Annotated in this window: 49 protein-coding genes, 1 tRNA gene and 1 pseudogene (2 of these 51 running past the window's edge); 26 read left to right on the top strand and 25 right to left on the bottom strand. The window is 64.8% G+C overall.

What is annotated here, in order from left to right:
* Both EDE08_RS05195 and EDE08_RS05190 read left to right on the top strand, forming a co-directional pair.
* On the top strand, nucleotides 1-543 hold the 3' end of the coding sequence (locus EDE08_RS05195; protein WP_165935758.1) for a tetratricopeptide repeat protein. The gene continues 1,926 nt to the left of window position 1, outside the view; only the last 543 of its 2,469 coding nucleotides appear in the window; its start codon lies off the left edge, out of view; it ends in the stop codon at nucleotides 541-543.
* Nucleotides 540-1,718 (top strand): O-antigen ligase family protein, encoded by a 1,179-nt coding sequence (locus tag EDE08_RS05190; RefSeq protein ID WP_131867815.1) that lies wholly within the window; start codon nucleotides 540-542, stop codon nucleotides 1,716-1,718. Before EDE08_RS05195 ends, EDE08_RS05190 begins: the two co-directional genes overlap by 4 nt.
* 66 nt (nucleotides 1,719-1,784) lie before the next feature.
* Here the strand turns inward: EDE08_RS05190 and EDE08_RS05185 are convergent, their stop codons facing one another.
* The 10 genes from EDE08_RS05185 to EDE08_RS05140 form a co-directional block, all read right to left on the bottom strand.
* Nucleotides 1,785-3,068, bottom strand: a complete 1,284-nt coding sequence (locus tag EDE08_RS05185) for an acyltransferase family protein (RefSeq protein ID WP_165935759.1) — start codon at nucleotides 3,066-3,068, stop codon at nucleotides 1,785-1,787.
* Nucleotides 3,069-3,184: 116 nt separating this feature from the next.
* Nucleotides 3,185-3,733, bottom strand: a complete 549-nt coding sequence (gene gspM / locus EDE08_RS05180; RefSeq protein ID WP_131867811.1) for a type II secretion system protein GspM — start codon at nucleotides 3,731-3,733, stop codon at nucleotides 3,185-3,187.
* Nucleotides 3,733-4,800 carry a PilN domain-containing protein gene (locus EDE08_RS05175; protein WP_131867809.1) on the bottom strand — a complete coding sequence of 356 codons (1,068 nt, stop codon included), beginning with the start codon at nucleotides 4,798-4,800 and terminating at the stop codon, nucleotides 3,733-3,735. Before EDE08_RS05175 ends, gspM begins: the two co-directional genes overlap by 1 nt.
* Nucleotides 4,797-5,744 (bottom strand): type II secretion system minor pseudopilin, encoded by a 948-nt coding sequence (locus EDE08_RS05170; RefSeq protein WP_131867807.1) that lies wholly within the window; start codon nucleotides 5,742-5,744, stop codon nucleotides 4,797-4,799. The genes EDE08_RS05175 and EDE08_RS05170 overlap by 4 nt, the downstream gene beginning before the upstream one ends.
* On the bottom strand, nucleotides 5,744-6,418 hold the full coding sequence (locus EDE08_RS05165; RefSeq protein WP_245524703.1) for a PulJ/GspJ family protein: 675 nt from the start codon (nucleotides 6,416-6,418) through the stop codon (nucleotides 5,744-5,746). Before EDE08_RS05165 ends, EDE08_RS05170 begins: the two co-directional genes overlap by 1 nt.
* On the bottom strand, nucleotides 6,415-6,822 hold the full coding sequence (locus EDE08_RS05160; protein WP_131867805.1) for a type II secretion system protein: 408 nt from the start codon (nucleotides 6,820-6,822) through the stop codon (nucleotides 6,415-6,417). The genes EDE08_RS05165 and EDE08_RS05160 overlap by 4 nt, the downstream gene beginning before the upstream one ends.
* Nucleotides 6,800-7,330: a prepilin-type N-terminal cleavage/methylation domain-containing protein gene (locus EDE08_RS05155; RefSeq protein WP_349627618.1), complete on the bottom strand. Its 531-nt coding sequence runs from the start codon at nucleotides 7,328-7,330 to the stop codon at nucleotides 6,800-6,802. Before EDE08_RS05155 ends, EDE08_RS05160 begins: the two co-directional genes overlap by 23 nt.
* Nucleotides 7,251-7,721 (bottom strand): type II secretion system major pseudopilin GspG, encoded by a 471-nt coding sequence (gene gspG, locus EDE08_RS05150; protein ID WP_131867803.1) that lies wholly within the window; start codon nucleotides 7,719-7,721, stop codon nucleotides 7,251-7,253. Before gspG ends, EDE08_RS05155 begins: the two co-directional genes overlap by 80 nt.
* A 16-nt stretch (nucleotides 7,722-7,737) precedes the next feature.
* Entirely contained in the window at nucleotides 7,738-8,946 is a 1,209-nt protein-coding gene (locus EDE08_RS05145; RefSeq protein ID WP_131867801.1) for a type II secretion system F family protein, read from the bottom strand.
* Between the two features lie 4 nt (nucleotides 8,947-8,950).
* Complete coding sequence (locus EDE08_RS05140; protein ID WP_131867799.1) at nucleotides 8,951-10,630, bottom strand: GspE/PulE family protein; 1,680 nt, start codon at nucleotides 10,628-10,630, stop codon at nucleotides 8,951-8,953.
* Nucleotides 10,631-10,944: 314 nt separating this feature from the next.
* Between EDE08_RS05140 and gspD the strand changes: the two genes are divergently transcribed.
* Entirely contained in the window at nucleotides 10,945-13,296 is a 2,352-nt protein-coding gene (gene gspD / locus EDE08_RS05135; protein ID WP_131867797.1) for a type II secretion system secretin GspD, read from the top strand.
* Between the two features lie 34 nt (nucleotides 13,297-13,330).
* On the top strand, nucleotides 13,331-13,825 hold the full coding sequence (locus EDE08_RS05130; RefSeq protein ID WP_131867795.1) for a tetratricopeptide repeat protein: 495 nt from the start codon (nucleotides 13,331-13,333) through the stop codon (nucleotides 13,823-13,825).
* 9 nt (nucleotides 13,826-13,834) lie between these two features.
* Here the strand turns inward: EDE08_RS05130 and EDE08_RS05125 are convergent, their stop codons facing one another.
* Nucleotides 13,835-14,371 (bottom strand): prepilin peptidase, encoded by a 537-nt coding sequence (locus tag EDE08_RS05125; protein ID WP_245524702.1) that lies wholly within the window; start codon nucleotides 14,369-14,371, stop codon nucleotides 13,835-13,837.
* A gap of 373 nt (nucleotides 14,372-14,744) precedes the next feature.
* Between EDE08_RS05125 and EDE08_RS05120 the strand changes: the two genes are divergently transcribed.
* From EDE08_RS05120 to EDE08_RS05100, 5 genes are all read left to right on the top strand, one after another.
* The gene (locus EDE08_RS05120; RefSeq protein WP_131867793.1) at nucleotides 14,745-15,350 is read left to right on the top strand and encodes a transglutaminase-like cysteine peptidase; all 606 of its coding nucleotides are present in this window, start codon (nucleotides 14,745-14,747) and stop codon (nucleotides 15,348-15,350) included.
* 221 nt (nucleotides 15,351-15,571) lie between these two features.
* Nucleotides 15,572-16,960, top strand: a complete 1,389-nt coding sequence (locus EDE08_RS05115; RefSeq protein WP_131867791.1) for an AIDA repeat-containing protein — start codon at nucleotides 15,572-15,574, stop codon at nucleotides 16,958-16,960.
* Nucleotides 16,961-17,328: 368 nt separating this feature from the next.
* A complete protein-coding gene (locus EDE08_RS05110; protein WP_131867789.1) occupies nucleotides 17,329-20,493 on the top strand; it encodes an AIDA repeat-containing protein in 3,165 nt (1,054 codons plus the stop codon).
* A gap of 223 nt (nucleotides 20,494-20,716) precedes the next feature.
* Nucleotides 20,717-22,903 carry a type I secretion system permease/ATPase gene (locus EDE08_RS05105; RefSeq protein WP_207912899.1) on the top strand — a complete coding sequence of 729 codons (2,187 nt, stop codon included), beginning with the start codon at nucleotides 20,717-20,719 and terminating at the stop codon, nucleotides 22,901-22,903.
* On the top strand, nucleotides 22,890-24,311 hold the full coding sequence (locus tag EDE08_RS05100; RefSeq protein WP_131867787.1) for an HlyD family type I secretion periplasmic adaptor subunit: 1,422 nt from the start codon (nucleotides 22,890-22,892) through the stop codon (nucleotides 24,309-24,311). Before EDE08_RS05105 ends, EDE08_RS05100 begins: the two co-directional genes overlap by 14 nt.
* 228 nt (nucleotides 24,312-24,539) lie before the next feature.
* Here EDE08_RS05100 and EDE08_RS05095 read toward each other — a convergent pair.
* Together EDE08_RS05095 and EDE08_RS05090 are read right to left on the bottom strand one after the other, a co-directional pair.
* Nucleotides 24,540-24,624, bottom strand: a tRNA-Leu gene (locus EDE08_RS05095).
* A gap of 182 nt (nucleotides 24,625-24,806) precedes the next feature.
* Nucleotides 24,807-25,049 (bottom strand): FliM/FliN family flagellar motor switch protein, encoded by a 243-nt coding sequence (locus tag EDE08_RS05090; RefSeq protein WP_011088012.1) that lies wholly within the window; start codon nucleotides 25,047-25,049, stop codon nucleotides 24,807-24,809.
* 68 nt (nucleotides 25,050-25,117) lie between these two features.
* Here EDE08_RS05090 and lipB point away from each other — a divergent pair, with 68 nt between their 5' ends.
* Nucleotides 25,118-25,867, top strand: a complete 750-nt coding sequence (gene lipB / locus EDE08_RS05085) for a lipoyl(octanoyl) transferase LipB (protein ID WP_131867785.1) — start codon at nucleotides 25,118-25,120, stop codon at nucleotides 25,865-25,867.
* A 172-nt stretch (nucleotides 25,868-26,039) separates the two neighbouring features.
* Nucleotides 26,040-26,753: a DNA helicase gene (locus EDE08_RS05080; RefSeq protein WP_131867783.1), complete on the top strand. Its 714-nt coding sequence runs from the start codon at nucleotides 26,040-26,042 to the stop codon at nucleotides 26,751-26,753.
* Nucleotides 26,754-26,803: 50 nt separating this feature from the next.
* Here EDE08_RS05080 and EDE08_RS05075 read toward each other — a convergent pair whose 3' ends face one another.
* On the bottom strand, nucleotides 26,804-27,226 hold the full coding sequence (locus EDE08_RS05075; RefSeq protein WP_131867781.1) for a tautomerase family protein: 423 nt from the start codon (nucleotides 27,224-27,226) through the stop codon (nucleotides 26,804-26,806).
* Nucleotides 27,227-27,340: 114 nt separating this feature from the next.
* On the opposite strand from EDE08_RS05075, the gene EDE08_RS05070 reads away from it, so the two are divergent.
* Together EDE08_RS05070 and EDE08_RS05065 are read left to right on the top strand one after the other, a co-directional pair.
* The gene (locus EDE08_RS05070; protein ID WP_131867779.1) at nucleotides 27,341-28,216 is read left to right on the top strand and encodes a LysR family transcriptional regulator; all 876 of its coding nucleotides are present in this window, start codon (nucleotides 27,341-27,343) and stop codon (nucleotides 28,214-28,216) included.
* Between the two features lie 108 nt (nucleotides 28,217-28,324).
* Complete coding sequence (locus tag EDE08_RS05065; protein ID WP_131867777.1) at nucleotides 28,325-29,842, top strand: PAS domain-containing hybrid sensor histidine kinase/response regulator family protein; 1,518 nt, start codon at nucleotides 28,325-28,327, stop codon at nucleotides 29,840-29,842.
* Nucleotides 29,843-30,003: 161 nt separating this feature from the next.
* Here the strand turns inward: EDE08_RS05065 and EDE08_RS05060 are convergent, their stop codons facing one another.
* The 4 genes and pseudogenes from EDE08_RS05060 to EDE08_RS05045 all read right to left on the bottom strand — a co-directional run bounded on the left by EDE08_RS05060 (nucleotide 30,004) and on the right by EDE08_RS05045 (nucleotide 34,585).
* On the bottom strand, nucleotides 30,004-30,303 hold the full coding sequence (locus tag EDE08_RS05060) for an acylphosphatase (RefSeq protein WP_131867775.1): 300 nt from the start codon (nucleotides 30,301-30,303) through the stop codon (nucleotides 30,004-30,006).
* A pseudogene (locus tag EDE08_RS05055) lies at nucleotides 30,300-31,164 on the bottom strand (isocitrate lyase/PEP mutase family protein). The gene EDE08_RS05060 and the pseudogene EDE08_RS05055 overlap by 4 nt, the downstream one beginning before the upstream one ends.
* 148 nt (nucleotides 31,165-31,312) lie before the next feature.
* Complete coding sequence (locus EDE08_RS05050; RefSeq protein WP_131867773.1) at nucleotides 31,313-33,328, bottom strand: acetyl-CoA carboxylase biotin carboxylase subunit; 2,016 nt, start codon at nucleotides 33,326-33,328, stop codon at nucleotides 31,313-31,315.
* 165 nt (nucleotides 33,329-33,493) lie between these two features.
* Entirely contained in the window at nucleotides 33,494-34,585 is a 1,092-nt protein-coding gene (locus EDE08_RS05045; RefSeq protein WP_131867771.1) for a zinc-binding metallopeptidase family protein, read from the bottom strand.
* A gap of 229 nt (nucleotides 34,586-34,814) precedes the next feature.
* On the opposite strand from EDE08_RS05045, the gene EDE08_RS05040 reads away from it, so the two are divergent.
* The 4 genes from EDE08_RS05040 to EDE08_RS05020 all read left to right on the top strand — a co-directional run bounded on the left by EDE08_RS05040 (nucleotide 34,815) and on the right by EDE08_RS05020 (nucleotide 40,414).
* On the top strand, nucleotides 34,815-37,280 hold the full coding sequence (locus EDE08_RS05040; RefSeq protein WP_165935787.1) for a hybrid sensor histidine kinase/response regulator: 2,466 nt from the start codon (nucleotides 34,815-34,817) through the stop codon (nucleotides 37,278-37,280).
* Between the two features lie 215 nt (nucleotides 37,281-37,495).
* Nucleotides 37,496-38,779 (top strand): MFS transporter, encoded by a 1,284-nt coding sequence (locus EDE08_RS05030; protein WP_131867765.1) that lies wholly within the window; start codon nucleotides 37,496-37,498, stop codon nucleotides 38,777-38,779.
* 26 nt (nucleotides 38,780-38,805) lie between these two features.
* Entirely contained in the window at nucleotides 38,806-40,056 is a 1,251-nt protein-coding gene (locus EDE08_RS05025) for an arsenic transporter (RefSeq protein WP_131867763.1), read from the top strand.
* A gap of 121 nt (nucleotides 40,057-40,177) precedes the next feature.
* On the top strand, nucleotides 40,178-40,414 hold the full coding sequence (locus EDE08_RS05020) for a hypothetical protein (protein ID WP_131867761.1): 237 nt from the start codon (nucleotides 40,178-40,180) through the stop codon (nucleotides 40,412-40,414).
* Between the two features lie 113 nt (nucleotides 40,415-40,527).
* Here the strand turns inward: EDE08_RS05020 and EDE08_RS05015 are convergent, their stop codons facing one another.
* Complete coding sequence (locus tag EDE08_RS05015; protein ID WP_131867759.1) at nucleotides 40,528-41,892, bottom strand: MFS transporter; 1,365 nt, start codon at nucleotides 41,890-41,892, stop codon at nucleotides 40,528-40,530.
* Between the two features lie 26 nt (nucleotides 41,893-41,918).
* On the bottom strand, nucleotides 41,919-42,686 hold the full coding sequence (locus EDE08_RS05010; RefSeq protein ID WP_131867757.1) for a GntR family transcriptional regulator: 768 nt from the start codon (nucleotides 42,684-42,686) through the stop codon (nucleotides 41,919-41,921).
* A 176-nt stretch (nucleotides 42,687-42,862) separates the two neighbouring features.
* Here EDE08_RS05010 and EDE08_RS05005 point away from each other — a divergent pair, with 176 nt between their 5' ends.
* Genes EDE08_RS05005 through EDE08_RS04995 form a run of 3 tightly spaced genes read left to right on the top strand, consistent with a single transcriptional unit; the run spans nucleotide 42,863 to nucleotide 45,894 of the window.
* A complete protein-coding gene (locus EDE08_RS05005) occupies nucleotides 42,863-44,062 on the top strand; it encodes a mandelate racemase/muconate lactonizing enzyme family protein (RefSeq protein WP_165935760.1) in 1,200 nt (399 codons plus the stop codon).
* A gap of 12 nt (nucleotides 44,063-44,074) precedes the next feature.
* A complete protein-coding gene (locus EDE08_RS05000; protein ID WP_131867753.1) occupies nucleotides 44,075-44,842 on the top strand; it encodes an SDR family oxidoreductase in 768 nt (255 codons plus the stop codon).
* Nucleotides 44,843-44,862: 20 nt separating this feature from the next.
* The gene (locus EDE08_RS04995) at nucleotides 44,863-45,894 is read left to right on the top strand and encodes an L-idonate 5-dehydrogenase (protein WP_131867751.1); all 1,032 of its coding nucleotides are present in this window, start codon (nucleotides 44,863-44,865) and stop codon (nucleotides 45,892-45,894) included.
* Nucleotides 45,895-45,900: 6 nt separating this feature from the next.
* On the opposite strand, the gene EDE08_RS04990 is transcribed toward EDE08_RS04995, so the two are convergent.
* Nucleotides 45,901-46,758 carry a DUF3280 domain-containing protein gene (locus EDE08_RS04990; RefSeq protein WP_165935761.1) on the bottom strand — a complete coding sequence of 286 codons (858 nt, stop codon included), beginning with the start codon at nucleotides 46,756-46,758 and terminating at the stop codon, nucleotides 45,901-45,903.
* A 192-nt stretch (nucleotides 46,759-46,950) separates the two neighbouring features.
* Between EDE08_RS04990 and EDE08_RS04985 the strand changes: the two genes are divergently transcribed.
* Together EDE08_RS04985 and EDE08_RS04980 are read left to right on the top strand one after the other, a co-directional pair.
* Nucleotides 46,951-48,333, top strand: a complete 1,383-nt coding sequence (locus tag EDE08_RS04985) for a sensor histidine kinase (RefSeq protein ID WP_131867747.1) — start codon at nucleotides 46,951-46,953, stop codon at nucleotides 48,331-48,333.
* Complete coding sequence (locus EDE08_RS04980) at nucleotides 48,330-48,977, top strand: response regulator (RefSeq protein ID WP_131867745.1); 648 nt, start codon at nucleotides 48,330-48,332, stop codon at nucleotides 48,975-48,977. The genes EDE08_RS04985 and EDE08_RS04980 overlap by 4 nt, the downstream gene beginning before the upstream one ends.
* 11 nt (nucleotides 48,978-48,988) lie before the next feature.
* On the opposite strand, the gene EDE08_RS04975 is transcribed toward EDE08_RS04980, so the two are convergent.
* Both EDE08_RS04975 and EDE08_RS04970 read right to left on the bottom strand, forming a co-directional pair.
* A complete protein-coding gene (locus EDE08_RS04975; RefSeq protein WP_131867743.1) occupies nucleotides 48,989-49,951 on the bottom strand; it encodes an MBL fold metallo-hydrolase in 963 nt (320 codons plus the stop codon).
* A gap of 38 nt (nucleotides 49,952-49,989) precedes the next feature.
* A complete protein-coding gene (locus tag EDE08_RS04970) occupies nucleotides 49,990-50,973 on the bottom strand; it encodes a VOC family protein (RefSeq protein WP_165935762.1) in 984 nt (327 codons plus the stop codon).
* 147 nt (nucleotides 50,974-51,120) lie between these two features.
* On the opposite strand from EDE08_RS04970, the gene EDE08_RS04965 reads away from it, so the two are divergent.
* Complete coding sequence (locus tag EDE08_RS04965) at nucleotides 51,121-51,912, top strand: DNA-binding transcriptional regulator (protein ID WP_131867741.1); 792 nt, start codon at nucleotides 51,121-51,123, stop codon at nucleotides 51,910-51,912.
* Between the two features lie 55 nt (nucleotides 51,913-51,967).
* On the opposite strand, the gene EDE08_RS04960 is transcribed toward EDE08_RS04965, so the two are convergent.
* On the bottom strand, nucleotides 51,968-53,152 hold the full coding sequence (locus EDE08_RS04960; protein WP_131867739.1) for a cytochrome P450: 1,185 nt from the start codon (nucleotides 53,150-53,152) through the stop codon (nucleotides 51,968-51,970).
* A 32-nt stretch (nucleotides 53,153-53,184) separates the two neighbouring features.
* Nucleotides 53,185-54,333, bottom strand: a complete 1,149-nt coding sequence (locus tag EDE08_RS04955) for an ABC transporter substrate-binding protein (RefSeq protein ID WP_131867737.1) — start codon at nucleotides 54,331-54,333, stop codon at nucleotides 53,185-53,187.
* Between the two features lie 205 nt (nucleotides 54,334-54,538).
* On the opposite strand from EDE08_RS04955, the gene mhpA reads away from it, so the two are divergent.
* The 3 genes in view from mhpA to EDE08_RS04940 are tightly spaced (at most 41 nt apart) and all read left to right on the top strand, a layout consistent with a single transcriptional unit that may run on beyond the window.
* Nucleotides 54,539-56,047 carry a bifunctional 3-(3-hydroxy-phenyl)propionate/3-hydroxycinnamic acid hydroxylase MhpA gene (gene mhpA / locus EDE08_RS04950; RefSeq protein WP_131867735.1) on the top strand — a complete coding sequence of 503 codons (1,509 nt, stop codon included), beginning with the start codon at nucleotides 54,539-54,541 and terminating at the stop codon, nucleotides 56,045-56,047.
* Between the two features lie 22 nt (nucleotides 56,048-56,069).
* On the top strand, nucleotides 56,070-56,921 hold the full coding sequence (locus tag EDE08_RS04945) for a fumarylacetoacetate hydrolase family protein (protein ID WP_131867733.1): 852 nt from the start codon (nucleotides 56,070-56,072) through the stop codon (nucleotides 56,919-56,921).
* A 41-nt stretch (nucleotides 56,922-56,962) separates the two neighbouring features.
* On the top strand, nucleotides 56,963-57,671 hold the 5' portion of the coding sequence (locus EDE08_RS04940) for an ABC transporter substrate-binding protein (RefSeq protein ID WP_131867731.1). It continues 503 nt past the right edge of the window; only the first 709 of its 1,212 coding nucleotides appear in the window; its start codon is at nucleotides 56,963-56,965; its stop codon lies off the right edge, out of view.

Below are 57,671 nucleotides of genomic sequence, written 5' to 3'. Positions count from 1 at the left end.
CGTGAGGCTGCGGCCCGCGGCATCGCACCCGACCGCATGGTCTTCGCCCGGAGGTTACCGCCCGCGGACCATCTGGCACGACATCGATGTGCGGATCTTTTCCTCGACACGCTTCCCTACGGCGCCCACACCACGGCAAGCGACGCGCTGTGGACCTGCCTTCCAGTCCTGACCTGCCTCGGCCACACCTTTGCCGGTCGCGTCGGTGCAAGCCTGCTGAACGCGATCGGGCTGCCGGAACTGGTGGCGGCGACGCCCGCCGCCTACGAGCAACTGGCGATCGAAATCGCCCAAGATCCCGCTCGACTGATTGCGCTGCGCACGAAGCTCGTCTGCAACCGGTTGCGGTCACCTCTTTATGATACCGAGCAATTCTGCCGCCGTATCGAAGCCGGCTTTATCGCCATGACGGCGCGGCAGCGCGCCGGTCTGGCGCCAGATCATATCCACATACCCCGGTCGATGGCCGAATTTGACCCTGCCATCATCGCGGCCGTCCCGGCCGGGGCGCTCGGCTCCGCAGCATCGGTCTTGCCGGCATGAACCACGATCGCATCGCCATATTCGCCGCGTCGGCGGCCATCTGCGCCTGGCTGACGCTGCTCAGCTTTCCCATGATCGGGGACAGCGCCCGGGTCTATGCGGCTTGCCAGGCCATCGGCCTCTGCCTCTACATGGGAACGGTAGGCCTCGCCTTTGCCGGCAATCTGGCTGCGATCGCCGCGCGGGTCGACCAGCCCCAACTGATCATTCTTCTCATCGTCTTCATGTCTCCTGTCCTTCAATTGCACGGCGACGAGTCGGATATTCTGAGCGGGATTTTCTACACTTCGCTGCTCCCGTTCATGGCGCTGACGCTGTCGGTGCTTTGGACGATGCCGCTGGCCGATTTCGAGCGCTGCATGACCGTCACCTCGATGGTACTGTGCGTCTTCGGCATCTCCGCCATCGCGATCTATGGATGGCCCGAAGGCCGAACCATTGGCGGCCTTCTTCACCCGAACCTCTATTCCGCACCGCTGCTCGCCGCATTCGTGTTCTCGCAGTTCCGTCCCGGCCTGATCGGACAGGCCGTACGCATCATCTGCTTCGGACTGATCGCAACGGTCAGCTCGCGTTACGCCCTGATGGGCTGCCTGATCGCTCTGGTCGTGCATGAGATGACATTCGATCCGTTCGGAAAGGCCAAGATCCCCATGGCCGTCCTTGCGCTCGCGGCAGCAATCATCTTCTGGCCGCAGATTTCCTCGATCGTGGCGCTCGACGACCCCGACCGCGGCACAGGCTCGGGCTTTACGGGACGCGACGACCGCTGGCAGACCGCGATGGACGCGATAACCGAAAGTCCATTCGGGATCGGGTTCAAGCGCGCCATCGGCGATGACGCCGGCCACAGCGGCTATCTCAAGCTCATCGTGGAGTTCGGCGTCCCAGGCGGCTTTGCGCTCGTCTCGCTGCTGGCCTGGTGCATCGCGGTTGCCGGTATCAAGGCCTGCTCTGCGACCGGAAAAAGCCGCCAGCAGCATCGGTTCGACTGCGCTCGTTTTGCCGGCATGTGCGCAATGTATTTCGGAGCGCTGTTTCAACCCCAGATTTTCAGCCTCGGCGACAGCTTCACCGTCGCCTTCATGCTCCTGCTGTTCAGGCCGAGGAGCGAAGCTACGCTGGTCCGCGCGCAGATTGCGGCCGAGAGCGGCGTCTCGCCCCGACAACGTTAGGCGCTGCGGAACGCTTCACGGAACTCCAGCGACTTGCGCATGCCGCAATCATGCTGCCGGCCGATCTCACACCTCGGCCGCGGATCGCCGCAACTTCAGCCTTGCGAACCCTCCTCGAACGGCGTTCCACAGCGCCGTTGGCCACGCCGGGTTCATGCACGGGCGCTCGACCAGCAGGTAGAAGACCATCCCGGCGCCGATCGCGAGGGGGATGATGAGGGCCCAGGAGACCAACCAGGCCTGCGCAATGGAATGGAATTCGACGAACCTGCCCATCACTTGCGCCGAGGCGTGGATCACCGGCAGATGTACCAGGTAGATCGAGTAGCACGCTCCTCCGATCAGCGCGATCCAGGGCAAACCCAGGAACGCCTTCGACCAGGTCCCCCGGGCCGCTGCCATGAACAGGAGCAGGATACAGCTGGCCCGAAAAAAATCGTTGAAAATCAGAAGCACCAAAGGCAGTTGCAGATCGAGATTGAACTGCACCGCCCCCGTGAACAGGATGCCGACCAGCCCGACAACGAAACCAACATCGAAAAGGGCTCTGCGTGGCAAGGCGAAGACGTTCTTCCAGCTGCTGTAGTCGCAGGCGACGATACCCAGCATGAAACCGTAGGACTCGGTGAGCAGTGTATTTCTGATGAAACCTGTCCGCTCGAGACGGTCCATGACGACTTCGCCGAGTACCAGGAGAATGGCCACGACGACCAGCCCGACGGCGATGCGAAGCGCGCGACCGCGGATCCTGCCGTAGAGGTAGAGGACGAACGGAGCAAGGACGTAGAACTGAACCTCTCGTTCCAGCGACCAGGTCGGTGGGTTGAGCCGCGGATGCTCGCCGAACACCAGCGAATGCGAATATGTGAGAGAGGCCAGCAGGCTTTGCCAAAGGGGAGCTTGCGTGAAGTAGAAGTTCGGCGCATCCGTCGGCGCCGGCCCGACCGCGAGCACCGCAAAACAACCAAGCATTGCCAGAATGTAGGGAGGTTCGAGGCGCGTCAGCCGGCGCAGGAAAAAATGCGTCAGGGTCGGCGGCCGACTCGATAGGAACGGATATGCGATGATGTATCCGCTGATGAAGAAGAACAGGGAAACGCCGAGGGAGCCGTGCGGAAGATACTGCACGATCGCGGTCTCGAGGCTTGATGGAGTCCGGTACAGGCGTTCGCCGCGCGATGCGGCGTGATAGATCAGCACCGCCATGATCGCGAGAAACCGCAAGCCGTCAATTTGGGGGACGTAGGTGGTGCTCGTCGTGACGCGCGACCATCTGTGCGGCAATCCGCGCAACCGCGCGAGGAAGCAATTTTCCGGCCTTGCGACCGGCGGGCCTTTCACGTCAGCCATGCTTCCTGCGGGATCGATCGTACTCGCGATGTGATCGGCATTGCATCCGGCTGGCATGACGAACGATCTTTCCCGATTTCAGCGTGATTGTTCCAGACGGCCTGGCCGGCCACCCGTCACTTAGTGCCCTGCCGCTGCGCCGAAATGCCGAGCACGAGCCGCATCTTGTCGGTGCTGTTCGCGACCGGCTGGACAACCAGCTCGTCGATGAACAGGAACGGCATGCCGGCCTCCAGATCATAGAGAAGCGGCTGCAGCGCGCCGGACGGCAACTCGATGTTGAAGGTTGCAGAGACAAATCCGGATTTGGCCAGGGGCCCCTGAATGTCGACCTGCGATGACAGCGTGTTACCGCTGACGCGCTTGGTCGCCGCAAGCACACGTTGCAGCAGCATGGCACTCGCGACCGAAGCTGTCGGCCCTTCGAGAAACGGCGATCCCATGGGGACACCGGCGTCGCTACGCGCCATGGCGCGAGGCTGCGGATGACGAGATTCGAGCGTCTGCAGGATCTCGGCGCTCGACGCCACAGCGTCACGGCTGCTCAGGATTTCAATCGTCGTCTGCACCGTGGTGGACACGAACAGCACGACCAGCGCGACATAGGCCGCCACGGCGGCAACCGGATAGCGGGCGAGATACACTTCAAGTTTCGGCATATTCATCAAGTGCCCGGCCCGAACTGCGGCTTGATCCCGGCCTCGATGTGAAACCGTTCGCCAGCTTCGCCGGCAGCGCGGGTGGTCGGTGCGAAGAAGCCGGCACCGGCCAGTTGCGGTGATTGCTCCAGTAGCTGGATCAGCGAGGCAGCATCGGCGGTCATTCCGCGGATCTGCAGCTTTGCGCCTTCAAGCCGCAGCTCGGTCGCGTGCGTATGGTCGGGCAGAAGCGCCGACAACTCCTCCAGCACCATCACTGCCGACGGTGCGCTCTGCTTGCGACGGGCCAGCAATTCGAGCGCAATGTTACCCGAAGCCTGATTGCCGCGCGCAGTCTCCCGCATCTCCGCGATCCGGCGCTGAATCTGCTGCTGCTCGGCATCATATGAGTCAGTCACGATCTGGCCCAGTCCGACAGATAGCAGGGCGAGCACGCCCGTCGAGCCCAGAACGGCGATGAGTCCCCGTCGGATACGAACTGCACCATTTCCGCCGTCCGCGCTGTGCCTGAGGATCATCACGCGTTCGTTCCCAGCGGCAATCGTCGAAAGCTCCACTGCCGCTGCCCCGATGTCGGTGAAGGACTGGGACAAAGGCATCACGGCCTTTCGCGCCGTCGCGATGACCGTCAGTTCGACATGGTCCTCCGACTTCGCCTGCGGCTGCGTCCAGCGGAAAACAGCGTCGTCCGCAGTCCATGGTGTCAGCCTGTCGATCTGGGCGCGAATGATGCCTTCGAGGAATTCGACGGCACGCCCCGGCAATTCCAGAGGGCGGAACACGAATCGCGACGGCAGGAGGACAATATCGACCACGGCCCCCTTCACTGCGGCCGACCACGCCTCGGGGATCGATTCGCGGATCGCGCCGTCCGCGAGTTGAATGCGTACGTCCGAAAGATCCGTCTCCTTGCTCGCCGGACTCGCGACGCTCAACGAAAACTCGCCAGGGCTGTCCTCGCTGAGAACAATCCGCTTGGTGTGGCGTGCGCGGTCGAGCTGCGCACTCAGCGTGCAGGCAACGCGATCAATCCACAAAGACAATGCAATCGCGATCTGACCGGGAATCCTCATTTGCCCTCCCGCGGCCGTGGCCGCCCTGCTCGCTCCGGATCGGCCTCGTCCGTCCAAGCCAACACGTGGAAGGCTTTTGGATCACCTGGTTCCGACATCTGGATGACGGCTTCCGGCATCCGTAGGCGGCCGTCCTGTAAGGTGATGTGCATCCGCACCCGATAGGCGTTGCTTGCCGATATCGTGGCGCCCGGCTGACGCCCCCCGAGCGCACCTATGACGAATTCCGGATTGTCGCGTGGCAGTTCGGCACGCTCGTTGAGGAACGCCTCCAGCTTGGCAGAGGTCATGTTGGGCAGCGCCGCGACGACTTCAGGTGCGGCATCGAGCACGTTGATCTCCGCCATTCCGCTGTAGACCGTGACAAACGCCATGATTCGCTCGACGAGCGCCGTCGGAAGGCCGAGCACCAGCCACAATTCGTCGCTGCTGCTGAACGGCGCCTGCCGCGGTACGTAGGGCAAGCCCGCCGCCCTGTAGCTCGCCAGTTCGGAGTCCCGACCATCCGATTTCGGCGTACTGCGCCAGGCGACGACGCGCGTGGCGTACATGTCGGCTGCCTCGGTCGATGCGCCGACCGCGCTGAATAGGCCAGAGAGCATCGATGCTGGCGCCATGTTGAGATTGATGCGCGCAGATTCCGACATGTATTCGACGCGCACGGTCGCATTTGCGAGACGAAACGCAAACTGGCCGTGGCTCGGGCGCCGCACCGTGGCAGGCCCCGACAACTGGTAAGCGGCCAGTTCGACGCCGGCGGAGCTCAGCATCTCCCATTGCGCCGCTGCATCGAGCGTCGAGAGCGTCCTGGCCGATTGCCCGATGTACACGGACGCAATGGTCACGAGCGCTGCCAATCCGACAAGCAGCCAAAGGGTCACGACGACGATGAATCCGTCCTCTGCCGCCACGACATCCGTCGATCGAGCGCGCCTGATGATCATCACGTTGGCCGGTTTTCGGAGCGCGGTGCCTCCTGCAGAACGGACGGATCCGGTCGCGGGGCTGCTCTGTCCACATGAATGCGTACGGCACTCGAAATCACCGTGCCACGTTCCGCGTCCCCGATGTCGAAGCGAACTGCCTCCGGCAACTGGCCGGCATTCAGCCAGCGGCTGTCCCAGCTGCCATCGGGGGCCGCATAGGAGAAGCTCACGCGATAGGGCAGCCGCAACAACACGACCGGATCGACGAACTGGATCTGTTCCGTGCGCGGATCCCCGGGAGACAGCAGTACGAAGGGCGCCCGCATTCGCACCAATGCCGTGACGCCGCTATCGTTGATCTCCGAAATCCGCACGAACTCCAGCCCGGGCCGGCTGTTCGGACCGAGCACGGACCGGATGAATGTTACCGACCGCTCAGTGCCGCGAAACAGCGGCATGTTATCCATTCTCGTCACATACTCTGCGGCTGACAGATCCGTTGCCAAGCGGTCCAGTGCAATGGCGACCTCTTCGCTGCGTTGCGCCCGGACGATGCCCCGGTTCCAGCTCGGCAGCCATTGCGAAGTCACAGAGCCCAACGCCCCCATGATCAGGCCCATGAGCGCCAGCGCGACCAGCGCCTCGAAAAGCGTGAATCCATCCTCGGCGCGGCGCGGCGTCCGACACATCATCGCACCGTGCTCCTGCTCAGCAGCCGGACGGTTTCGAACGACACCACCGCCCCTCCCGGGGCCTGGATGCGCAGCTGGACGAGTTGCGGAACGAACTGCGACTCCGGCACCGGCGAAATGCCGTCCAAAAATGGCGTAATCCGCATCTGCCACCGATGGCCGGCAAGACGACCCCGGAGGTCGTCAGGCATGGGAGCACCAGCGCGCGGCAATGTCGCGATCACGAGGCGAGCGGCATTGGCGAGCGCAGCATGCTGATCGAGCTTCAACGCCCCGCGCGAATTGGTTGCGACGAGCGCGCCGATCGCGGCGAGCCCGACCGTTACCAGTGCCAGCGCGACGACCGCCTCGATCAGGGTGAAGCCCCCCTCCTGGCGGCGCCTAGAGCAGGTCCTTGGCGACAATGTCAACTCCTCCCGTGAGCCAGTTCACGCGCACTTCGACCGCACTCCCGAGCCGGGTCAGACGGATCGTGCCACCGCATGAGGTGCCGCTGGCGAAAAAGCTGATCGTCGAGAGCGCGGCGCGGCCGTTGCAGCGCTGCGGCAGCAGTGCGTCGAACACCACGTCCTGGGGAACCTGGACGACCCAGGGGCCGGAGCCCGACCTTACGGTCCGCGAGCGCGCGTCAACTGCGGCATTGACCGCACCATAGCGCACCAGCGCGGCAGCCCGGTCCGCCTTGAGCAGGGCGGCGACCTCGATTGCATAGGCCTCGAGCCGGGGCCGCGAGGTCTGCGACGGAACGCGCGGCCACGCGACCGCCGCAAGCATCGCGACGATCGCGAGCACGCAGGCCATTTCGAGCAGCGTGAAACCGGCCTCGCCGCCTTCAGTTCTGCCCCGAGACGAGATCGGCCGCCGTGCCCGTCCCCCCTTCCTGACCATCGGCACCCAGGGATCGGATTTCATACGGCGCACGTTCTGCCGGCTGCTTGTAGACATAGGGATTGCCCCAGGGATCGTTGGGAACATTGCCGCCCTTCAGGTAGGGCCCATTCCAGGACGCGGTACCGCTCACGGGATGCGCGAGCGCGCCGAGGCCTTCTGAACCGGTCGGGAATCGTCCGGCATCCAGATAGAACAGGTCGAGCGCACTGGCGAAGCTCTGGATCTGGATCTTGGCCGCCTTGACCCGGGAGTCGCTGAGATAATTCAGCACGCGCGGGCCGACCAGCGCCATGATCATGCCGATGATGGTGATGACGACGAGCATCTCCACCAGCGTGAATCCTTCTTCGCCACGGCGCCGCCGAGAACACTTCGGCAGAGGACACGGCACCTTCCTCAAAAAGCCGATCATGCCTAACCTCCCCTTCTCAACCGACCACCTGCGTCACAGACAACAGGGCCGTCATCACCGACACGATCAGACCGCCGACCACGACGCTGATCAGGATGATCGCCGCAGGTCCGATGATGGCGACCACGCGATCAAGCTGCCGCTGCAGCTTTTCCTCGTAGAATTCGGCGACGCGCCCCGACAACGTCGGCAGCTGTCCGGTCTCTTCGCCAAGCCGCAGCATGCGGACAGCGACCGGCGGCAGGACAGCGGACACGGCCAGCGCTTCAGCGAGCCTTCCACCGTGTCGCACGCGATCTGCCATGGCCGACCAGGCCGGCTCATCGCCGGTTTCGGTCATGATGTCGATCAGGATGCGGAGCGTCGCCGTCAGCGTGACGCCGCTGCCGAGCAGAATACCGAGGTTGCGCGAGAACAGAGCCGCGCGATGAAACTCCACAACGGTCGAAATGACGGGCAATCTCGCAACCTGCGTCACAATGCCTGCCCGCACCGACGGGCGGCGCCACGCCATCCAGCCGCCGACGACTGCGATGGAGACGATGATGCCGATTTCCGGTCCGTGACCGCGCAAGATATCCGAAAGCGCGAGGAACACTTCGATGACCGGATCGGTCTTGGCATTGAAGTCGCGCAGCACCGTCGAGAACTGCGGCAGCACGAACGTGACGAAAAAGATCAGGACGCCGCCCGCGGCGAGCAGCACGAAAGCTGGATATTGCAGGGCTCCGGTGACCTTGCGGTGCAACGCCTCGGCACGCGACCGCTCAGTCCCGATGGTTTCCAGGATATGGTCGAGTCCTCCCGACATCTCGCCGACCCTGACCAGCGCGACATACATCGGCGGAAATAAAGCGGGCTCGCGTGCCAAGGCTTCGGCAAAACTCTCGCCGGACAGAATTGACGTCTTGATGCTGCTGATCACGGGACGCAGCCGGCCGGCATCCATGTCGTTGGCGAGCAGCTCGAGCGCATCATTGAGCCGGGCGCCCGCCTTCAGCAGCAAGGCGAGATCGCGAGTAAATATGGTGACCTCCGCAGGCCCCGGCCTGGAAAGAGCACGCGACAGCGACCATCCCTTTTTCTCGACTTCGGGATCGGCATCGATCGCGACCAGACCGAGATACTCGATACGCTGGGCCACTTCGGCGCGGTCCGCAGCTGCGATCGATCCGGAGACGACCTCGCCCTTCTGAGTCAGTGCCCGGTAACGGAAGGTCGGCATCTCGTCACCTGACGCTCGTCACGCGGAGGATCTCGGCCGCGGAGGTCATGCCGGAGAGGCATTTGGCGCGTCCATCCTCGATCATGGTCGTCATTCCGTTGCGAATGGCGACCTTGTCGATGGACTCCCAATCGGACTGTTCTTCGACAAGCGCGCGAACTTCCTCGTTCATTTCCAGCACTTCGAAGACCCCGATGCGGCCGCGATATCCGACATGGCCGCAGCGCTCGCATCCAACCGGTTCGAAGACGACGTTACCAACGGACAGGCCCACCGCCGCATAGCGCGGATCGGCTTCGAGGTCGGTGTGGGTCAGCGGCCGGCTGCTCCTGCAACGGTCGCAGAGCTGCCGGACCAGGCGCTGGGCGATGACTGCGCGCAAGGTCGAGCGCAGCAGGAAGGCCTCGACACCGAGATCCAGCAGCCGCGGCACGGCTGCGGCGGCCGTCTCCGTGTGCAGCGTGGTCAGAACCAGATGACCGGTGAGAGCCGCGTGGATCGCCACATGGGCGGTTTCGGAGTCGCGGATCTCGCCGACCATGATGACGTCGGGGTCCTGACGTACGAAAGACCGCAGGGCAGTGGCAAATGTCAGACCGATCGCGGGCTTGGCCTGGGATTGTGAAATGCCCGGAATCTCGTATTCGACGGGATCCTCGATCGTCAGAATCTTCCGTGTCGGCTCATTGAGCAGCGACAGCACGGTCGCGAGCGTCGTCGTCTTGCCGCTGCCGGTCGGGCCGGTGACGATGATCATTCCGTGCGGCAGCGCCAGCATCCGCCGCAACTTGCCTTGGTCGCCCGGCAGGAAGCCGAGCCTGTCGATCGACAGCAACGCCCGGTCCCGCGGCAGCAGGCGAATGACCGCGGACTCGCCGTGCTGCGTCGGCATGATCGCAACGCGTATGTCGATTTCTGACCGTGCGGCGCGGACCCGCGCGCCGCCGTCCTGCGGCAACCGGCGCTCCGCGATGTTGAGGCCTGCCAGGATCTTGATCCGGGAGATTACGGCGGCCGGCGGTATGCCGTTCGGTATCGGGACGCTGCGCAGCAGTCCATCGACGCGCATGCGGATCGCCAGAGCGGTGCGGCCGGGCTCGATATGGATGTCGCTGGCGCGCAATTCGACCGCCGTTTCGAACAGCTCGTTGACCGCCCGCACCACCGGCGCGCCGCTGGCGAGGTCGCGGAGATTGTCGATATCGTCGTCATGGACGGCCGCGTTAGCAGCAAGGCCCGGATTCGCACGCTCCTCCTCACCGAGGCGCTGATCGAGCACGGCGGCGATGTCCTCGAACGAGGCGACCTTGACGGCGGGTTCTGTGCCCAGCACGATCCCGGCGGCCTGAACCGAGGCGCGGTCCGTCGGATCGGCGAGCACCAGCACGGGCGGGCCATCGGTGGGCTGGCAGGGAAAGACCGCCATCTCCCGCAGGAATCGCCGAGAGAAATGCTGGACCCGTGCCTGGGCTGCCATCATTTGCTGCAAGCTCGCGCGCGCCAAACCGAAAAACGAGGCAACCTCGTCGGCGAACTCGCTCGCCGACAAATCGCTCGCCTCCCAGAGCCGCCGTAGGCCGCCTTCGAGCGGACTGGTCGGACTTCCGAGCACATCGACGTCCGTCGTCAACCCCGCCTTCTGGCCGAGGCGAGCCGCAAACTCGCGGGCATCCGGGAAAGCCATGAACGTCTACCGAAGTCACTCTGGTGGCCGCAGAGCGGCGAGCGCGCCGTTTAGCTCATTTTTACGAATGGAAATGTGACGCGATGATCGATCATGATAACCACATCTCGCATAACCAGAACCGCTCAGCCAAAGCCGCTGACGTGGCGGCAGAATTCTGCGCCTCGCCAGCTGTATAATAAGCCACGACCCACAATAACAATCGACCGAGAGTTCATAACACATGAATGTCACACGAGAGGGTTAAGCAGGCCACGGTCGGCTCGCCCGCCGCAACGAGAAAACCAGTGGGCAGTGCGTGAGTGAGGCAGACAGTGAGCCGAACAGCAGTCCGGATCGGCTTGGTCGTCCAGTGCGTCTTCGTCTGCGTGCTGCTGGGATCGTGCAACACGGTGAGCGGCGTTGCGGATGCCGATGCCAAGGACCCGGACGTGTTCGACAAGGTCCGGTCCGTCGACCTGTTGCCGCGCTATCCGAACCAGCTACCGCAGCGTGAGCTATCGACCGGCCCCCGGGCCAAGACAGCGATCTATAACGGCGCCTCCGGCGAGGACGCGCCCGTCGCGACGTCATCGCAGAATGCCGGCGTCAGCACCGAAAGGTTCGAGCTGAACTTCGACAATTCACCGATCGCTTCGGTCGCCAAGGTCGTGCTCGGAGACATTCTCGCCGTCGGCTATGTCATCGATCCGCGCGTCCAGGGCAATATCAGCCTGTCGTCCGGTCGTCCGATTCCGAAATCCGACGTCGTCTTCGCGCTCGAGAACGCGCTGAGGATCGGCGGCATCGCTCTGGTCCGGGACGACACCGGCTATCGGCTCATGCCGCAGGGCGACGCGGTGGGTGCGGGTACCGCGGACGCGTCCGACCGCATGACGCCCGGCTACGGCATCACCGTCGTACCGCTGCAGTACGTCTCGGCCCAGACCGTCATCAAGCTGGTGGAGAGCTTTGCCGCGAAGCAAGGAATGATCCGTGCAGACACCGGCCGCAACCTGATCCTGATCCAGGGCTCCGGCAGCGAGCGCCGCAATACGGTCGACCTGGTGCTCAGCTTCGACGCCGATTTCCTCAAGGGGCAATCGGTTGGCGTCTTCCCGGTCCAGAACAGCAATCCGAGCCCGATTATTGCGGAGCTCGAGAAGATCGTGGATTCCGGCGAAGGCGGCATGACGCAGAACCTGATCAAGTTCCAGTCTATCGCCAGGATGAACGCGGTGCTCGCGGTGACACGGCGACCGGAGCTGCTGAAGCGGGTCGAGACCTGGATACGCCGCCTCGATACCACGAACAGCGGCCGGTCCGCCGTTCACGTCTACCGGGTCAAATTCGGCGATTCCAGGCAGATCGCGCGCGTGCTCAACGACGTCTTCGGCGCCGGCGGCACACCGGGCTCGTCCACCTCGCCGCTCGATGGCGCGAGCGGGCAGATTGCACCCGGATCCGGCATCGCGGCGAGTTCGAGCGGCGGATCCGCACTCAGCCGGCTCTCGGCGTCCCCCAATCAGTCGAGCGGCGGATTTGGATCCAATGCGGGCGGACGCGCTGCAAACAGCGCGGCGGCAGATGCATCCTCCGGCGGTCAGCCGGCCTACGGCGGATCATCGACGGCCCAGGGCGGCACCAGCCTGTTCGACAATGCCGGCGCCGGCCAGACTTCCGGACGCGGCGGTGCGGGTGCCGGCAACGTGCTCGACGGCGTTCGCATCACCGCCGACAGCGTGAACAACACGCTGTTGATCTTTGCGAGCCAGGAACAGTACCGCATCATCGAACAGACCATCCGCGAAATCGATCAACCCCAGTTGCAGGTGGCCATCGACGCCACGATCGCCGAAGTGACGCTGACGGACGACCTTCAATACGGAATACAGTCGTACATCATGAGCCGCGATCTCGGCCTCAAGCCGAATACCGGCTCTTTCGGCTACAACGGCGCGACATCGGTCGCCGCGGCGGCCGCCGACGTCGTGCTCCAGCGCGCCATTCCGGGGTTCAACTTCCTGGTCGGTTCTGCACAGACGCCGCGTGCGATCCTGAACGCCCTGCACGCGATCACCGACGTCAAGGTTCTGTCGAACCCGTCGGTTGTCGTAATCGACAATCAGATCGCGACCCTGCAGGTGGGTGACGAAATCCCGATCCAGACCGGGAGTGCGACGGTCCTGACCGGCAGCAACACCATCGCCAACACCACGGACTATCGCAGCACCGGCATCATCCTTCGCGTCGTGCCGCGGATCAATGCAAACGGCAATGTCCGTCTCGACGTCGAGCAGGAGATCTCAAATCCCGTCAGCAATTCATCCGGCTCCTCGTCGACCTCGACCAATTCGCTGACACCTACCGTGTCGACGCGGAAGGTCCGCAGTTCGGTCGCCGTCGCCAGCGGACAGACGGTCCTGCTGGCAGGTCTCATCAGCGATACGCAAACCAAGGCGCGGGCCGGCATACCGGGACTGGACCAGATCCCCGGCCTCGGCGAAGCCGTGTTCGGCCAGACCGACAAGCAGGTCAGGCGCACCGAGCTGATCATCTTCATCCGGCCGCAGATCATCCGAGACGGCGCCGATGCTCATTTCGTGGCCGAGGAATTGCGCACCAAGCTGCGCGGCACGATCAACGCGATCGGACCTCAGCAGAGCGCGCCGACCACCTATCGCTGACCGGCTTATGATTCACGCCGCAGGAGCGCTCCACATGATCAGGTGCCGCACGCTTGGAGCCATCGTCCTTGTCGGCCTCTGCGGAACAGGCATGGCCCGCGCCGATGCGCTCGGCGCCGGGACGAATGCCTTCAACCGAGGCGATTACAACACGGCCGCTCGGCTTCTCCTGCCGCAGGCCGAGCGCGGCAGCGCTCGAGCGCAAGGCATGGTGGGCTTCATGCACGCGACCGGGCAAGGGCTTCCGCAGGCTTACGATGCAGCTACCTACTGGTACAGGCTTGCGGCCGAGAAAGGCGACGTGACCTCGCAATATCTGCTCGGTCTGGCCTACGACAAGGGCCAGGGCGTTCCTCAGGACGAGGTCGCCGCCTACAAATGGCTCAACCTTGCGGCAGCTCATGCCCCGAAACGAATGCGCGAGAATTTCGCCAAACTGCGCAACGCCGTCGCGTCCAAGATGAGCCGGGGCCAGATCGCCGCCGGCCAATGGCACGCGCTGCGCTGGCCGCAAGACTCGGACTTCTGATCGCGCCAATCAGCCGACACTCCACAGCGCCGTTTGCAGCAGCCAACCGATCCAGATCGCGGGTGCGAAGAACAACCCGAACGGCAACCGGTCATTCCTGGGTGCGTTCTGGCCCAGCATCAGGCGTCTGAGACCAAAAGCCGCCAGGGCCGACAACGCAGCGAGTTCGACTGCAATCGGTAAGACTGTCCAGTCGAGCCACGCGCCGGCAACGGCCGCCAGCTTGACGTCACCGAGCCCGATGCCATTCCGTCGCCGCAGCCGCAGATAAGCGGCGCGCAGGCCCCAAAAAGCGCCCGCGACCACCAGCGCCCTCAGGATCGCTTCAGCGGGCCATGTTACATCGCCGTGTCCGAGGATCGCGGCGTTGACAATTCCAAGCGCAACGCCCGCGGCATTCAGTTGATCGGGGATCAGAAACATCCTCGCGTCGATCATGGCGATCGCCAGCATCAGAAGCGCCAACCCTGCGCCGAGAACGCCCGCAGCGCTCTCTCCCACCGACACGCTTGCAACTATGCCGGACAGGCCCAGACCGAGGAGCAAGGGACTGATTCCGCCGCAGACCTGACCTCCCCATCGAAGCCAAGCGCCACGATCGGGCTGAACGTGCATGCAGGGAGCTGCCCCATCAGGGGCGCGGTCGGCCTCAGCCTCCCCTGACGATCCACCTCTCATCACAGCGTCCTCAAGCAAGCCATGTCCGTCCCCTCACGTTAGCCGAGGACCCCCTGCCTCCATGTGACGTCAGCGTGAATGTTAACGATAGTCACCTGGAGATCGATGCGGCTATGATCGAACCTGAGCGTTCGATTCAATCTTAGATAATGGCTTAGCCGGACTTCCAGCTCTTTCTGCCAGCCTCTTCCTGCAAAGGATCGGCGGGTGGAGCATGAGCAAGAAGGGGCGATTGGAGGTCTTGGCGATCGCCGGCATGGTTGCAGCCGGCCTCACTTTGCAGCCGGCACATGCCTTCCTCGCTCGCCCTGCCCTGTTCGCGGCCATCGGCGCCGCGACGAAGCCACCGGCCGGATGGCAGCAGTTCTGCGCCGAAAACGCCGACGAATGCCGTCCAGGCACGGAGCAGGCCCGCGACGTGGTGCTCACGCCCGAGAAGCTGCAGGAGCTCTATGCAGTCAACAAATACGTCAATGATCGGGTGGCCTGGACCAGCGACGACGCACTCTACGGCAAGGCCGAACGTTGGACCCTCCCGCTTGATCGCGGCGATTGCGAGGATTTCGCTTTGCTCAAGCGCAAATTGCTCGCCAGAGCGGGCTGGCCGCAGGGTTCGCTCCTGATCACGACGGTCGAAGAGCCGCGCCCAAGCCGAGGACGCCACGCCGTTCTGACGGTCCGCACCGACCGCGGTGAGATGATTCTGGACAATCAGACGCCGGAAATCCTGTTCTGGTACGAGACGAACTATCGCTATCTATCCCGTCAAAGCGCCTCCGACCCCAACGTCTGGGTCTCCTTCGGGACCGAGCAGCCCAAACCGGCAGTCGCGCGCATCGAGCGCTGATTGACCAGGCCGGCATCGCTGCCGGCAGACATCAAACTCTCCAAGACGAGCAGGGAGGCGGCACGAACGCCGCCGGGATGCGCCCTGTCGTCGCACGCTACCGCCATAATAACATTATCTATCCGCAATGATATAAATGTATCATTAGTCCATGGAATGATTCGCCTGTCGAATTGTAACTATATCGCGTTCAACCCATTGGCTCTCACTCAGAGGCACATATGACGACCGAATTTGTCGCGAGCGGCACGACGACAGTTTCCTCTTCCACCACTACCACCTACATCATCGTCGCCCCGGGGACCCTCGATGTCGCCAACGGCGGCGGCGTATCCGGGGCGACGGCTGTCGGCACGGGCAGCAGCATCGTGGTCGAGGCCGGCGGCACGGCCAACAACTCGACGATCGTCGGGGGAGTGCAGTTCACCTATGGGACCGCCAACGGCGCCGTGATCTCGAACGGTGGCATCCAGCACGTCTATGGCGGCACGGCCAGCAACGTCATCGTCAGCGCGGGCGGTTATCAGGATGTCATGAACGCCACGGTCACAGGAACGACCTTGGCGGGCTCCCGTCAGGTCCATGCCGGCGGCGTGACCTACTCTACTGTGATCGTCAGCGGCGGCAACGATTTTGTTGCAGCCGGTGGAACGACCTACAGCACCATAATCTCGTCCGGTGGCTTGCAGTATGTCGGCGAGAACGGCACATCGAACGGCACGCAGATCAACAATGGCGGCTACCAGTACGTTCAGGGCACCGGCAACGATACCACCGTTTTCGGCGGCGGCGTTCAGCAGGTTGCCGGAACGACCAACAACACCGTTGTCATGAGCGGCGGCATCCAGCACGTCGTGCTCAGCGGCACGGCGATCACCACGATCGTACAGGCCGGCGGCTTCCAGCAGGTCAACAACGGGACTGTGCAAGGCAGCCAAGTTGGCGGGAGCTTGCAGGTTATGGCGGCGGGGAACTCGACCGATACGGTGGTGCTTGCCGGTGGCAACGAGTACATCGGCACGGGCGCAACAGCCAGCGGGACGATCGTGAACGCGGGTGGCCTGCAATACATCGACGTGGGCGGCTCGGCTACCGCGACCCAAGTGAACGGCGGCTACGTCTTCGTGGCGGGAACGGCATCCGGCGCGGTCGTCACCAGCGGCGAGTTCGACGTGGCGGGCTCGGCAAGCAATACGCATCTGGCGGGAGGCACCGGTTACATCTATGCCGGCGGCGTCCAGAACGACGTGGACTTCGCCGGTACGGCCTCGAAACTCTATCTCGAAGACGCGTCGGGCCTGACCGGGACCGTCGCAAACTTCGAGGTTGGGGATATCATCGACTTCCGCAATCTGGTGGTGTCGTCTTACGCGTTTGACGGCGCGAACCTCACACTGAACACGAGTGGCGGATCATTCAGCTATCTGTTCTCGGGCGTCCAGGCCAATACCGAGATCAACGTGGCGTCCGACGGTCAGGGCGGCACCGCGATCTCGCTGGCTCTGCTGACGCAATTCTCCAGCACGCTGGTTCCGGAATCCGGCCAGGACGGAATCACCTCTCAGGGCTCCGACGATCAGAACACTCAACTTGTGCACGCCCAAAGCTGAGCGCGAACGTCGCGGGCCGTATCGGATACTCCCGGTACGGCCCATGCTGCCGACTCCCATCACGTACTTGCAGTGACGGCGCTCGTGAATCACGCCGCTTGCCGGAAGATAGGCGATAGCCCCCTCCTTCTGAGATCGACGCGGCCGCCTGACGAACGAAGAGCCAGTCTTTCGGGCCTTCGATCCAATTCTTGCCCGCGGATTGACATCCAGATCGGGCACAATGTCACATCATATGCAAATCAATATCATAAAATATCATAAACATATCGTTTATCCCCTGCGCGGGTTTAGCGCGCATTCCGGATGACGCGGCGCGCACGGATTCTAACCCATCAGCGTCCCGCAGCATCCTTTGAGGTTATGTTATGACCACCGTCGTAAAAATAGGTACCGAATTTCAGGTCAATAGCCAAACGGCCGGCGGCCAGTGGTACCCCTCCGTCACCGGGCTTGCCAACGGCGGCTTCGTCGTCACCTGGCAGGATGGTCTCGCCGGATATAACGGCAGCGGCAGCAGCTCGCTCGGCGACGCCAGTGGCTCTTCCGTCAAGGCGCAGGTCTATGCCGCCGACGGCAGCAAGGTCGGCTGGGAATTCCTCGTCAACACCCAGACCACGGGATCGCAGACCACTCCGGTCGTGACCGGCCTCAGCAACGGCGGTTTCGTCGTCTCCTGGCAGGACCAGAACTCGACGAGCGGAGACATCAAGGCCCAGATCTACAGTGCCAGCGGCACCCCGGTCGGCAGCGAGGTTCTGATCAATACGGTCACCTCCAGCAATCAGAACATGCCGGCTATCACCGGTCTGCCGAACGGCGGCTTTGTGGTCGCATGGACCAATCAGGGTTCGTCCGCGCCCGACGTCAAGGCCCAGGTCTACGACTCGAACGGTGCCAAGGTCGGCTCGGAATTGCTGGTGAACTCGACCAGCGTCTATGATCAGGAGCGAACCTCGATCACCACGCTGAGCAACGGCGACTTCGTGGTGACCTGGAACGATTTCCGCACCGGCAATTGGGAAGTTCGCGGCCAGGTGCTCCACCCCACGGCCAGCGGGGCAACCAAGGTGGGCGGCGAATTCATCGTCGATCAAGCCTATTACAACAATCGCATGGTTGCCGGCGTGACCGGGCTCGCCAACGGCAATTTCGTCATCAGCTTCGAGGATGCCAGCGGCGAAGTTCGCGCGCAGGTGTTCACGGCCGGCGGCGCCAAGGTCGGCTCCGAATTCCAGGTCAATACCCAGACCAGCGGCAATCAAGGCTTTTCGAGCATCACCGCCCTGACCGGCGGCGGCTTTGTCGTGACCTGGTCGGACGAAGGCACCGCGGACGGCAGCGGCTCTGGCATCAAGGCGCAGGTCTATGACGCGGCCGGGGCCAAGGTCGGCGGCGAATACGTCGTCAACTCGCAGACCGCAAGCTATCAGTACTACCCGACCGTCGCGGCGCTGGCGAATGGCGGCTTCGTGATCAGCTGGCAGGATTTCAGCCAGACTCTCGGCGACAACTCCTCCTATGGCATCACCGCCCAGGTCTTCAATCTGTCGAACGCGCCCACCGCACCGACCATCGCGTCAGTAACCGACGACGTCTCGCCGAACACCGGCACGATCGCCAACGGCGCCAGCACCAACGACACCAACCTGATGGTTCGCGTTGCCACCGGCAGCAACTTCGCGGGCGACGTCATCCAGCTGTTCGATGGCCAGACCGCGCTGGGCACCGGCGTGACACTCGCGCTTGCCGACATCGCACGCGGCTACATCGACCTTCAGACCGGCGTGCTCGGCGACGCCACCCATGCAATCACCGCCAAAGTCACAGATACAACCGGCGCGGTGAGCGATGCCGCCGCCGCGGTCAACGTCACTGTCGATACCGCTGCGCCGGTTGTCGGCATTACCGGCGTCAGCCTCAACACCTCCAACCTGCCCAACTTCACCATCAGCGGCAGCACCGAGCCTGGCCTGCAGGTCTCGGTCTATGACGAAGCGCCGCTGATCGGCACCACGACGGCTGGCGACGACGGATCCTGGAGCCTGGCCGGTGTGACTCTGGTGGAGGGCGCCAACAACCTGACCGCCAAGACCACGGACCTCGCCGGCAACATAGGCAATTCGACGGTCTTCGCGGCGCCCACGCTGGTATCCACCGCTCCGGTTTCGGTCACCTCGGCGAGCACCACCTCGATGGGCTACGTCGTCCTCGGCAGCGGCGTGCTCGATGTTGTCGGCGGCGGCAACGTCTCCGGCCACATCACGATCGGCAATGGGGGCATCGTCGATGTCCAGAACGGCGCGACGACCCAGCACGCCGACATCCTGAGCGGCGGCGTGCAGTATGACTACGGCAACGCCAGCGACACGACGGTCCATGCCGGCGGTCAGCAGCACGTCTACTTCGGTGGCAAGGCCGACGGGACCACAGTGGAAGCCGGCGGCTACCAGGACGTCTACTCGAGCTCGACCGTCACCAACGTTACGCTCAAGGGCCAGCAACAGGTTCTTGCCGGTGGCAGCGCGATCAACACCACCGTCACCAGCGGCGGCTATCAGTATGTCGGCAACGGCGGCCACACTGAAGGCACCGTGATCGACACCGGCGGTCTCCAGTACGTCGACACCGGGGCCACCGCTGACGACACCGTCATCAGCGGCGGCTTCCAGTTCGTCAACGGCAGCTCGAACGGTGGTTCGATCGGCGACGGTCAATCCCAGACCGGCGGCATTGCGAACAACGTGACGGTCAAGAACGGGGGCGCCCAGCACGTCTATAACGGCGGCAGCGCCTCGGGCACGACGGTCGAGGCCGGAGCCTTCCAGGACGTCTACCACGGCGCCGTGACCGGCACGCTGCTCAGCGGCTCGCAGCAGGTCCTCGAAGGTGCCAGCGCCGACCAGACGGTGGTCCAGGCTGGCGGCAACGCTTATGTCGGCGATGGCGGCAGCGTGACCGCGACCACGGTGAATGCCGGTGGCCTTCTGTACGTCGACACCGGCGCGTCCGCTTCGGGCACGACGATCGATGGCGGCTTCGCCTGGATCGCCGGCACGGCCTTCAACACCACGATCAACGGCGGCGAACTGGACGTGACGGGCTCGGTCTCGGGCACGCATCTGGCCGGCGGCGTGGAACGCGTGCTGGCGGGCGGCGTGGAGAATGGCGTCGATTTCGCTGGCTCGGCGGCAACGCTGATGCTGGAGAAGGCCGACGGCCTCACCGGCACCGTGTCGAACTTCGAAGTCGGCGACATGATCGACCTGCTCAACACGTCGGTCTCCTCGTTCACCTTCGACGGCTCGACTCTGACACTGGTAACGAATACCGGTACCCACGCCTACCAGTTTGCCGGAGTACAGTCCGGCACCGAGCTGAACGTCGCTGACGACGGCCACGGCGGGACGGCCATCTCGCTGTCGCTGCTCGTGCAGCAATCGGCCAGTCTCGTTCCCGACGCAGGCACGGAGAGCAGCTTCGTGGCGCAGGACACCACCCAGCAGCAGACCACGCTGGTCAGCCACGGCTGATCCCGCGATCGGCACCGGCACAGCCGGTCCCGATTTCCGTCCGAAGCGGGAGGCCCCTCTCGGCCTCCCGCTTCACGGGCAACGACGTACACGCAATAACATTGTCCGCAAGTCTCGAACGTAGTTATCAAACCGTAACATAGCAGCGTTAGCTATCGACCGCCTGCCGTCGGCAGAAGATGTCCGATCATCCGGACCTGGTGACCTCGGATAGCTGCTGTCAATGACCATGAACGAAACCGATGCGAGGGAGCCGGCGGCCAAACAAGCGGCCGCTGCCGTCTCTGCGGGACCGGCAGCCGATCCCGGTCTGACCGCGCTGGTCATGATGCTCCAACTCCTCGGCGTCCCCGCCGAGCCGGAGCAACTTCGCCATCAGCTCGGGGTGAACGTCATCGGCATCACGGACATGCTGCGGTCGACCAAGCAGTTCAACGTCAAGGCGCGGCTGGTGAAGACGAGCTGGGACCGTCTCGACAAGACACCCCTGCCGGCCGTCGTTCCGCTACGCGACGGCGGCTTCCTCATCCTGGGCAAGGCCGGCGACGGCAAGGCCATCGTGCAATATCCCGGCTCGCCGCGTCCGCAGATGCTGACCAAGGCCCAGTTCGAGGTACTCTGGGACGGCCGCGTCATCTTGATGACCAAGCGGGCAGCGCTGGCCGAATTGTCGCGGCGCTTCGACATCACCTGGTTCATGGGCGCGATCAACCGCTATCGCGGCCTGCTCGGCGAGGTGCTGCTGGCCTCGTTCTTTCTGCAGATCTTCGCGCTGGTGTCGCCGCTGTTCTTCCAGGTGGTGATCGACAAGGTGCTCGTCCACCGCAGCCTCGGGACGCTGGACGTGCTGGTCGTGGGCATCGTCGCGATATCGATGTTCGAGGTCGTCCTCGGCGGCCTGCGCACCTACCTGTTCGCGCACACCACGAACCGCATCGACGTCGAACTCGGCGCGCGCCTTTTTCGCCATCTGCTGGCGCTTCCTCTGTCCTATTTCCAGGCGCGGCGCGTCGGCGACACCGTGGCACGGGTCCGTGAACTCGAGAATCTGCGCAATTTCATCACCGGCTCGGCCCTGACGCTGGTGATCGATCTGTTCTTCACCTTCGTGTTTCTGGCGCTGATGGCGTTCTACTCGCCGTTGCTGACCGCAATCGTCATCGCGTCCTTTCCGTTCTACATCGCCATCTCCGCCGGAGCCACGCCGCTGTTCCGCTATCGGCTCGACGAGAAATTCAAGCGCGGCGCCGAGAACCAGTCATTCCTGGTGGAGAGCGTCACGGGCGTCGAGGCGCTCAAGGCCATGGCCGTCGAGCCGCAGATGCAACGGCGCTGGGAGGAGCAGCTTGCAGGCTACGTCGCGTCCAGCTTCCGAGTCGTCAATCTTGGCAACGTCGCCAGCCAAGGCGTTCAGTTCGTCAGCAAGATCGACATGGCGGTGCTGCTCTATTTCGGCGCCAAGCTCGTCATCGACGGCAATCTGACCGTCGGCGAACTCGTCGCCTTCAACATGCTATCTGGCCGCGTCACCGCACCGGTGCTGAGACTGTCCCAGCTCTGGCAGGACTTCCACCAGGCGCGATTGTCGGTCGAACGGCTCGGTGACATCCTCAACACCGTGCCGGAGCCGACGCACCGGCCTGGACGCGCGGCCCTGCCGGCTATCCGCGGCGAGATCGTCTTCGAGCATGTCGGCTTCCGGTACCGGATCGACGGACCGTCCATCCTGAACGACATCAACCTGAGAATACCGGCCGGTCAGATCGTCGGGATCGTCGGCACCTCCGGATCCGGCAAGAGCACATTGGGAAAGCTGATTCAACGGCTATACCTGCCCGAATCGGGGCGCGTGCTGGTGGATGGCAACGATCTAGCAGCGGTCGACCCGACCTGGCTGCGTCGGCAGGTCGGCGTCGTGCTGCAGGAGAACATGCTGTTCAACCGCTCGGTGCGCGACAACATCGCGCTGGCGGACCCTGCCCTGCCGATGGAACGGGTTGTCGCCGCGGCGCAGCTTGCCGGCGCGCACGAGTTCATCCTCGAGCTCCAGGACGGTTATGACACGATTATCGGCGAGCGGGGCAGCACGCTGTCGGGAGGTCAGCGCCAGCGCATCGCGATCGCGCGGGCGCTGACGAGCAATCCGCGGGTACTGATCTTCGACGAAGCCACCTCCGCTCTCGATTACGAGAGCGAGCGGGTGATCCAGCAGAACATGCGCGAGATCACGGCAGGCCGTACCGTCCTGATCATCGCGCATCGGCTCTCGACCGTGCGGACAGCGGACCGCATCATCACGATCGAGCGCGGGCGCATCGTCGAGGACGGTTCGCACGACCAGTTGATCCGCAGCGGCGGGCGTTATGCGACACTTCATCGTGTCCAGGCAGGCATCCATGAAGTCGGCTAGGGCGAGGCTCGCCTCGCTAGGCAGGCCGACCCGCACGCGCGACGAGCGGGCATTCCTTCCGGCCGCCGTAGAGATCGTGGAGACACCGCCCTCCCCGATCGGCCGCGCCATTTCCGGGACGATCTCGGCGGTCTTCCTGATCGCGCTGATTTGGGCCAGCATTGGCACGGTCAACATCATCGCCATTGCGACCGGCAAGATCGTGCCGGATGGCCGCACCAAGGTGATCCAGCCGTTCGAGACCGCCGTGGTGCGTGCCATCCACGTGCGGGATGGTCAGCGGGTGAAGGCCGGGGACCTGCTGATCGAACTCGACCCGACGATGAGCCAAGCGGAACTCAGCCATCTCCAGAGCGACCTAGTCGCCAGCGAACTCGACATCGCGCGCCTGCGGGCAGCGCTTGCCGGTGGTGACGAAAGCAAATTCGTCCCGCCCGAACGCGCTACCCCTGAGCAGATCCGGACCGCCAAGCGGTTCCTCGCTTCGCAAACAGCCGAACAGTCGGCCAAGCTGACCACGTTGGAATGGCAGGGCGCGCAAAAGAAGGCGGAGCGGGCAACCACCGAGGCCTCGATCGGCAAGATCTCCTCGTTGATCCCGATCCTCCAGCAGCGCGTCGATGTACGGAAATATCTAGTCGACCGCGAATACGGCTCCAAGCTGCAATTTCTCACCGAGATGCAGGACCTCGTCTCCTACCAGCAGGAACTGCTGGTCCAGAAGAGCCACTTTGCCGAGGCTGACGCGGCCGTGGGCGGCATCGAAGAGACCTTGCGGCGCACGGAAGCCGAATACCAGCGTGGCCTGTTCGACGAACTCGCAAAGGCCGAGCAGAAGGCAACAGGGCTGCGCCAGGACATTATCAAGGCCGAGCAGCGCACCAGCCTGCTGCGCCTCAGCGCGCAGGAAGACGGCATCGTTCAGCAACTCGCCGTCCACTCGATCGGGGGCGTTGTCACGCCGGCGCAGACGCTGATGGTTTTGGTGCCAACAAGCGGCGGCCTCGAGATCGAGGCCATGATCTCCAACCGCGACATTGGCTTCGTCCGTCCGGGCGAAGAGGCCGCGATCAAGATCGATACGTTCAGCTTCACCCGTTACGGATTACGTCAGGGCCGGGTGCTCAGCGTCTCGCAGGACGCCATCGTCCGCAACAAGCCGCAGGAAAAGCCCGGCGAGGCGCCGACGGGCACAGAAACGGCATCCAGCGAGCCGAAAGGGCAGGAACTCGTCTATTCCGCCCGCGTCTCCCTCGACCGCCCCGAAATGGACGTCGATGGGCGCACCGTCAATCTGGCGCCCGGCATGGCCGTGACCGTCGAAATCAAGACCGGCACGCGGACCATCCTAAGCTATCTGATCTCGCCGCTCATTCGCTATGGTCAGGAAAGCTTGCGGGAGCGCTGAGGCGCGCGGCGATGACAAGCTGGAGACGGTGAAAAGGCGCAGTCGGATCGGGTGAGATGCATCGATCCAACCAATCCCGCCCAGGGTTTGGCTTACACGCCACTGGATGAATTCATGCCGGTGCCCGACGCGAACTGGGCCGGAACGTCGATCGAGAACAGAGCAGTAACTTTGCGTAGTAAAGTTTGGAAGAAAAACGCCATAATTTCAATATATTAGGCGTTGGTTTGGTGCGCTCGGAGGGACTCGAACCCCCACGATTTTACTCACTGCCACCTCAAGGCAGCGCGTCTACCAGTTCCGCCACGAGCGCTTTGGGGATGCCGGCTTGAGGCTTGAGGGCCAGCCGGATCAACGGCGCCGATCTAACAAATCCATCAGAGGGGTACAAGCCTGCAAAGGCCCTGAATTCCACAAGCTTTGCAGGAAAGTTCCAGCCCTCTGCCCGAATCGGCCCGTGCTGGTCCCCAGGCCGCTACCGCCTGCCCCGCGGCCTTACCGGGTCCCCGGCGTGCGCGGCAGCATCTGCTTGACCTCGACCGCGATCCGGTTGCGATCGACCAGCACGACGCCGGAGGCAACAGGCAGATTATTGGCCAAGACCTTGACCTCGTCGGCCTCGGTAGCATCCAGCTCGATGATGGCGCCGCGGGAAAGACGCAATACTTGATGGATCGGCATGGTGGTGGTCCCGAGGACGACCATGAGATCCACGGTGACTTTATCGAGAGTGGGCACTGTCAGGACCGCCGCGACATGGGACTCTTCATTTGCGCCTGCGATCATCACCACGTTATGGTTAGCCAATGGTTAATTCGCCTGAAAACCCCCGCCAAAGCCAGCGTCAAGAGCTCGATCTGACGTCGTTTTCCGCCGCAGGCGGCGAGCCCGTCGAATGGCTCATCTCGGATGCACCGGTGCCGTACCCGGATGCCGTTGCCATCATGGAGGCCCGGGTCGCCGCGATCGCGGCGGGCGAGGCCCCGGAATTGGTCTGGCTGCTCGAACACCCCCCGCTCTACACCTCGGGCACCTCGGGCAAGCAATCCGACCTGCTCGATGCGCGATTCCCGACTTTCGCGAGCGGGCGCGGCGGGCAGCTCACCTATCACGGGCCGGGCCAGCGGGTGGCCTATGTCATGCTCGACCTCAAGCGCCGCCGGCCTGACGTGCGGGCCTATGTCGCGAGCCTGGAGGAATTGATCCTGCGCACGCTGGCTGCCTTCAACATTCGCGGCGAGCGGCGCGAGGACCGGGTTGGCGTCTGGGTCAGGCGACCCGACAAGGGAGCCGATCACGAGGACAAGATCGCGGCGATCGGCGTCCGCCTGAAGCGCTGGGTGTCGTTCCACGGCATCGCCATCAATGTCGAGCCGGAGCTGTCGCATTTCGCCGGCATCGTGCCCTGCGGCGTTGCCGATCCCCGCTACGGCGTCACCTCGCTGGTCGATCTCGGCCAGCTCGTGACCGTGGCCGACGTCGATATCGCGCTCAGGCGGGCGTTCGAAGAATTGTTTGGGCCAACCCGCGCGCTGCTGCCGGAAGCCGTTGCCTAGCGCTACCGCGTTCTGCGCGGAATCGGCTATACTCGATTCCGGCGTCGCCCACGCCTCCCCCCTCCGCCGGGAAAGCAGACTTCCTGCCGGGCGAATTGATCATCGGACCGACTGTTCGAGCGCTGGGCATAAGGAGGGATTGCGATCATGCTCGCAATGGGAGGTTCTCACGATGAGACTGTCTGCGCCGATCTATCATCTCAAGCGCAAGGCGAAGCGCCTGTCCCGCGAGGAAGGCATTCCACTCCACGACGCGCTTGACCGCATCGCCACAGCGGAAGGGTTTTCCGCCTGGAGCTTACTGGCGGCAAAAGCTGCGGCGGAGACGCCGGCCGGCAAGCTGTTTCCTCAATTCCGGCCGGGCGAGCTGGTGCTGCTGGGTGCGCGACCCGGTCATGGCAAGACCCTGATGAGTCTCGAACTCGCGGTGGAGGCCATGAGGAAAGGCAGCCGTGCCGCGTTCTTCTCGCTCGAATACACCGAGAGAGACGTTCTGGACCGCTTGCGGGCGATCGGCGTGGAGCCAGCGCAGTTCGACAAAGTGTTCGAGCTCGATTGCTCCGATGCGATCAGCGCCGATTACGTCGTCAAGCAGATGGCCCCCGCCCCGCGCGGCACATTCGTGGTGATCGACTATCTGCAATTGCTCGACCAGCGGCGGGAAAATCCCGACCTGACCGTTCAGGTGCGCGCGCTGAAATCGTTTGCACGCGACAAGGGGTTGATCGTCGTATTCATCTCGCAGATCGACCGATCCTACGATCCCGCAGTCAAGCCCTGTCCTGATCTCAGCGATGTCCGCTTGCCGAACCCGCTGGACCTCAAGCTGTTCGACAAGACGTGCTTCATCAACAATTCGGAAGTTCAGTTCCGCGCAGCGAGCTGACGATCCCTCGCAACCGGTCGCGGGTGAGATTGCTCACCCGCGATCAGGCATCACGCCGCCTGCAGCGAAACCTCGAGCTTGCCGGCGATGTAGCGCCGCTCCTGGGTCAGGCCGCCAAAGCCGTAGGCATCGCCCTTGACCTCGTCGACATGCAGGTAGGTCTCGGGATGCAGCGGGCCCAGGATATCGGCCATGCGCTTGAACATTGCAGCGAGATAAGCCGCCTTCTCGTCCTTGGTGTTGGTGCCCTCGGTAACGCGGATGTCGATCCAGTAGCTTGCGAGCTTCTGCTCGGCGAGCGACTTGCCGCCCGCGAACCAATCGTGGGTATCCACGGACTTCACGATGATGGCGGTGACCTTGGGATCCTTGTGCAGGATCTTTGCCGTGAGCTCGGATACGGCATTGGCGATGTCGGCCTTCAGCGGCGGCGACTGGCGAGACGTGGCGTAGGACACTTTGATCAGGGGCATGGTGGTTCTCCTCAAGATGCTGCGCCGGGCCTTGCGCGGCGTTGGTGAGAAGCTAGACCTGGGACCATGATTTTGGTATCTTATCGAGACTTATATCAGTGATAACAATCCATAATGAACGCAACGCTCGACATCGCCACGGTCCGGGCCTTCCTGCTGGTTGCCAACCTCCAGAGCTTTACCCGGGCGGCCGAAGCACTCGGCACGACGCAGGCGGCTGTCAGCCTCAAGCTGCAACGGCTGGAGACGTTGCTGGGGAAACGCCTCGTCGAACGCTCGCCGCGCGCGGTTCGGCTCACGGCCGATGGTACTGATTTCCTCGATCGCGCCCGCGCGCTCATGGAAGCGCATGACCGCGCGTTCTCCGGCGAGGCTTCCGCCGCGCAGTCGCTTTCGCTCGGCATCTCCGACCATGCCGCGGGCCCCGAACTGGTGACGCTGCTCGAACGGCTGCACGCGATGTCCGCGAATCTCACGCTCGCCGTCACCATCGGTTTCTCGCGCGAGATGCAGGACGCCTATGATGCGGGCGAGCTGGACGCGGTGATCGTCCGCCAGGAGGGCAGCCGCCGCGGCGGCGAGAAGCTGGCTGATGACGAGTTCGGCTGGTTCGCGTCACGGCGTTTGACGCTCCCGAAGGGCGAAGCACTGCCGCTGGCAACGCTCGCCCCGCCGTGTGGCGTCCGCGCCATCGCCGTGCGCGCGCTCGACAGGGCCCGCACGCCCTGGCGCGAGCGTTTCGTCGGCGGCGGTGTCACGGCCGTGGTTGCGGCGGCGCTTGCCGGACTTGCAATCGCGCCGCTGGCGCGGCGGATCGCGCCTCCGGGCCTGGTCGATATCGGGCCTGCGCACAAGCTGCCGAGGCTCGGCAGTTCGAAGGTGATGCTGCATTCGAAAGTCAGCGATCCCGCCAAGCTCGCGGCACTGCGCGCTGTAGCCGCGACGTTCCGGAGCCTGGCGACGAGCCAGCGGCCGATCCGAGGAGCCTGATTACCCGGCGGCCACCGTATATAGTGCGGATATTGCCTAAAAATTTCCCACAGAACGGGAACTAATCCGCCATGTGCGGCGTTTGTCCCCGTCGAGGCGGGGTCCGGAATGACCGAAAAGTTCAGTCAACAGAGAGACTTGTTCGAGAGCGAGCGCAGTTTCCGGCTGTTGGTTGAGGGAGTCGCCGACTACGCCCTCTACATGCTTGACCCCAAGGGAATCATCACCAGCTGGAACATCGGCGGCGAACGCATCAAGGGCTATTCCCCCGAGGAAATCCTCGGCCAGCATTTTTCCCGCTTCTACACCGAGACCGACCGCGCCAATGGCAAGCCTGCGCGGGCGCTCGGTATTGCCCGGGAAAAGGGCCGATATGAGGAGGAAGGCTGGCGCGTCCGAAAGGACGGCACGTTCTTCTGGGCCAGCGTGGTGATCGACCCGATCTACGAGAGCGGCGCGCTGATCGGCTTCGCCAAGATCACGCGCGACATCACCGAACGTCGCAATGCCCAGCTCAAGCTCGAGGCGATGCAGAAGCAGCTCGCCGAGGCGCAGAAATTCGACGCACTCGGACAGCTCACCGGCGGCGTTGCGCACGACTTCAACAATCTTCTGATGATCATCAGCGGCAGCCTTCACATCCTGAAGAAGAGCGCCTCTGGCGACCCCAAGCTCGAGCGCGCCATGTCCGCGATCGAGACCGCCACCAAACGCGGCGCCGCGCTGACGAACCAGCTCCTCACCTTCGCGCGGCGGCAGAGCGTCAACCCGCAGGCGATCGATTTCGCCGAACGCGTCGCGGCCATCCGCGAGGTGCTCGACGCCGGAGTGGGCAGTTCCGTGCATCTCGCCTTCGACATTCGCTCCGACACATGGCCGATCAAGGCCGACGTCTCCGAGCTCGAGACCGCGCTGCTCAACCTCGTCATCAATGCCCGCGACGCGATGCCGGACGGTGGCACGGTGACGATCGGCGCGCGCAATATCGTGCTGAACGAACCTCCCCTCGCCGGCGACTTCGTCGCAATCGACGTCACGGATACCGGGCTCGGAATTCCCTCCGACGTTGTCGACAAGATCTTCGAGCCGTTCTTCACCACCAAGCCGATCGGAAAAGGCACCGGCCTCGGCCTCTCGCAGGTGCACGGCTTCGCTCATCAGGCCGGCGGCACGATAACGGTCGCAAGCGAGCTCGGAAAGGGCACGACATTCACCATCATCCTGCCGCGCGGCACAGATGCGCCGTCGCGCGAGACATCGGGGACGCCTCTCCGCGGCAGCGGCACGGTGCTGCTGGTCGAGGACAATCCCGACGTCGCTCTGGTCAGCACCGGACTTCTGGAGCAGCTCGGCTATCAAGTGCGCCGGGTCGCCGATGCCGAAGCGGCACTGCGCGAGATCGAGAGCAACGGCGTCGACTTCGTGTTCTCGGACATCGTCATGCCCGGCAAGATGGATGGGCTCAGCCTCGCCCGTCGCCTCCGCCAGATCCGCCCCAGCCTGCCGATCCTGCTTGCCACCGGCTACAGCGAGGTCGCCGCCGGCGTGCGTGGCGATTTCCCGATCCTGCGCAAGCCCTATGAGATCCACGAGCTGAGCGAGGCGATCGCCAAGCTGCCGCGATGATTTCCTCTTCGCCTCTCCCGCGTGCGGGGAGAGGCCGGAATACGCGCTGAAAGCGCGAATTCCGGGTGAGGGGGAGTCTCCGCAAGGGCAACTCTCACCGTCCCCGCGGAGACTCCCCCTCACCCCAACCCTCTCCCCGCAAGCGGGGCGAGGGAGCAGACCTACACCGTCGGCAGCACCGAGAACGTCTCTCCTGCCCGGCGCAGATTCAGCTCATCCACGCTCGCGGTTTCACTGGTGACGCTGTCGACGCGCGAGGACGGCGGGCCGTGGCGGCACAGCGCGACCATGTCGGCAACGTGCTTCGGCGCACCGGCGAACAGCGCTTCCACGCTGCCGTCGCGACGGTTGCGGACCCAGCCTTCGAGGCCGCTCGTCGTCGCCTGATACTCGACCCAGGCCCGATAGCCGACGCCCTGCACGCGTCCGCGGATCATGACCTGGAGAATTGCCCGGCTCACTTGTTCAGTCCGAGGACATCGGCGCTGCGCACCCTGGCCTCGCTCTCGCGCATGACACGGGCCATCAGCTCCGGCGACGCCAAGCCCTTGAGGCTTTTCGGCGCCGTGCCCTCGCGCAGCGCCCTCTGCGTCTCGTAGACGGCCTGTGTCGCGGCGGCGATCGGCGCATGACCCTGGAGTGCGATGCGTACGCGCCGGCTCGCAAGGTAATCGAGCGCGTTAAACTCGTCCGGCGCACCGCCGAGCACGATCGGCAGGCGCGTGGCAGATGCGATGGCCTCGAGCTCGGCGCGCGACTTGATGCCGGTGAAGAACAACGCATCGACCCCGGTGGCCTCATAAGCCTTGGCGCGGCGAAGCATCCTCGATCGAGGTGATCGCGGCAGCGCCCGTGCGGCCCATGATCACCAGCGACGGATCGCTGCGGCCGCCAAGCGCCGCCTTCATCTTGCCGACGCCTTCCTCGAGCGAGATCAGCTGCGCCTTGGTCTCGCCAAAGGCAGCCGGCAGCAGCGTGTCCTCGATGGTGAGGCCGGCGGCGCCCGCCATCTCCAGCTCCTGCACCGTGCGGCGCACGTTGAGCGCATTGCCGTAGCCATGGTCCGCGTCGACCAGAACGGGGAGCGTTGCGGCGCGGGACATCCGCCGCATCTGCTCGGCAAGCTCGGTGAGCGTGATCAGCGTGACATCGGGATCGCCGAGCACGGCGAGCGAGGCCACTGATCCCCCGAACATGCCGAGTGGAAACCCGAGGTCCTCGGCAATGCGGATCGAGATGGCGTCGTAGACCGAGCCGGGATGGACACAAGTTGCGCCCGACAGGATGGAGCGAAGTTTCTCGCGGCGGGAACGAAAGGCCATGGGTGCCTCACTCCAAATTCCTCATCCTGAGGGCGCGCTCTTGCGCGCGTCTCGAAGGATGCAGGCCCGGCTGGTGGCCTCGCCCTTCGAGACGCCGCGCAAGCGCGGCTCCTCAGGGTGAGGGTCTTCTGTTGTGCCTGAAGACGCTTTACGCAAACTCCAGGATCAGCGCGTCCACCGCGAGTGTCGCGCCCGCGCTGGCGTGGATCTTCTTCACGGTGCCGTCCTGCTCGGCGCGCAGCACGTTCTGCATCTTCATGGCTTCGACCACCGCCAGCGTCTCGCCGGCCTTGACCTCCTGCCCCTCGGTCACCGCGATCGAGACCACGAGGCCGGGCATCGGGCACAGCAGCTTCTTGCCGGTGTCGGAGGCCGTCGTCACCGGCATCAGCCGCGCAGAGGCCGCCTCGGCCTCGGTCCAGACATAGACCGGCACCTCGACGCCCTGATGCGCGAGGCGGATGCCGTTGGCGATCGGACGCGCCTGCACCGCGACGAGGTGACCGTCGATGGTGCCCTGCCAGACCGGATCGCCGGGCTTCCACGGCGACTGCAAGAGATTCGCATAGCCGGCCTTGCCGTCGGGATCGATGAAGCGGATCACGATCGCCTCGCCCTCGCGTCCGACCTCGAGCAGGATTTCCTGGCGGTCGAGCCAGACCGAGCGGCGTCGCTCGCGCTGCACGATGCGGCCGCCCATCTGGCCCGAGATCTGCCGCTTGCGCTCACCGAGCACGTGATCGATGGCGGCGCCGACCGCGGCGATCCGCCGCGCGACCTCGCCTTCGGGCACGCGCACCGCAAAGCCCTTGGGGAATTCCTCGGCGATAAAGCCGGTCGAGAGCCGTCCCTCGCGCCAGCGCGGATGGTGCATCAGCGCGGACAGGAACGGGATGTTGTGCCTGATGCCGTCGACGTAGAACGAATCCAGCGCGGTCGCCTGCGCCTCGATCGCGGCCGCGCGCGACGGCGCATGGGTGACGAGCTTGGCGATCATCGGATCGTAGTGGATCGAGATCTCGCCGCCCTCCTGCACGCCGGTGTCGTTGCGGATGGTGATGCCGTCCTTGCTGGCTTCCGCCGGCGGGCGATATTTCACCAGGCGCCCGATCGAGGGCAGGAAGTTGCGGAACGGGTCTTCGGCGTAGAGACGCGACTCCACCGCCCAGCCGGTCAGCGTGACGTCCTTCTGCGCGATGGCGAGCTTCTCGCCGCTCGCGACGTGGATCATCTGCTCGACGAGGTCGATGCCGGTGACGAGCTCGGTGACGGGATGCTCGACCTGGAGGCGCGTGTTCATCTCCAGGAAATAGAAGCTCTTGTCCTGCCCGGCCACGAACTCGACCGTGCCGGCGGAGTCGTAATTCACGGCCTTGGCCAGCGCGACCGCCTGCTCGCCCATCTTGCGGCGGGTGGCTTCATCCAGCAGCGGCGACGGCGCTTCCTCGATAACCTTCTGGTTGCGACGCTGGATCGAGCATTCGCGCTCACCGAGATAGATCACGTTGCCGTGCTTGTCGCCGAGCACCTGGATCTCGATGTGGCGGGGATCGACGATGAACTTTTCGACGAAGACGCGGTCGTCGCCGAACGAGGCCTTGGCCTCGGCCTTGGCGAGGTTGAAGCCCTCGGCGACCTCGGCCTTGGAATGGGCGATCCGCATGCCCTTGCCGCCACCGCCGGCGGAGGCCTTGATCATGACGGGGTAGCCGATCTCGTCGGCGATGCGGACCGCGTGCTTGTCGTCCTCGATGACGCCGAGATAGCCCGGCACGGTCGAGACTTTTGCTTTTGCGGCGGCCTTCTTGGACTCGATCTTGTCGCCCATCGCGGCAATTGCGCCCGGGTTCGGGCCGATGAAGACGATGCCGGCCGCCTCCAGCGCACGCGGAAACGCCTCGCGCTCGGACAGGAAGCCGTAGCCGGGATGCACCGCCTCGGCGCCCGTCTTGCGGCAGGCCTCGACGATCTTCTCGATCACCAGATAGCTCTCGGCCGCCGCGGGCGGGCCTATCAGCACCGCCTCGTCGGCCATCTCGACATGGAGGGCATCGCGGTCGGCCTCGGAATAGACCGCAACCGTTTGAATTCCCATCTTGCGGGCGGTCTTGATGACCCGGCAGGCGATTTCGCCGCGATTGGCGATCAGAATCCGTTTGAACATGCTTTTCTTGAGTCTCGACCTTGGGCGGGACCCGTCTCCTGGCCGTTGGGGCCTATGGGGACGGGCCGTGTGGGTCCCGTGGTACATCAAAATGGGCCGGAGGCAACGGTCTAAATCCGGGGCCTCTGGCGTACCAGCGCAAGACCGAAATGGGCCCGGCGAGCCCTAGGGACGCCGTGCCGCTTCCCGGGGCTTCCCGGCCTTGGCCACGTCCCGGACCAGGCCGTGAATGAAGCCGAGTTTGGCGACCACCGCGGGCGACAGGATGAAGGGATAGAGGTCGCGCAGACCCATGGCGCGGTTGACACTGTTCATGGCGAAGGTGAAGGGCAGCCATGCGTTGACCAGCGCCTCGATATCCCTTGCCTCGTAAGGGTTGAAGCGGATGCGCGCCGTCAGTTCCCCATCGCGGTCGACCCTGGGGCGCACCTCCATGCCGAACTCGGCGGCCATCTCCAGCGTGTCGACGATGTGGAGGTAGTGCGCCCAGGTCTCGGCGAAGTCTTCCCACGGATGCATCGTGGCGTAGGCCGAGACGTAGCTCTGCTGCCAGTCGGGCGGCGGGCCTTCGGCATAATGGCGCTGCAAGGCCTGACCGTAATCGGCCGCATCGTCGCCGAACACGGCGCGGCATTGGTCGAGCTTGCCGCCGTCGCGCACCAGCACGTTCCAGAAATAGTGTCCGACCTCGTGGCGGAAATGCCCGAGCGGCGTCCGGTAGGGCTCGCCCATTTCGAGCCTGCGCCGCTCGCGCTCGATGTCGTCCGCCTCCTTGAGCGCAATCGTGATCAGGCCGCTGTCGTGGCCTGTCATGACCTTCTGTCCGCTGTTCGGATCGTCGGCAAGGAAATTGAAGATCAGCCCATGTTCGGGATTGTCCTGCCGGGTCTGGAGCGGCAGCCTCCAGCGGATCAGGGCATAGAGTAGACGGTGCTTGGCCACCTCCAGCTCACGCCATCCAGCAAGCTGCGCCGGATCGGAGAGGTTCGGTACCGTCCCATTGTGGCGGCAGGCGCGGCAATAGCCGGTGGTATCGTCCGTGTCTGTCAGCCAGTTGCAGGCGTCGTACTCGGCATTCCGGCACAGCATCCGGCCTTCGCCGTTGTCGGCCAATGTCCGCCAGGCTTCTCCCTCGGGCTCGATCGCCGACATTGTCTCCTTCTCCGGCATGAAGGCGACACGATGGCCGCAGCGTTCGCAGGCACGATTCTCGAAATAGAGAACGTTGCCGCAGGCCTGACAGACGAAGAGCTTCAAGATTTAGCCTCTTTGGAAAGGGATTCTTACGAGAGAGAATTGGCCCCCCGCGAAGACGCCCCGATCAGCAGATCGTTCCAGTCTCCGGAACAAATTGCCAGATCGGACGTTGCCACCGCGTCGTTTCTCGCGTTCAGGCACGCGCTCCTATTTTCCGATACTTTACCCTCTAAACAATGGCCATCACGCTCCGTCTGTGTGAATATTGGTTCGGCACGCGCACACCCGCATCACAACGGCCGATGCCTTGAACGATCCCTTGCCCGAGACCATCGCCGCCGAAAGGCTGCGCCAGCACCTCGAAGACGTCGCGCGCGAGCGCGATTACGCCTATCGCGCGCTGCAGGAGCGCGAGGCCGAGCTGGCACGCATCCAGCGTATCGGCAAGGTCGGCGGCGTCGAGGTCGATTTCCGTGAAGGCTTCAAGAACCGTCGCTCGCCCGAATATCTGATGATCCACGGCCTGCCGCCGGAAGCTGCCGAGGAGTCGCACGAGGATTGGGTCAACCGCATCCATCCCGACGATCGCGACGCGGCCGTCAAGCATTTCTTCGAGGCACTCGCCGGAACGAGCGAAGACTACAGCGCTGAGTACCGCATCATCCGTCCCAGCGACGGCGAGACCCGCTGGATCCGGGTCGTCGCCAAGATCGAGCGCGACAAGGACGGCCGCGCCATCCGCCTCGTCGGCGCCCATATCGACATCACCGACCAGGCGCTGGCGCGCGAGACGCTGCGCGAGAGCGAGGAGCGCTTTAGGCTGATCGCCGACAGCGCGCCGGTGCCGATCTGGGTCACCAAGCTCGATCGCAAGCGGTCCTTCGCCAACCAGGCCTATGTCGATTTCGTCGGCCTGCCCTACGATCAGGCCATCGACTTCGACTGGCGCAAGGTGCTGCATCCCGACGACCTGCCGCACGTGCTCCAGCAATCCGTCCAGGGTGAAGCATCCCTCAAACCCTTCGTGCTGGAAGCGCGGTACAGGAACGCAAGCGGCGAATGGCGGTGGCTTCGATCGGAATCGCAGCCGCGCTGGGACCCGACGGGCAAGCATATCGGCTTCATCGGCGTCGCCCACGACATCACCGTCGCCAAGCAGGCCGAGATCGAGCTCCGGCAGCTCAACGAGACGCTCGAACAGCGCATTGCCGAGCGCACCGCCGAGCTCGAATCCAACGAGGCACGGCTGCGCGCGATCCTGGAGACCAGCAACCAGTATCAGGGCCTGGTCAATCTCAGCGGTGAGCTGCTTTACGCCAACAAGACCGCGCTGGACGGCATCAAGGCACGCTCGTCGGATGTGATCGGAAAGCCGCTCTGGGACACGCCCTGGTTCACCGGCACGGACGGCATGAGTGCCGCCGTGCGAGAGGCCTTCGACACGGTGCTCAAAGGCGAAGCCGTACGGCTCGAAATGCGCCTGCGCCTTCCCATCGGCGAGCGCGATTTCGATTTCGGCATGCGGCCCGTGCTCGACCGCCACGGCAATATCACCGGCGCGGTGCCCGAGGCGGTCGATGTCACCGAGCGCCGCCGCGGTGAGGAAGCGCTGCGGCAATCGCAGAAGATGGAGGCGATCGGCCAGCTCACCGGCGGGGTCGCGCACGATTTCAACAATCTCCTCACCATCATCCGCTCGGCCACCGACTTCCTGCGCCGCCGCGAGCTGCCGGAGGAACGCCGCCGCCGCTATGTCGATGCCATCTCCGAGACGGTCGAGCGCGCCTCCAAGCTGACGGCGCAGCTTCTGGCGTTCGCGCGCCGGCAGCCGTTGAAGCCGCAGATCTTCAATGTCGGCAGCCAGGTCGAAGGTGTGGCGCAGCTGGTCCGGCCGCTGGTCGGCAGCCGCATCGAGATCGCCGTGGAGGTTCAGGATCCCGATTGCTTCACCGTGGCCGACATCGCCCAGTTCGAGGCCGCGCTGATCAACCTCGCCATCAATGCCCGGGATGCCATGAATGGCGAAGGCCGCCTCACCATCGCCGTGCGCAAGGTCCAGGGTATCCCTCAGCTGCGCGCGCAATTGGCGCGCAGCGGCGACTACGTCGCCATCTCCGTCACCGACACCGGAAGCGGCATCGCGCCGGAGCATCTCGATTCGATCTTCGAGCCGTTCTTCACCACCAAGGAGGTCGGCAAGGGCACGGGCCTCGGCCTCAGCCAGGCCTTCGGCTTCGCAAAACAGTCCGAGGGCGACATTTCGGTGACGAGCACGCAAGGCAAGGGCGCGACCTTCACCATCTATCTGCCGCAGGCGCAAAGCCCGGCCACCGAGAAGGAAGCCGCGGCGCTGACCAGCGAGACCGCGACCACCGGGCGCGGCTACCGCGTGCTCGTGGTCGAGGACAACGACGAGGTCGGCCAGTTCTCGACCGAACTTCTGGAAGACCTCGGCTACGTCGTCCGCCGCGTCGCCAACGCCAACGCGGCATTGGCGATCCTCGGCGAGAACGAATTTGCCGTCGACCTCGTGTTCTCCGACGTCATCATGCCCGGAATGAACGGCGTCGAGCTAGCCGGCATCATCCGCGAGCGCTATCCGGGCCTGCCCGTGGTGCTCACCAGCGGCTACAGCAACGTGCTCGCCGAAAGCGCCCATCGCGGCTTCGAGCTGATCCAGAAGCCCTACTCTGTGGAATCGCTGTCGCGCATATTGCGCAAGGCGATCACGGAAAAGCTGTCGGTGGTGCGGTAAGTCATCCTCCGTCGTCGTCCCGGACAAGCGCGCCGCAAGCGCGCGCCGATCCGGGACCCATAACCCCAGGGAGAAGTTGTGCAGCAAGCTGGCCACTGCGAGTCTTCGCCCAAACTGCGCCCTGTGGCTATGGGTCCCGGATCGGTGCTGACGCTTGTCCGGGACGACGGCTGAGTGTTTGGCAGGCTGCGATCTCAACGACGATCGAGAAACCGATGTCCAGCGAATACCCCGATCAGGCGAGGCGCGCCGGCCGCGCGCTGGATGCGGCCAATTTCTTCCTCGCCGACGTCCGCGACGGGCTCGGCCCCTATCTCGCGGTCTATCTTCTCACCGAGCAGCATTGGAATGAGGCTCGCATTGGCCTCGTGATGTCGATCGCGACGATCGCCGGCATCGTCGCGCAGACGCCGGCCGGTGCGCTGGTTGACGCCACACGGGCGAAGCGGCTGGTGATGGTCGCCGCTGCGATTCTGGTGACACTCGCCTCGCTGTCGCTGCCGTTGTTCCCCAACCTCCTGCCGGTGATAATCTCGCAAGGCATCGCGCAAGCCGCTGCCGTGGTCTTCCCGCCGGCGATCGCCGCGGTCTCGCTTGGCATCTTCGGGCATGCCGCATTTACCCGGCGCATCGGCCGCAACGAGACTTTCAACCACGCCGGCAACGCCGTCGCGGCCGGCATCGCCGGCCTCTCCGCCTATTGGTTCGGACCGACCGTCGTGTTCTACCTTCTCGGCGCCATGGCGATCGCGAGCCTCGTCAGCATCCTGGCGATCCCCGAACGGGCCATCGACCACGATCTCGCGCGCGGACTGCACCACCCTCGTATCAATGGCGCACCCGAACACCCCTCGGGCCTTGGCGTGCTCCTGACCTGCCGTCCGCTGCTCATATTCGCTGTCTGCGTCGTTCTGTTTCACCTCTCCAACGCGGCGATGCTGCCGCTGGTCGGACAAAAGCTCGCGCTCCAGGACAAGAACATCGGCACCAGCCTGATGTCGGCATGCATCGTTGCGGCGCAAGTGGTGATGGTTCCGTTCGCGATGCTGGTCGGCGCACGGGCCGACCGCTGGGGGCACAAGCGGTTCTTCCTTGCCGCATTGTTGATCCTGCCGATCCGCGGTGCGCTCTATACGCTCTCCGACAATCCGTTCTGGCTGGTCGGCGTGCAGCTGCTGGATGGCGTCGGCGCCGGCATTTTCGGGGCCATCTTTCCCGTCATCGTCGCCGACCTCATGCGCAACACAGGCCGCTTCAACGTCGCACAGGGCGCCGTCATCACGGCCCAGAGCATCGGCGCGGCACTGTCGACAACACTGGCGGGCGTGATCGTGGTCGGCGCCGGCTACAGCGCAGCATTCATCACGCTCGGCGCCGTAGCGGCGATCGGTGCCGTGATCTGCCTCCTCGCCTTGCCCGAGACGCGGCAAGGCGACGACGGCGATCCGCGCCCGCGGGGGAAGACAGCGGCGTCCGCATCGGCTATCGCTGCCGAATGAATCCACTCCCATTCGAGAACTGAGCCGTGCCGTCTGACGCCATCTGGACCTGGAGCATCATCGTCGTCGCGACCGCAGGCGTCATCGTCCGGCCCTTTCGCCTGCCCGAGGCGCTCTGGGCCGTGATCGGCGCCAGCGCGCTGCTGCTGTTAGGTTTGCTGCCGTGGCCCGATGCGTTGACCGGTATCGAGAAGGGCGTCGACGTCTATCTCTTCCTGATCGGCATGATGCTGATCGCCGAGCTCGCCCGGCTCGAAGGCCTGTTCGATTATCTCGCCGCGCTTGCCGTGGAGTATGCACGTGGCTCACCGCAGCGGCTGTTCCTGCTGATCTACCTCGTCGGCACCCTCGTCACCGTGCTGCTCTCCAACGATGCCACTGCGATCGTGCTGACTCCGGCCGTCTATGCCGCAACGCGCGCCGCCGGCGCAAAGCCGCTGCCCTATCTGTTCGTCTGCGCCTTCATTGCCAATGCCGCAAGCTTCGTGCTGCCGATCTCAAATCCGGCCAATCTCGTCGTGTTCGGCGCGCGCATGCCGCACCTCACCGAATGGCTGCGCCTGTTCGCCTTGCCCTCGGCGGCCTCGATCCTGCTCACATACGTGGTCCTGCGCCTGAGCCAGCACCGCGCGCTGAAGGAGGAGACGATCGCCCGGAGCGTGCCGCATCCGAAGCTTGGACGCGGCGGCAAGCTCACGGCAATAGGCATCGTCGCGATCGGCATCGTGCTGGTCACCGCGTCGGCGCTGGATAGGCAACTGGGCCTGCCGACCTTCATCTGCGGCGTCGCGACGGCGGCGATCGTGCTGCTGATCAACCGGCAATCGCCCTTGCCCGTGCTGCGCGGTGTCTCCTGGAGCGTGCTGCCGCTGGTCGGCGGGCTCTTTGTCATGGTGGAAGCGCTGGTGAAGACCGGCGTGATCGCGCAGCTGAGCGCGCTGCTGCACCAGGCGGTCGCGCAATCGGTGCCCCAGGCGGCCTGGAGCGTCGGCATCGCCACCGCGCTTGCCGACAACATCGCCAACAACCTTCCGGTCGGCCTCGTCGCCGGCTCGGTCGCCGCCAGCGATCATCTGCCCGCACCGGTCGTCAGCGCCATCCTGATCGGCGTCGATCTCGGCCCCAATCTGTCGGTGACCGGATCGCTCGCCACCATCCTCTGGCTGGTCGCGCTCCGGCGGGAGAAGATCGAGGTCGGCGCCTGGCCGTTCCTCAAGCTCGGCCTGCTGGTGACGCCGCCTGCCTTGATCGGTGCACTGGCGGCCGCCATCAGGTAGCGGCAAGGCGGGCCGGCCAAATAAGTACAGCCGTTTGCGGTGCATCAAGGCCGGCATTGCGGCGACGGGTAGAGTTCACTTGTCGCGAGCTTCAGACAGCTCGCGGCAAGGAAGGTTGATCATGCAGATTCGATCAAAGTCGCTGCCGCAGAGGTTCTCACTGCGTCGCGGAACTCAGAACTTCGTCGCGCCCGGCCAAGGCCGCACGGAGACGTCCCATCCCTTGCTCGTCTTCTCCGTCGTGGTGCTGCTGGCCTTGTTCGCCATCCTGGAGGTCGACGTGCACACGGCGCAGCTTCAGGCCATCGGCCTGCTCGGCCATGGCACCGGGATCGATCCCGTCTTCCTGAGCCCGTAGCGGACGGAACCCGATCGCGGCCACAAGGCCGCGACCGGGTTACACGTAGGCAGACTCCATAGTTTGAGCATGATCTTTTCGGAAAACCACTACGCACTTTTCCGGATCATGCTCTAGTCGTTCTCGTAGCCGTAGACTTCCGGCAGAATGAAGATCGCGGCGAGCAGTCCGATCAGCGGGAAGATTGCGACGAACAGCGTGGCGTTGGCCTGTCCGATCGCCGCGAACAGCGACGGGAACAGGAAGATCGCCAGGAACGACGGCAGCTTGACGAACATGTAGGCGAAGCCGCTGGCGGTGCCGCGATATTTCGGCTTGGCGACCATGGTCGGAATCGTCATGCAGTTCGACGCGTCCCAATAATGGCCCCACAACATGGCGGCGGCGGCGAACGGCAGCAGTATCTTGTTGTCGGTGTAGAGCGCGAAGGCCGCGACCAGAAGTGAAGCCAGCACGATGCCGAAACCGGCGATGGCGATACCGCGATGGCCGATCTTCGGCGTCAGCAGCGGACCGACCCAGCCGGACAACGCGGCGAAGCAAAACAGTCCCATCGTCACCAGGTTGTTGCCGAGCACGCTCGACACGCCGACCATCACGAACAGCACCGGCAGGTAGAACGCGAAGGTCGAGAATTCGCTGCCTTGCGCGAAGCAGGCGATCCAGCCGTAGATCGTGGCGCGCCAGCGGATCGGGTCCTGCTTGAGATCGGCGAGGAATGCGCGGGTCGAGACCTTCGGCACCTTGACGTCGCGATCCGGCAGCATGTCGAGATTGTCGTTGAACATCTCGCGCGCGACCTGCTTGGCCTCGCGGTAGCGGCCCTTTTGCACCAGCCACACCGCCGTCTCCGGCACGTCGTGGCGCATGATCAGGATGATCAGCGCCGGCACCGCGCCGAGACCCAGCGTCACGCGCCACAGCATCTCGTGGTTCATGTCGGTCAGGAGGAAGATCACGATGACGCCGATGGTCAGGACCTCGCCGACGGCGAACATGAACTGCCAGCGGTTGCCCATGACCTCGCGCTCGCCCTTGGCCATGGATTCCATGATGTAGGTGTAGCCGGTCGAGATGTCGGAGCCGAGCGGGATGCCGAGCAGGAAGCGGATCACGACGAGCCAGGCGACGTCAGGCACGAAGGCCTGCGCCAGCGCCAGCACGATGAACATCACCATCGTCACCAGGAACATCACGCGGCGCCCGATCTTGTCGGACAGCCAACCGCCGAGCAGCGCGCCGATCAGGGCGCCGCCTTGCGTGCCGGCCGCCGCAAGGCCCAGCATCAGCGGATCGGGATTGTACTGCTCCTTGATGAAGATCAGCACGAAGGCGATCGAATAGAGGTCCCAGGCCTCGACCAGGATCGAGGCCATCATCAGCCAGCCGACCTTGTTGCCCTTGGGGCTGTAGTTCGTGATGAGGTAGCGGACCGCGGCTTCGCTCGCGGTCGGTTGTGGCATCGCCATCGTTGACATTTTCTTGGTCCTCTCTTCGAAACTCTCTACGTGCCGAGCAGCGGCTCGATGCTGCAATCGAGCAGGCGCGGATCAATCCCGGCCTCCATGCCCGTGAACATCGAATCCATGTAGTCGATCAGGGCATCGCTCGCCCTCACCGCATCCTCGACGCGGCGGTTGGCGACGGCCGCGAGAATGGCGAGATGATGATCGATCGTGCCTGACAGATCCGCCTGCCCCGGCATGAAGCGGTGGTGGATGTAGCCGATGCGCCGATACAGCGTGTGCAGCGGTCGCATCGTATGCACCAGGAACGGCTCGCCGGCCGCCTCCAGCACCAGCGCGTCGATGCGGCGGTCGATATTGTTGAATTCGTCGAGGGTCAGGCTGGCGCGGCGCTCGCGCAGCAGACGCTCGATGTGCAGCGCCTGATTGCGATGCGAGAGGCTGGCACGATCGGCGGCAAGGCGGATCACGAAGCGTTCCATATCGCGGCGCAGGCCGAGCAGCATGCGCTCGCGCGCCAGATCGATCGGCGCGATGTGCAGACCGTGACGGGGTCGGATGATGATCAGGGTATCTGCCGAGAGACGATTGACGGCGTGATGCACCGGTGTGCGCCCGAAGCCGGTGATGTGCTGCAATTCCAGCATCGTCATGAATTGTCCGGGCTTGAGCTCGCAGTGAACAAGGAGCTCTTCGATCTTCTGGTAGGCCAGCTCGAAGAAATTGAGCCGGTTGCGCCGCGAGGGCTTGCCCTCGCCGTCGTCGTCGTTTCTCACCACCTCGAGCGTGCGCTTGCGCTTTGCCATGTCGTTCTCTCCCGTCGGCCGCGCTCTCGTTGCTGGATGGCGCCCTGTTTGTTGGAGCCTTAAAACATGTTGTGATATATTACAAGCCGGCGTAAGACTCCCGCGCGACCTGCAACATGTTGCAGTGCGAAATGAGACGACGGACGCGCGACGTCTGTAATGGGAGGACAATTGCCGTGAAGATCACGTCGATCGAGACGCTGCGTACCGAAGAATTTTCCAACGTCATCTGGGTGCGCGTTCACACCGACACGGGTGTGATCGGACTCGGCGAAACGTTCTACGGCGCGGGCGCGGTCGAAGCGCAGATCCACGACACCTTTGCCGGCCGCCTGCTCGGCCGCAATCCCCTGCACATCGAAGCCATCCATCGCGACATGCTGAACCTGCCGATGGCGCAGTCCTCGACCGGTGTCGAATATCGCGCCGCCTCCGCGATCGACATTGCGTTGTGGGATTTGTTCGGCAAGGTCTGCGGCCAGCCGGTGCACCAGATGCTCGGCGGCCTCTGCCGCGACAAGCAGCGCATCTACAACACCTGCGCCGGCACGCAATATGTCCGCTCAACCAATATCAGCCCGGTCGCGAACTGGAACCTCGGCGCCTCCAAGGGACCTTACGAGGATCTCGACGGTTTCATGCATCGCGCCGACGCGCTCGCCGAAAGCCTCCTGGAAAGCGGCATCTCCGCCATGAAGATATGGCCGTTCGATCCGGCCGCGCAGGAGAACAAGGGCCTCTACATCACCGCCGCGCAGATGAAGCAGGCCATCGAACCTTTCGAGAAGATCCGCAAGGCGGTCGGCGACAGGATGGAGATCATGGTCGAGCTCCACTCGCTGTGGAACCTGCCGACGGCCAAGCAGATCGCGCGCGCGCTCGAGCCCTACAAGCCGACCTGGTACGAGGACCCGATCCGCATGAACTCGCCGCAGGCGCTGGCCGAATATGCGCGCTCGACCGACGTCTGGGTCTGCGCCAGCGAGACGCTGGGCTCGCGCTTCCCCTACAAGGACATGCTCGACCGCGACGCCATGCACGTGGTGATGGCGGATCTGTGCTGGACCGGCGGCCTCACCGAGGGCCGCAAGATCGCCGCGATGGCCGAGACCTATCACCGGCCCTTCGCACCGCACGATTGCATCGGCCCAATCGGCTTCATTGCGGCCATCCACATGTCGTTCAGCCAGCCCAACACGCTGATCCAGGAATCAGTGCGCGCCTTCTACAAGGGCTGGTACAATGAGCTCGTCACCACGATGCCGACGATCAGGGACGGTTACGTCTATCCGATGGAAGGACCCGGCCTCGGCGTCGATCTCCTGCCCGCCGTCTTCGACCGCTCCGATCTCACCGTGCGCCGCTCCAACGTCTGAGGACTTCCCGAGATGAGCACTTCCCTTTTCGATCTCTCCGGCCGCACCGCGCTCGTGACCGGTTCCTCCCGCGGCCTCGGCCGCGCCATCGCCGAGGGCATGGCCAAAGCCGGCGCCAGGATCATCGTCAACGGCGTCGATGGCAAGCGCGTCGAGCAGGCCGTCGCCGAATTTCGGGCCGCCGGGCATCAAGCCGAAGGCGCCGCGTTCAACGTCACCGACGAGCCCGCCATCGTCGCCGCCTTCGAGCGCTTCGACCGCGAAGGGCTCGCCGTCGACATCCTCGTCAACAATGCCGGCATCCAGCACCGCAAGCCGCTGGTTGAATTCACCACCGACGAGTGGCGCAAGGTGATCGAGACCAACCTCACCAGCGCCTTCGTGATCGGCCGCGAGGCGGCCAGGCGCATGATCCCGCGCAAGCACGGCAAGATCATCAACATCGGCTCGCTCGGCAGCGAGCTCGCCCGCCCGACCATCGCGCCCTACACCGCGGCCAAGGGCGGCATCAAGAACCTGACCCGCTCGATGGCGGTGGAATGGGCGCAGCACGGCATCCAGGCCAATGCGATCGGCCCCGGCTACATGCTGACCGACATGAACGAGGCGTTGGTCAACAACGCCGACTTCAACAACTGGCTGATGGGCCGCATTCCCTCCAAGCGCTGGGGCAAGCCGGACGAGCTGGTGGGCGCTGCGATCTTCCTCGCTTCGGACGCCTCGACCTATGTCAATGGCCAGATCGTCTATGTCGATGGCGGCATGATCGCCGCGATGTGACCGCGAACCAGGAGCAGCCCATGCGCGCCGTCGTCATCCACGCACCGAAGGATTTGCGGATCGACCTGTATCCCGATCCGGCGCCCGGTCCGGGCGAAGTCCGCGTCAAGATCGCCAATGGCGGCATCTGCGGCTCGGACCTGCATTACTACCATCACGGTGGTTTCGGCGTCGTCCGCATTCAGCAGCCGATGGCGCTGGGACACGAAATTGCCGGCGTGGTTGCGGTGGTCGGTGACGGCGTCAGCACCGTGAAGCCCGGCACTCGCGTTGCAGTCAACCCGAGCAAGCCGTGCGGGGGGTGCCTGCATTGCCAGGAGGGCATGCGCAACCAGTGCCTCGACATGCGTTTCCTCGGCAGCGCGATGCGCTTTCCCCACGTGCAGGGCGGCTTTCGCGAGTTCATCACGGTCGATGCGACGCAGGCCGTGCCGATCGCGGACAAGCTCTCGCTCGCCGAAGCCGCGGTCGCCGAGCCGCTCGCGGTCTGCCTGCACGCCGGCAAGCAGGCCGGTCCCCTGCTCGGCAAGCGCGTGCTGATCACCGGCTGCGGTCCGATCGGCGCGTTGATGATCCTGGTCTCGCGCTTCGGCGGCGCGGCCGAGATCGTGGTGACCGATGTCGCGGACGCGCCGCTCGCGGTCGCCAGGAAGCTCGGCGCCACGCACGCCATCAACGTCGCGACCGACGCTGCCGCGCTCGATCCCTGGCGCGCCGGCAAGGGCGTCTTCGACACGCTGTTCGAGGCCTCCGGCAATCAGGCGGCGCTGCGGACCGCGCTCGACGTTCTCAGGCCGGGTGCGACGCTGGTGCAGCTCGGCCTCGGCGGCGAGATGACGCTGCCGATCAACGCCATCGTCGCCAAGGAATTGCAGCTCCGCGGCACCTTCCGCTTCGATCCCGAGTTCCAGCTGGCGGTGCGCCTGATGGGCGAAGGCCTGATCGACGTCAAGCCCTTGATCACGGCCACCATGCCGTTCGAGAACGCCGTCGCCGCCTTCGAGCTTGCCAGCGACCGCTCGCAGTCGATGAAGGTGCAGCTGACGTTCTGAACCGCGCTACTGGCTCTCGATCAGCCGGTCGCTGACCAGCCGCACGGCTCCGCGCTTCCAGGAATAGTCCGCGCCCATGCGCAGGCCGCTGTCGCCACGCGTCAGCACCGTGCCGGTCCTGGCGTCGCGCACCTGGAAGCCGAGCGTGTATTCGGTGCGGCTCACCCGCCGCACCACGCCGATCAGCGACTGATCTGCGCCGAGCTCCTTCGCGATCGCGGCCTCGCAACCGCCGCAGTCGCGCAAGGCACGCCCCTTCCCCGCCGCGCCGCCGACGTCGACGATGCGGTAGCGGCCGGATTGGCCCAGGGCCTCGCGCACGCTGCCGGTCACCTCGGCCATGTATGCCGCGTCCGATGCCGCCGATGCGCCCGTCGAGGCGGCGGTCGTATCCTCCAGCTCGAAATCGAACACGGCGAGCGCGACCGGCGCGGGCGTTGCGAGCGCAGCCATGATCTCGCGGGAGACGAAGATCTCGGCGCGCTCCCAGGATTCATCATTGTCGCCGCGGAAGCTGTAGAGCTTGTCCATCACGAGCTTCTTGGCGCCGATTTCGATCACGGCGACCTTGGCCCATTGCACCAGCGTGCTCGTCTTCTGGATGCCGCCGATCACCTTGAACGCCGCGCCGTCCTGGGCGGATGGAACCAGCCGATAGCGCGGGTTCGCAGCGATGTCCCTTCGAAGCGCGGCCATGAACGCCGCCAGCCGCCGCTCGTGGGCGGCGGTCTGGTCGGCCGGCTCGGCAGAGGTGTCGGTATAGCTGAAATCGTCCATGGCCACGCCAATGGCGTCCCCGGCATCGGCCCGCGAGCCAGAGAGGACGCAGAGGACAAAGACGAGAATCAGCCGGGAGCGGTGCATGAACAGGCCTCGTCGATGGAGCGGCCCGCAAATCTGGACGGGTCGCCTGACGCCATGCAGCCGTGACCGTCCCGGCGAATGCCGGGAAAATTTCACGACGTTGCACTGCGGTAAGGCGGGAACGCTTTCCGCCGCTTGCGTTCTGCCCTTTAATGCGCGAGCGACAAACCCGTTCGCACCAGGTGTCCGCCGATGTGGAATCGCCCGAGGTTCGATCTCAAGATCCGTCTGACGTTGCGCGTGGCCGCGATATCGGCTGCCTGCTTCGCCGCGATTTCCGCCTATTTCCTCGTGACGGCCGATCGCGCCGCGCATGCGCGCATCGACAGTATCGCCGCCATCGTAGCGAAGTCGCTGGAGTTGCAACAGGGCAAGGTCCAGTGGGTGGCCAGCCCGCGCTCGGACTTTCCGAACCTCGATCCTGTTTCTGCCTATGTGATGACGCCCGGCCTGTGTCTGGCATTCCGCGGCACGAGCGGCGACATCCTCCAGCGCTTCTGTAGCGGCGCGCCTGCTCCGGCGAACCCGCCGCCGCAGGCCTTCACCGCCTTCTACCGCAGCCTGTTCGACCCCGGCCGCGAGGCGGCACGGCCCGTGATCGTGCGCGGAACGAAGCTCGGCGAGACCGTGGTCTCGGTCGATGCGGCCGTGCAGACGGCCGAAGCCTGGCACGAGGCCGGCCGCCTGATGATCGCGCTTGCGATCGCGCTGCCGCTGCTCTGCGCGCTGGTCTATGCCGCGCTGGCCCGCGCCCTGCGCCCTACCCGCATGATCGGCAACGGCCTCGAGCGCATCGCTGCCGGCGATCTCACGACGCGGCTGCCGCCGTTCGACCTCGCCGAGCTCTCCGCCATCCGCGACGTCTTCAACCATCTCGCCGAAAGCCTCGACACCGCGCTTGCCGAACGCAACGAGCTGACGCGGAAGCTGATCGCGCTCCAGGACGAGGAGCGCCGCCATCTCGCGCGTGAGCTGCATGACGAGTTCGGCCAGTCGCTGGCCGCGATCCGCGCGCTGGCCGCGTCCGCCCGCCAGACTGCGGCGCAGGACTGTCCCGCCTTGCTCGGAGAGTGCGACGGCATTGCCCGGACCGCGACCGGCATGATGGAGACGCTGCGCGGCGCGCTGTTCCGGTTGCGGCCGCCCGATGTCGACGAGCTCGGCCTCGTCGCGAGCCTCGAAGGACTGGTGTCGGGGTGGAACGGCCGCAGCCGCGGCCAGACCCGCTTCGATATCCGGTTCGACGGCGCCTTCGAGAGCGTGCCCGCCTCGGTCAGCGCCAATCTCTACCGCATCGTGCAGGAGGCACTCACCAACGCGGCCAAGCACGCCGGCGCAACGAAGGTCAGCGTGCATCTGACGATGGCCAACGATGAGATCGCGCTCGCGATCGAGGATGACGGCCGGCCGAACGAGGCTGCCGCCAAATCCGGCATGGGCCTGCTCGGCATGCGCGAGCGCGTCGCCGCGCTTCGCGGCCGGCTGAGCTTCGAGACCGGCCCTCACGGCTCGGCGCTGCGCGTGTTCATTCCGCTCGCGGCCGCCGATCGGCAGGCGCTGGAGCACGCGGCATGAGCGCGGCCGACGCCACCATCCTGCTGGTGGACGACCATTCCGTCGTCCGCGAAGGCTACCGCTCGGTGCTCCAGAAGCAGCCGGGCTTGCGCGTCGTCGCCGAGGCAGCCGATGGGGCGGAGGCCTATCGTCTGTACAAATCCGAAGCGCCCGACCTCGTCATCATGGACCTCAGCATGCCCGGCATCGGCGGCATCGAGGCCGTCAGGCGGATCAGGCAGTGGGACAAGACGGCACGGATCCTCATCTTCACCATGCACGAGAATGCCGGCTTTGCCGTGCAGGCGATCCGCGCCGGCGCGAGGGGTTACGTCACCAAGACCAGCCCGCCCGAGACGCTGGTGCGCGCGGTCAAGGACGTGCTCGCCGGCAAGATCGCGATCAGCCCCGATATCGACCACGAGCTTGCGCTCAGCCGCATCAGCGGCGAGAGCTCGGCCGCCGACGTGCTGACGCCGCGCGAATTCGAGGTGCTGCGGCTGCTGCTCGCCGAGAACACGACGGAGGAGATCGCCGAGACGCTGCATGTCAGCCCGAAGACGGTGGCGAACCTGCATTCCCTGATCAAGGACAAGCTCGGCGTCGGCTCCGACATCGAGCTGGTCCGCCTGGCGCTGCGCCAGGGACTGTTGACCGAGGTCTGATCGCCGTTGCCTTACGGCTCCAGCCTCGCGCCGTCAGGAGAGAACGCCTCCACCGTGTCACCGATCCTGAACGACATCATGTCACGGCCGACGAGCAACGGGCCCTTGTAAGCGGTGCGCGTGCGCAGGATCAGCGGCTCCTCGGGAATATCGGGCGCGGGCTTCACCGTGCCGAACACGATGTGGGAATAGACCGCGAGTTTTGGCCTGGCGGCCGCAAAGATCTGGCCGGCCTCCTCGGGCGAGGTATGGTGCGCCTGAATGTCCTTGTAGACGGGATTTTTGACCAGCAGCTCCGGTTCGATGACCGCGACCTCGTGGATCAGCAGGTCAGCGCCCTCGGCCGCCTTCGCGATGCGCTCATCATACTTGGTGTCGCCCGACAGCACGACCTTGTGGCCGCCATATTCGACGATGTAACCGAACGAAGGCTTGATCTTCTCGCCGTGGTTCACCTCGATCGCGCTGACTTTCACGCCGTTGTTCTCATAGACCCGCCCGGCTTCGATATCCTTTGCCGCGAACGTGACCGCTACGGGATCGAGATGCTCGTCATCGATGCGGATGCGGACGTCGTCGGCGAAGGCTTTGGTGAGGTTTTCCGTCATGGCGACGGTTCCCTTCGGGCCATAGAGCTTCATCGGCCCCTTACGCGAAGCCCAGGGCGTGGCAAGCCACCCTGTCAGCCACATGTCGGGAAGGCCGACGACGTGGTCCGAATGCAGATGCGTGATGAAGTTCGCGGTGATCGCGCCGAGTGGAATCTTCAGCTTGTAGAGCTGGATGGTCGCGCCGCGGCCGAGATCGAACAGCAGTTTTTCGCTCCCTGCCTCCACGAGCGTCGACGCGCTGAAACTGGTCGGTCGCGGCGTCGGCACGCCCGTGCCGAGCAGCGTGACCTTCATCGGTTCGGCGGAGGCGACCGTGGTGAACGCGAGCAGCACGAGGCACGCCCGCAGGAGCGTTTTGCGCATATTTCCTCTTCCTGAGTATTGGATTGTTGGCCCGCGGATCATTCGCGCGCGATCACCTGGTCCAGCCACGCGCAGTTGAGCGGCGGCACGCGCGGATCGGCGACGCGCACGCCGCGCGCGGCCGCATCGAGCCGCATGTCGCGCAAGCGCTTGCGCTGCTCCTCGGGCATATGGAGCCGCTCGTGGCCCCATAGGGAGGGCCCATCAAAGGTCTCGTGCGGCTGCCAGGTCTCGGGATCGATGACGCGCGCGCCCCAGCCGTATTCGATGAAGAAGCCGGACGGCGTATTCACGTAGAACGAGGTCATGTGGTCATTGGTGTGCCGGCCGAGCGTGTAGGCGATGCGCCCCGCGTCCAACTGCGCGAGGTCGTAGCCCTGCCCGACGTCATCGAGACTGCCGAGCTCGACCATGAAGTGATGCATCGCCTTCCGCCCCGAGCCGACCATCGCAAAGGAGTGGTGGCGGCCATTGACGTGGAAGAAATAGAGCCCGTAGGGCTTCAGCCCGAAATCGGAGACGTGGAAGCCGAGCACGTCGCGATAGAACGGCAACAGAGGCTCGACATCCTCCACGTTGAGCACGACATGCCCCAAGCCGAGCGCGCCGGTGCGGAAGCCCGAGATCGGACGGCCCGGCTTGAAGGGCTCGCTCGCAAGCTCCGGCTTGCAAAACGCTTCCAGCCGGTTGCCGGCGGGATCGGCAAACGCGATCAGCTCGGCGACATGCCGCTCGTCAGCGAGTGCACGCGAGCCTCGGAGCACCTTGATGCCATGGCTCTCCAGCCGTCCTGCCAACCGGTCCAGTTCGGCAGTCGAAGGAACCTCCCATCCCATCACCGCAAGGCCGGCATCGCTGCCACCATCGACGATCAAGCGCTGCTTGCGGTCGTCCATGCGGAAGGCGCGCATCTTGCCGCCGCGATCGACCTGCTGCATGCCGAGCAACCCGGTCGCCATCCGGCTCCACTGGTCGAGCTGGGATGAACCGATTCCGATATAGCCGAGCGCTGTGATTTCCATCGACGTCCTCCCGAAGGCATCGCGATCGCCACACCGCGGCGAGCTTGATACCGGCCGCGCGCGATCCTACGGTGGCGTTCCGCAATCGCTTCGCGTTCGCAACGACGATAGCCGCGCCGCGATGTGCCACAAGGGAGGAAATACGAAGTGTCCAAGGAGCGGACGCCGAACGGCCAGCCGCGGCAGTCTGAGGGCGTCCGCGCCTTCAAGCGCGGGCTCGACGTGCTGCACGAAGTCAACCGCTCCGGCGGCATCCGCGCCGGCGACGTCGCCCGCGCGCTCGACCTGCCCCGACCCACCGTCTACCGCCTGCTCGAAACTCTGGAGGAACTCGGCTACATCGCCCGCAGCGCCAGCGACGACCGATTTCGAGTCACCCGGCGCGCGCTGAGCCTCGGCGACGGCTACGATCCTGGAGTGGTGATCTGCCAGGCGGCGGCGCCTTATCTTGCCGATCTCAGCAAAAAACTGGTCTGGCCGGTCGATCTCTCCACCTATGAGAACGCGGCGATGGTGGTGCAGGAGACCACACACTCTCGCAGCCCGCTCTCGATTGACCGCGGCATGATCGGCAAGCGCCTGCCGATGCTGCGCACGTCTGCGGGCCGCGCCTATCTCGCCGCCTGCCCCGCGCGCGAACGCGATCTGATCGTCAATCACCTGCGCCGGATCGACGAAGCCGACGACCGCCCCTTCCTCGACCAGGGCCGGCTCGACCGCATGATCGCCGAGACCGCCGCACGAGGTTACGCGATCCGCAGCGAGGGCGAATTCAATCCCAAGACGGCTTCGATTGCCGTCGCCATTGTGCGCAATGGTGTGGTGTTCGGCTGCATCTCCATCATCTGGATCCGTTCGGCGCTGGGCATCGAGGAAGCCATCGCAACCTTTGTCGATCCGATACGCCGAGCCGCGGAAGCCATCGACGTCGGCGCCTGAAGCAACGCCAGAGCTCCGATCAGAGGGATACCGAAAGGTGCGCGGCAGCGACGTGCTATGCCGGCTTCACCCGAACCGGCAAGGAAGCGAGGCCACGCAGCACGTTGTTGAGCGCCAGCACGGGTTCGCCGATCTCGAAACCGGCAACACGTTCCACCAGAACCTCGAGCAGTGCCGTCATCTCCAGCCGGGCCAGATGAAGGCCTGCGCACATGTGCGTTCCATTGCCGAACCCGAGATGATCGTTGGCGCGACGTTTCACGTCGAAGCGTTCCGGATCCTGCCATTTTCGCTCGTCGCGATTGGCTGATGCGTACAGCAGCAGCAGGCGGCTCTCGCGCGGAATGGTCAGGCCGCCGATCGTCGCATCGGCCGCAAGATGGCGCGTGAATCCGCGCACCGGCGATTCCAGCCGCAGCGCCTCGTTGATCGCGTTCGGGATCAGGGGCGGATCGTTGCGGACCAGACCCCATTGCGCGGGATGCCGGCCGAAGAGCAAGACGAGGTTGGCGGTTGCGAAGATGGTCGTATCAAGGCTCGGGCCGAGGTAGTCCCGCATCAGCACCGGACAGCGCTCCGGCTCGACCTCGCCGCGGTCCGCAGCAGCGAAGATCCGGTCGCCCCAGCTGCCGGGCCGCAGACGGCTCCTGATCTCGTCGCCCCCGAGATAGGCGCGCATCTCCTGAACATCCCTCAGCGCCGTACAAGCCCGTGCATTCATGCTGCCGAGCACGTTGAAGGTCGCGGCAGCCCAGCGCAGCATGCTGCTGCGGCCATGATCCTCCAGGCCCACCAGCTTGGAGACGATCGTCAGCGGCAGGTGCTGAGCCAGGTCCGATACCGCATCGAACTGGCCGCGGTCGACCAGTTCGTCGACGAGCCGGCGGGCCTCCGTCCTGATCTCAGGTGCAATCTCCTCAAGTGCCCGCGGCAGCAGCGGGGCCGCTATGATCGCACGAAGCCGATCATGCAAGGGCGCATCGCTCGCCAGCGTCGTGCCTCGCGAGATGGTGTTGACGTGGTCGTTGGCGGCAACCCCCTGTGCCGACGAGAACACGGCCGGGTTTCGCAGCGCGGCGCGGACGTCCTCGAAGCGAGCCACCGCATGAAGCCCGTTTCGCGGCAACCAGACCACGGCGCCCAGCTCGCGAAGGGCTTTGTAGTGCGGGTACGGGTCGCGCAGGACCTCGTCGCTGTAGAGATCGACGTCGTAGATGGGTTGTCCGGGAACTGCCGGCATCCTCTATTCTCCCTCCTGTCCCGAAGTCCCCCTCAGGGGACGGCCACCCATTCGCCCTTCTCGAGCCGGCCAAGCGTCAGCGCACTCTGGTCGAGGCCGGTATGGTCGTTGGGTCCGTAGTTGTAGACACCGCGGGAGCCAGCCAGGCCTTTGAGGCCTTCGATCGCGCTGCGGAGGCCTTCGCGGAATTCGGCGGTCCCGGGCGCGCCGGACTTGAGCGCGGCGGGTGCGGCGCGCTCGATCAGCAGCAGGGCATCATAGGCGGATCCCGCAAAGATGTTGCGGCTTCCCGGACCGAACTTGGCTTCGTAGCGCCGAATGAACTCCAGCGCGGCCTGCTTGGCGGGATGGTGATCGGGCAATGAGGCGGCGCCGACTGCCGGGCTCAGCGGCACGAAGATGCCGTCACCTTGAGTGCCCGTCAGCTTCCGGAAATCTCCGAAGGTGGCGCCGAGCGTGCCGTACACCTTGCCTGCAAATCCCTTTTCGCGAAGCTGAAGCAACGGCAGCGCCGCAGGGGCGCCCGAGGCTGCAATGAGGACGGCGTCGGGCTCGGCGGCAACGATCTTGAGAATCTGTCCGACGACGGTGTTGTCGGTCCGTGCATATTTCTCGTCGGCGACGAGCGCGATCCCCGCGGCCGCGCACATCTCCGCACTGACCTTGCTCCAGGCATCACCGTAGGAGTCGCCGAAACCGATCAGGGCGAGCTTCTTGACGCCGCTCTTCTTCATGTGCGCGAACAACGGCGCCGCTTCGTGATCGTCGTTGGTGGTCGTCTTGAAGATCCAGCGCTTCCTCGCATCGACCGGCGACACCAGAGCATTGACGGGGGCAAGCGTGATGACCGGAAGCCGGTATTCGACAGCGGGATCGATGACCGCGAAAGATCCGGGCGTCGTGGTTGGACCGACGAGGATATCGATGTTGCTGCCCTGGAACAGCTTTCGCATCGCCGCGACGGCCGCGGTGCTGTCCGAGGCTTCGTCGAGGAACAGATAGTTGACCTTGTGGCCCGCAATTTCGGTTGCGCCAAAGCTGGCCCCATTGCGCTCGGCACTTCCGATCGCCGCGGCCGGACCGGTCGTGGACAGCAGGATTCCGACATTGATGTCCGCGGCCGAAGCCGACGCCACGACCAGTTGGATGGCAAGGCACGCCACTCCCGCGCATTTCAGCATCGTCGTTTCCTCCGCGGCTGCCCGGATCGACAACCTGCACTTTTTTTCCTGATCCTAAGTAGCCAGGGCAGACCGGACGGAAGTAGCGCCATTGCGGAAATGTCCGGCTGGCGGACAAGACCGGCTTTGGAGCAGGTCGTCCGCTGGGCGGACACTTGGCGCGCCGGCGTTGAAGGGTCGGCACCGCTTCGGGAAGAGATGGCCCATGCAAGATAAATCCACCGCTGAAGACTTCGACGTCGTGATCGTCGGCCGCGGGCCGGTCGGCGCTACGCTCGCCAACCTGCTCGGCCTGTGCGGCGTACGGACGCTGGTATTGGAGCGCGAGGCGCGGGCCTATCATTTGCCGCGAGCGGTGCATTTCGACGACGAATGCATGCGCGTGTTCCAGACCATCGGGCTTGCCGACACGATCCTGCCGCATGTCATCCTCAGCCCCGGCATGCTCTTTCTCGATGCCGCCGGTCGCATGCTGCTGGATTGGTCCCGTCCACAGACGCTGACGCCGATGGGCTGGCATCTCAGCTACCGCTTCCACCAGCCGGATCTGGAGGACGTGTTGATCGGCGGGCTCGCCCGCTGGCCACACGTCACCCTGCGCAACCGCTGCGACGTGTTCGCGCTGGAGCAGGACGAGACTGGCGTGCGCGTCCGCTACGAAGACCTCTCCAACGGAAAGCTCACCGAAGTCCGCACCGGCTATGTGATCGGCTGCGACGGTGCCCGCTCGCTGGTACGCCGCTTCATCGGCTCAGGCATGGAGGATCTCGGCTTCCACGAGCGCTGGTTGGTGATCGACGTCCTGCTCAAGCGCGAGCGCGACGATCTCGGCGACTACAGCCTTCAGCATTGCGACCCGCGCCGTCCGGCGACCTACGTGCGCGGCACCGGCACGCGGCGGCGCTGGGAGATCACGGTCCTCCCCGACGAGGATTCCCAGGAGGTCGCGCAGCCCGCAAAGGTGTGGGAGCTGTTGTCGCGCTGGATCACTCCCGACGATGCCGAGATCGAGCGCGCCGCGGTCTACACGTTTCATTCCGTCATCGCTCAGCAATGGCGGAGCGATCGACTGCTGCTCGCGGGCGATTCCGCGCACCAGACGCCGCCCTTCCTCGGCCAGGGCATGTGCGCCGGCATCCGCGATGCCGCCAACCTCGCCTGGAAGCTTGCCGCGGTCATTCGCGACGGCGCCCCGCCCCACCTGCTCGACACCTATCAGAGCGAGCGCCAGCCGCATGTGCGCGAATTCATCGAGCTCGCCATTCGCCTCGGCGGCATCATCAACACCAAGGCGATCGAGGCCGGCCTTGCCGCCGGCGAGGTGCGCGAAAATGCGCCGGTCAAGCTGGAAGTGAAAAAGCCCCTGCTCGGCCCCGGGCTCGCGCTTGGCGATCTGCCTCTCGCCGGGCATCTCGCGCCGCAGTTCGCGCTGCGAGACGGCAGCCGCAGCGACGACCGGATCGGCTACGGCCATGTCCTGCTCGTCGATAGCTCGGCCACTCCCCCTTCGCGTCCCGCTCATTCACTGCCGGGGATCGAGATCCTGACCAGCAATGATGCCGAGGCCGTCCGCCCTTGGCTGCGCGAGCACGGCATCATCGCCGCACTCGTTCGCCCCGACCGCTACATCCGCGGCACCGCCCGTAACGAGACCGACCTCGACCGGCTCATGGCCGCCATCACGCCTCCAACCCACGTGCCGTCCGCGGCCTGAACGAACATCCCAAGGATACCCCATGAAGCTGCTCTCTTTCATCGCCAACGGCCGCACCTCGTTCGGAGTCGTCAAGGACAATGGCGTCGTCGATCTGGGCTCGCGCATGACGGGCTGCACAACGCTACGACAGTTGCTTGAGGCTGGCCGCGTCGCCGAAGCGGCCAAGCTCGCAGCCTCCACTGCCCCCGACCATCCGCTCGACAGCATCACCTTCGCACCCGTGATCCCCGATCCCGGCAAGATCGTCTGCGTCGGTCTCAACTATCGCGACCACGTGGCCGAGACCGGCCGCACCGTCACGGAGAAGCCGGCTCTGTTCGTTCGCTTCCCATGCAGCCAGGTCGGCCATCTCCAGTCCATCGTGAAACCGAAGGTCAGCGACGATTTCGACTATGAAGGCGAGCTTGCGCTCGTCATCGGCAAGGAGGGCCGTCACATTCCCGCCGGCCGCGCGCTCGACCACGTCGCCGGCTATTCCTGCTACAACGAAGGCAGCATCCGCGACTGGCAGCGCCACACCAGTCAATTCCTCGCCGGCAAGACCTTTGCCGAGAGCGGCAGTTTCGGTCCGTGGCTGGTGACGACGGACGAGATTCCCGATCCGTCAAAGCTCACCTTGCAGACCCGGCTGAACGGCAACGTCGTGCAGGACACCACGACGGATCTCCTGATCACCGCCATCCCCGAGCTGATCGCCTACATTTCCACCATCTGCCCGCTCGTGCCCGGCGACGTCATCGTCACGGGTACGCCGGGCGGTGTCGGCGCCAAGCGCACGCCGCCGCTGTGGATGCGCCCCGGCGACACCGTCGAGGTCGAGATTTCCGGCATCGGCACCTTGCGCAACACGGTGATCGCCGAACCGGCCTGACCGTCAAGACCGATCAATCAACGATAAACTCAGGAAACGCCATGGGCACGACCCGGACCACCTCCGCCGCCACCCTGCTGATGACACTCGTGCTCGCGGGCTCCGCTGCGCGCGCCGAAATCAAGGGCGACGCCATCCGCATCGGCGTGCTCACCGACATGAACGGCGTATTCGCGACCGCCATGGGCCCGGGCTCGGTCGAGGCGGCGCGGATGGCGGCGGAGGAGTTCGGCGGCAAGATCAACGGCAAGCCAATCGAGATCCTGCAGGCCGATCACCAGAACAAGCCGGACCTCGCGGCATCGCTCGCGCGAAAATGGTTCAGCGACGGGGTGCAGGCAATCGCCGACGGCGGCAGCTCCGGCGCGGCGTTGGCGGTGCAAGAGCTGGTGCGCGGCAACGGCAAGATGTTCCTCATCTCCGGCGCCGGCGCAAACCAGCTCACCGACGAGGCCTGCGCGCCGACCAGCGTGCAATGGACCCAGGACGCCTATTCCACGGCAACCGCCGTGGTCTCCGGTGTCATGCAGACCAGCAAGGAGCCGTGGTTCTTCATCACTGGCGACTACGCGTTCGGCCATTCGATCGAGGCGACCGCGCGCGAGCGCATCGCCGCGCTCGGCGGCAAGGTCGCCGGCAGCGTGAAGGCCCAGCTCGGCACGCCCGACTACAGTTCGTTCCTGCTCCAGGCGCAGTCGTCCGGCGCCAGGATCCTCGCCATCAACGTCGCCGGCGACAACGCCACCGCGA

The organism is Bradyrhizobium sp. R2.2-H (assembly GCF_004346455.1).
In the GTDB taxonomy this organism is placed as follows: domain Bacteria; phylum Pseudomonadota; class Alphaproteobacteria; order Rhizobiales; family Xanthobacteraceae; genus Bradyrhizobium; species Bradyrhizobium diversitatis.
Note: the sequence above shows the minus strand (reverse complement) of the source record. Positions and strands in the feature narration are given on the sequence as shown.

Coding starts and splice junctions, on each gene's coding strand:
- EDE08_RS05190 (WP_131867815.1), top strand. CDS start 540: ATGAACCACGATCGCATCGCCATATTCGCCGCGTCGGCGGCCATCTGC.
- EDE08_RS05185 (WP_165935759.1), bottom strand. CDS start 3,068: ATGGCTGACGTGAAAGGCCCGCCGGTCGCAAGGCCGGAAAATTGCTTC.
- gspM (WP_131867811.1), bottom strand. CDS start 3,733: ATGAATATGCCGAAACTTGAAGTGTATCTCGCCCGCTATCCGGTTGCC.
- EDE08_RS05175 (WP_131867809.1), bottom strand. CDS start 4,800: ATGAGGATTCCCGGTCAGATCGCGATTGCATTGTCTTTGTGGATTGAT.
- EDE08_RS05170 (WP_131867807.1), bottom strand. CDS start 5,744: ATGATCATCAGGCGCGCTCGATCGACGGATGTCGTGGCGGCAGAGGAC.
- EDE08_RS05165 (WP_245524703.1), bottom strand. CDS start 6,418: ATGATGTGTCGGACGCCGCGCCGCGCCGAGGATGGATTCACGCTTTTC.
- EDE08_RS05155 (WP_349627618.1), bottom strand. CDS start 7,330: ATGAAATCCGATCCCTGGGTGCCGATGGTCAGGAAGGGGGGACGGGCA.
- gspG (WP_131867803.1), bottom strand. CDS start 7,721: ATGATCGGCTTTTTGAGGAAGGTGCCGTGTCCTCTGCCGAAGTGTTCT.
- EDE08_RS05145 (WP_131867801.1), bottom strand. CDS start 8,946: ATGCCGACCTTCCGTTACCGGGCACTGACTCAGAAGGGCGAGGTCGTC.
- EDE08_RS05140 (WP_131867799.1), bottom strand. CDS start 10,630: ATGGCTTTCCCGGATGCCCGCGAGTTTGCGGCTCGCCTCGGCCAGAAG.
- EDE08_RS05130 (WP_131867795.1), top strand. CDS start 13,331: ATGATCAGGTGCCGCACGCTTGGAGCCATCGTCCTTGTCGGCCTCTGC.
- EDE08_RS05115 (WP_131867791.1), top strand. CDS start 15,572: ATGACGACCGAATTTGTCGCGAGCGGCACGACGACAGTTTCCTCTTCC.
- EDE08_RS05110 (WP_131867789.1), top strand. CDS start 17,329: ATGACCACCGTCGTAAAAATAGGTACCGAATTTCAGGTCAATAGCCAA.
- EDE08_RS05105 (WP_207912899.1), top strand. CDS start 20,717: ATGACCATGAACGAAACCGATGCGAGGGAGCCGGCGGCCAAACAAGCG.
- EDE08_RS05100 (WP_131867787.1), top strand. CDS start 22,890: ATGAAGTCGGCTAGGGCGAGGCTCGCCTCGCTAGGCAGGCCGACCCGC.
- lipB (WP_131867785.1), top strand. CDS start 25,118: ATGGTTAATTCGCCTGAAAACCCCCGCCAAAGCCAGCGTCAAGAGCTC.
- EDE08_RS05080 (WP_131867783.1), top strand. CDS start 26,040: ATGAGACTGTCTGCGCCGATCTATCATCTCAAGCGCAAGGCGAAGCGC.
- EDE08_RS05075 (WP_131867781.1), bottom strand. CDS start 27,226: ATGCCCCTGATCAAAGTGTCCTACGCCACGTCTCGCCAGTCGCCGCCG.
- EDE08_RS05070 (WP_131867779.1), top strand. CDS start 27,341: ATGAACGCAACGCTCGACATCGCCACGGTCCGGGCCTTCCTGCTGGTT.
- EDE08_RS05065 (WP_131867777.1), top strand. CDS start 28,325: ATGACCGAAAAGTTCAGTCAACAGAGAGACTTGTTCGAGAGCGAGCGC.
- EDE08_RS05050 (WP_131867773.1), bottom strand. CDS start 33,328: ATGTTCAAACGGATTCTGATCGCCAATCGCGGCGAAATCGCCTGCCGG.
- EDE08_RS05030 (WP_131867765.1), top strand. CDS start 37,496: ATGTCCAGCGAATACCCCGATCAGGCGAGGCGCGCCGGCCGCGCGCTG.
- EDE08_RS05020 (WP_131867761.1), top strand. CDS start 40,178: ATGCAGATTCGATCAAAGTCGCTGCCGCAGAGGTTCTCACTGCGTCGC.
- EDE08_RS05015 (WP_131867759.1), bottom strand. CDS start 41,892: ATGTCAACGATGGCGATGCCACAACCGACCGCGAGCGAAGCCGCGGTC.
- EDE08_RS05010 (WP_131867757.1), bottom strand. CDS start 42,686: ATGGCAAAGCGCAAGCGCACGCTCGAGGTGGTGAGAAACGACGACGAC.
- EDE08_RS05000 (WP_131867753.1), top strand. CDS start 44,075: ATGAGCACTTCCCTTTTCGATCTCTCCGGCCGCACCGCGCTCGTGACC.
- EDE08_RS04995 (WP_131867751.1), top strand. CDS start 44,863: ATGCGCGCCGTCGTCATCCACGCACCGAAGGATTTGCGGATCGACCTG.
- EDE08_RS04990 (WP_165935761.1), bottom strand. CDS start 46,758: ATGCACCGCTCCCGGCTGATTCTCGTCTTTGTCCTCTGCGTCCTCTCT.
- EDE08_RS04985 (WP_131867747.1), top strand. CDS start 46,951: ATGTGGAATCGCCCGAGGTTCGATCTCAAGATCCGTCTGACGTTGCGC.
- EDE08_RS04980 (WP_131867745.1), top strand. CDS start 48,330: ATGAGCGCGGCCGACGCCACCATCCTGCTGGTGGACGACCATTCCGTC.
- EDE08_RS04975 (WP_131867743.1), bottom strand. CDS start 49,951: ATGCGCAAAACGCTCCTGCGGGCGTGCCTCGTGCTGCTCGCGTTCACC.
- EDE08_RS04970 (WP_165935762.1), bottom strand. CDS start 50,973: ATGGAAATCACAGCGCTCGGCTATATCGGAATCGGTTCATCCCAGCTC.
- EDE08_RS04960 (WP_131867739.1), bottom strand. CDS start 53,152: ATGCCGGCAGTTCCCGGACAACCCATCTACGACGTCGATCTCTACAGC.
- EDE08_RS04955 (WP_131867737.1), bottom strand. CDS start 54,333: ATGCTGAAATGCGCGGGAGTGGCGTGCCTTGCCATCCAACTGGTCGTG.
- mhpA (WP_131867735.1), top strand. CDS start 54,539: ATGCAAGATAAATCCACCGCTGAAGACTTCGACGTCGTGATCGTCGGC.
- EDE08_RS04945 (WP_131867733.1), top strand. CDS start 56,070: ATGAAGCTGCTCTCTTTCATCGCCAACGGCCGCACCTCGTTCGGAGTC.